At 68.2% G+C, this 57671-nt stretch carries 53 protein-coding genes, 1 tRNA gene, 1 other RNA gene and 1 pseudogene; 30 read left to right on the top strand and 26 right to left on the bottom strand.

Annotated elements, in window-relative coordinates:
- Positions 1 to 44 precede the first annotated feature (44 nt).
- From EEB19_RS03315 to EEB19_RS03305, 3 genes are all read left to right on the top strand, one after another.
- On the top strand, positions 45 to 1175 hold the full coding sequence (locus tag EEB19_RS03315; protein WP_187583192.1) for an NDMA-dependent alcohol dehydrogenase: 1131 nt from the start codon (positions 45 to 47) through the stop codon (positions 1173 to 1175).
- A gap of 50 nt (positions 1176 to 1225) precedes the next feature.
- Positions 1226 to 2050 carry a serine hydrolase gene (locus tag EEB19_RS03310; RefSeq protein ID WP_187583190.1) on the top strand — a complete coding sequence of 275 codons (825 nt, stop codon included), beginning with the start codon at positions 1226 to 1228 and terminating at the stop codon, positions 2048 to 2050.
- A gap of 124 nt (positions 2051 to 2174) precedes the next feature.
- The gene (locus EEB19_RS03305; protein ID WP_187583188.1) at positions 2175 to 2693 is read left to right on the top strand and encodes a DUF3145 domain-containing protein; all 519 of its coding nucleotides are present in this window, start codon (positions 2175 to 2177) and stop codon (positions 2691 to 2693) included.
- 134 nt (positions 2694 to 2827) lie between these two features.
- Here EEB19_RS03305 and EEB19_RS03300 read toward each other — a convergent pair whose 3' ends face one another.
- The 6 genes from EEB19_RS03300 to aceE all read right to left on the bottom strand — a co-directional run bounded on the left by EEB19_RS03300 (position 2828) and on the right by aceE (position 11357).
- Positions 2828 to 4279: an acyl-CoA carboxylase subunit beta gene (locus tag EEB19_RS03300; RefSeq protein ID WP_187583186.1), complete on the bottom strand. Its 1452-nt coding sequence runs from the start codon at positions 4277 to 4279 to the stop codon at positions 2828 to 2830.
- A gap of 27 nt (positions 4280 to 4306) precedes the next feature.
- Positions 4307 to 5578: a KasA/KasB family beta-ketoacyl-ACP synthase gene (locus EEB19_RS03295; RefSeq protein ID WP_187583184.1), complete on the bottom strand. Its 1272-nt coding sequence runs from the start codon at positions 5576 to 5578 to the stop codon at positions 4307 to 4309.
- Positions 5575 to 5880 (bottom strand): meromycolate extension acyl carrier protein AcpM, encoded by a 306-nt coding sequence (gene acpM / locus EEB19_RS03290; RefSeq protein WP_187583182.1) that lies wholly within the window; start codon positions 5878 to 5880, stop codon positions 5575 to 5577. Before acpM ends, EEB19_RS03295 begins: the two co-directional genes overlap by 4 nt.
- 128 nt (positions 5881 to 6008) lie before the next feature.
- Positions 6009 to 6917 carry an ACP S-malonyltransferase gene (locus EEB19_RS03285; RefSeq protein WP_187583181.1) on the bottom strand — a complete coding sequence of 303 codons (909 nt, stop codon included), beginning with the start codon at positions 6915 to 6917 and terminating at the stop codon, positions 6009 to 6011.
- A 195-nt stretch (positions 6918 to 7112) separates the two neighbouring features.
- Entirely contained in the window at positions 7113 to 8384 is a 1272-nt protein-coding gene (locus EEB19_RS03280; RefSeq protein WP_187583179.1) for a CdaR family transcriptional regulator, read from the bottom strand.
- Between the two features lie 159 nt (positions 8385 to 8543).
- A complete protein-coding gene (gene aceE, locus EEB19_RS03275; RefSeq protein ID WP_262365408.1) occupies positions 8544 to 11357 on the bottom strand; it encodes a pyruvate dehydrogenase (acetyl-transferring), homodimeric type in 2814 nt (937 codons plus the stop codon).
- A gap of 218 nt (positions 11358 to 11575) precedes the next feature.
- Here aceE and EEB19_RS03270 point away from each other — a divergent pair, with 218 nt between their 5' ends.
- The 4 genes from EEB19_RS03270 (at position 11576) to EEB19_RS03255 (ending at position 13413) form a co-directional block, all read left to right on the top strand.
- Entirely contained in the window at positions 11576 to 12211 is a 636-nt protein-coding gene (locus EEB19_RS03270) for a hypothetical protein (RefSeq protein ID WP_187583177.1), read from the top strand.
- 111 nt (positions 12212 to 12322) lie between these two features.
- Positions 12323 to 12754: a DUF3052 domain-containing protein gene (locus EEB19_RS03265; protein WP_187583176.1), complete on the top strand. Its 432-nt coding sequence runs from the start codon at positions 12323 to 12325 to the stop codon at positions 12752 to 12754.
- Positions 12751 to 13242, top strand: coding sequence for a peroxiredoxin (locus tag EEB19_RS03260; RefSeq protein ID WP_187583174.1), 492 nt, complete (start codon positions 12751 to 12753; stop codon positions 13240 to 13242). Before EEB19_RS03265 ends, EEB19_RS03260 begins: the two co-directional genes overlap by 4 nt.
- A 96-nt stretch (positions 13243 to 13338) precedes the next feature.
- Positions 13339 to 13413: transfer RNA gene (locus EEB19_RS03255), tRNA-Val, on the top strand.
- A gap of 88 nt (positions 13414 to 13501) precedes the next feature.
- Here the strand turns inward: EEB19_RS03255 and EEB19_RS26815 are convergent.
- From EEB19_RS26815 to EEB19_RS03230, 6 genes are all read right to left on the bottom strand, one after another.
- Positions 13502 to 13636: a hypothetical protein gene (locus tag EEB19_RS26815; RefSeq protein ID WP_262365407.1), complete on the bottom strand. Its 135-nt coding sequence runs from the start codon at positions 13634 to 13636 to the stop codon at positions 13502 to 13504.
- 214 nt (positions 13637 to 13850) lie between these two features.
- A complete protein-coding gene (locus EEB19_RS03250) occupies positions 13851 to 14057 on the bottom strand; it encodes a cold-shock protein (protein ID WP_187583172.1) in 207 nt (68 codons plus the stop codon).
- A 118-nt stretch (positions 14058 to 14175) separates the two neighbouring features.
- Entirely contained in the window at positions 14176 to 14961 is a 786-nt protein-coding gene (locus EEB19_RS03245; protein ID WP_187583170.1) for a putative protein N(5)-glutamine methyltransferase, read from the bottom strand.
- Complete coding sequence (locus EEB19_RS03240; RefSeq protein ID WP_187583168.1) at positions 14958 to 15944, bottom strand: YafY family protein; 987 nt, start codon at positions 15942 to 15944, stop codon at positions 14958 to 14960. The genes EEB19_RS03245 and EEB19_RS03240 overlap by 4 nt, the downstream gene beginning before the upstream one ends.
- Positions 15945 to 16010: 66 nt before the next feature.
- On the bottom strand, positions 16011 to 16889 hold the full coding sequence (locus EEB19_RS03235; RefSeq protein ID WP_187583166.1) for an aldo/keto reductase: 879 nt from the start codon (positions 16887 to 16889) through the stop codon (positions 16011 to 16013).
- 54 nt (positions 16890 to 16943) lie between these two features.
- Positions 16944 to 17924 (bottom strand): PHB depolymerase family esterase, encoded by a 981-nt coding sequence (locus EEB19_RS03230; protein WP_262365406.1) that lies wholly within the window; start codon positions 17922 to 17924, stop codon positions 16944 to 16946.
- A gap of 248 nt (positions 17925 to 18172) precedes the next feature.
- On the opposite strand from EEB19_RS03230, the gene EEB19_RS03225 reads away from it, so the two are divergent.
- Both EEB19_RS03225 and EEB19_RS03220 read left to right on the top strand, forming a co-directional pair.
- A complete protein-coding gene (locus EEB19_RS03225; RefSeq protein WP_262365429.1) occupies positions 18173 to 19417 on the top strand; it encodes a family 1 glycosylhydrolase in 1245 nt (414 codons plus the stop codon).
- A gap of 52 nt (positions 19418 to 19469) precedes the next feature.
- On the top strand, positions 19470 to 20294 hold the full coding sequence (locus EEB19_RS03220; RefSeq protein ID WP_187583164.1) for a maleylpyruvate isomerase family mycothiol-dependent enzyme: 825 nt from the start codon (positions 19470 to 19472) through the stop codon (positions 20292 to 20294).
- A 130-nt stretch (positions 20295 to 20424) separates the two neighbouring features.
- On the opposite strand, the gene EEB19_RS03215 is transcribed toward EEB19_RS03220, so the two are convergent.
- The gene (locus tag EEB19_RS03215) at positions 20425 to 21252 is read right to left on the bottom strand and encodes a spermidine synthase (RefSeq protein ID WP_187583163.1); all 828 of its coding nucleotides are present in this window, start codon (positions 21250 to 21252) and stop codon (positions 20425 to 20427) included.
- Positions 21253 to 21494: 242 nt separating this feature from the next.
- Between EEB19_RS03215 and EEB19_RS03210 the strand changes: the two genes are divergently transcribed.
- Positions 21495 to 22403 (top strand): cobalamin biosynthesis protein, encoded by a 909-nt coding sequence (locus EEB19_RS03210; RefSeq protein WP_187583564.1) that lies wholly within the window; start codon positions 21495 to 21497, stop codon positions 22401 to 22403.
- Here the strand turns inward: EEB19_RS03210 and EEB19_RS03205 are convergent.
- Positions 22381 to 23388, bottom strand: coding sequence for an SURF1 family protein (locus tag EEB19_RS03205; RefSeq protein WP_187583162.1), 1008 nt, complete (start codon positions 23386 to 23388; stop codon positions 22381 to 22383). The genes EEB19_RS03210 and EEB19_RS03205 overlap by 23 nt on opposite strands.
- Positions 23389 to 23468: 80 nt before the next feature.
- On the opposite strand from EEB19_RS03205, the pseudogene EEB19_RS03200 reads away from it, so the two are divergent.
- Positions 23469 to 24469 (top strand): annotated as a pseudogene (locus EEB19_RS03200) (putative zinc-binding metallopeptidase).
- A gap of 21 nt (positions 24470 to 24490) precedes the next feature.
- Here the strand turns inward: EEB19_RS03200 and EEB19_RS03195 are convergent.
- Positions 24491 to 24970 (bottom strand): low molecular weight protein-tyrosine-phosphatase, encoded by a 480-nt coding sequence (locus EEB19_RS03195; protein ID WP_187583161.1) that lies wholly within the window; start codon positions 24968 to 24970, stop codon positions 24491 to 24493.
- Positions 24963 to 25670, bottom strand: a complete 708-nt coding sequence (locus EEB19_RS03190) for an HAD hydrolase-like protein (protein WP_187583160.1) — start codon at positions 25668 to 25670, stop codon at positions 24963 to 24965. The genes EEB19_RS03195 and EEB19_RS03190 overlap by 8 nt, the downstream gene beginning before the upstream one ends.
- Before the next feature lie 39 nt (positions 25671 to 25709).
- Between EEB19_RS03190 and cobC the strand changes: the two genes are divergently transcribed.
- The 6 genes from cobC to EEB19_RS03160 all read left to right on the top strand — a co-directional run bounded on the left by cobC (position 25710) and on the right by EEB19_RS03160 (position 31475).
- The gene (cobC, locus tag EEB19_RS03185) at positions 25710 to 26765 is read left to right on the top strand and encodes an Rv2231c family pyridoxal phosphate-dependent protein CobC (protein WP_187583159.1); all 1056 of its coding nucleotides are present in this window, start codon (positions 25710 to 25712) and stop codon (positions 26763 to 26765) included.
- A 14-nt stretch (positions 26766 to 26779) separates the two neighbouring features.
- Entirely contained in the window at positions 26780 to 27940 is a 1161-nt protein-coding gene (locus EEB19_RS03180; protein ID WP_187583563.1) for a Nif3-like dinuclear metal center hexameric protein, read from the top strand.
- 163 nt (positions 27941 to 28103) lie between these two features.
- The gene (locus EEB19_RS03175; protein ID WP_187583158.1) at positions 28104 to 28841 is read left to right on the top strand and encodes a zinc ribbon domain-containing protein; all 738 of its coding nucleotides are present in this window, start codon (positions 28104 to 28106) and stop codon (positions 28839 to 28841) included.
- Positions 28838 to 29515, top strand: a complete 678-nt coding sequence (locus EEB19_RS03170; protein ID WP_262365405.1) for a bifunctional RNase H/acid phosphatase — start codon at positions 28838 to 28840, stop codon at positions 29513 to 29515. The genes EEB19_RS03175 and EEB19_RS03170 overlap by 4 nt, the downstream gene beginning before the upstream one ends.
- A 35-nt stretch (positions 29516 to 29550) precedes the next feature.
- Positions 29551 to 29979, top strand: an RNA gene (gene rnpB, locus EEB19_RS03165) — RNase P RNA component class A.
- Between the two features lie 65 nt (positions 29980 to 30044).
- A complete protein-coding gene (locus EEB19_RS03160; RefSeq protein ID WP_187583154.1) occupies positions 30045 to 31475 on the top strand; it encodes an RNB domain-containing ribonuclease in 1431 nt (476 codons plus the stop codon).
- A 90-nt stretch (positions 31476 to 31565) separates the two neighbouring features.
- On the opposite strand, the gene EEB19_RS03155 is transcribed toward EEB19_RS03160, so the two are convergent.
- The 3 genes from EEB19_RS03155 to panB form a co-directional block, all read right to left on the bottom strand.
- Entirely contained in the window at positions 31566 to 33062 is a 1497-nt protein-coding gene (locus tag EEB19_RS03155; protein ID WP_187583152.1) for a CYTH and CHAD domain-containing protein, read from the bottom strand.
- A 78-nt stretch (positions 33063 to 33140) separates the two neighbouring features.
- Positions 33141 to 34094 (bottom strand): prolyl aminopeptidase, encoded by a 954-nt coding sequence (gene pip / locus EEB19_RS03150; RefSeq protein ID WP_187583150.1) that lies wholly within the window; start codon positions 34092 to 34094, stop codon positions 33141 to 33143.
- 44 nt (positions 34095 to 34138) lie between these two features.
- Complete coding sequence (gene panB / locus EEB19_RS03145; protein ID WP_187583148.1) at positions 34139 to 35002, bottom strand: 3-methyl-2-oxobutanoate hydroxymethyltransferase; 864 nt, start codon at positions 35000 to 35002, stop codon at positions 34139 to 34141.
- A gap of 161 nt (positions 35003 to 35163) precedes the next feature.
- Here panB and EEB19_RS03140 point away from each other — a divergent pair, with 161 nt between their 5' ends.
- The 5 genes from EEB19_RS03140 (at position 35164) to EEB19_RS03120 (ending at position 42833) form a co-directional block, all read left to right on the top strand.
- Positions 35164 to 36690: an alpha/beta fold hydrolase gene (locus tag EEB19_RS03140; RefSeq protein ID WP_187583146.1), complete on the top strand. Its 1527-nt coding sequence runs from the start codon at positions 35164 to 35166 to the stop codon at positions 36688 to 36690.
- An 84-nt stretch (positions 36691 to 36774) separates the two neighbouring features.
- A complete protein-coding gene (gene glnA / locus EEB19_RS03135) occupies positions 36775 to 38115 on the top strand; it encodes a type I glutamate--ammonia ligase (protein ID WP_187583144.1) in 1341 nt (446 codons plus the stop codon).
- A gap of 106 nt (positions 38116 to 38221) precedes the next feature.
- Positions 38222 to 41236, top strand: coding sequence for a bifunctional [glutamine synthetase] adenylyltransferase/[glutamine synthetase]-adenylyl-L-tyrosine phosphorylase (locus EEB19_RS03130; protein ID WP_187583143.1), 3015 nt, complete (start codon positions 38222 to 38224; stop codon positions 41234 to 41236).
- Complete coding sequence (locus tag EEB19_RS03125; protein WP_187583562.1) at positions 41236 to 42186, top strand: endonuclease/exonuclease/phosphatase family protein; 951 nt, start codon at positions 41236 to 41238, stop codon at positions 42184 to 42186. Before EEB19_RS03130 ends, EEB19_RS03125 begins: the two co-directional genes overlap by 1 nt.
- Positions 42183 to 42833 carry a heme oxygenase (biliverdin-producing) gene (locus tag EEB19_RS03120; protein ID WP_187583141.1) on the top strand — a complete coding sequence of 217 codons (651 nt, stop codon included), beginning with the start codon at positions 42183 to 42185 and terminating at the stop codon, positions 42831 to 42833. Before EEB19_RS03125 ends, EEB19_RS03120 begins: the two co-directional genes overlap by 4 nt.
- An 11-nt stretch (positions 42834 to 42844) precedes the next feature.
- On the opposite strand, the gene EEB19_RS03115 is transcribed toward EEB19_RS03120, so the two are convergent.
- Together EEB19_RS03115 and EEB19_RS03110 are read right to left on the bottom strand one after the other, a co-directional pair.
- Positions 42845 to 43255 (bottom strand): phage holin family protein, encoded by a 411-nt coding sequence (locus EEB19_RS03115; RefSeq protein WP_187583139.1) that lies wholly within the window; start codon positions 43253 to 43255, stop codon positions 42845 to 42847.
- Between the two features lie 62 nt (positions 43256 to 43317).
- Complete coding sequence (locus EEB19_RS03110; protein WP_187583138.1) at positions 43318 to 44073, bottom strand: TetR/AcrR family transcriptional regulator; 756 nt, start codon at positions 44071 to 44073, stop codon at positions 43318 to 43320.
- A 97-nt stretch (positions 44074 to 44170) separates the two neighbouring features.
- Here EEB19_RS03110 and EEB19_RS03105 point away from each other — a divergent pair, with 97 nt between their 5' ends.
- Entirely contained in the window at positions 44171 to 45715 is a 1545-nt protein-coding gene (locus tag EEB19_RS03105) for an MFS transporter (RefSeq protein ID WP_187583137.1), read from the top strand.
- Positions 45716 to 45757: 42 nt separating this feature from the next.
- Positions 45758 to 46258 (top strand): hypothetical protein, encoded by a 501-nt coding sequence (locus EEB19_RS03100; RefSeq protein ID WP_187583136.1) that lies wholly within the window; start codon positions 45758 to 45760, stop codon positions 46256 to 46258.
- A gap of 10 nt (positions 46259 to 46268) precedes the next feature.
- Here the strand turns inward: EEB19_RS03100 and EEB19_RS03095 are convergent, their stop codons facing one another.
- A complete protein-coding gene (locus EEB19_RS03095; protein ID WP_187583135.1) occupies positions 46269 to 46454 on the bottom strand; it encodes a hypothetical protein in 186 nt (61 codons plus the stop codon).
- 155 nt (positions 46455 to 46609) lie between these two features.
- Positions 46610 to 48043, bottom strand: a complete 1434-nt coding sequence (gene glnA, locus EEB19_RS03090) for a type I glutamate--ammonia ligase (protein WP_187583134.1) — start codon at positions 48041 to 48043, stop codon at positions 46610 to 46612.
- A 324-nt stretch (positions 48044 to 48367) separates the two neighbouring features.
- Between glnA (EEB19_RS03090) and EEB19_RS03085 the strand changes: the two genes are divergently transcribed.
- Complete coding sequence (locus tag EEB19_RS03085; protein WP_187583133.1) at positions 48368 to 48868, top strand: RDD family protein; 501 nt, start codon at positions 48368 to 48370, stop codon at positions 48866 to 48868.
- Positions 48869 to 48916: 48 nt separating this feature from the next.
- Here EEB19_RS03085 and EEB19_RS03080 read toward each other — a convergent pair whose 3' ends face one another.
- The gene (locus EEB19_RS03080) at positions 48917 to 50458 is read right to left on the bottom strand and encodes an amino acid permease (protein WP_187583132.1); all 1542 of its coding nucleotides are present in this window, start codon (positions 50456 to 50458) and stop codon (positions 48917 to 48919) included.
- Between the two features lie 272 nt (positions 50459 to 50730).
- On the opposite strand from EEB19_RS03080, the gene EEB19_RS03075 reads away from it, so the two are divergent.
- Genes EEB19_RS03075 through EEB19_RS03055 form a run of 5 tightly spaced genes read left to right on the top strand, consistent with a single transcriptional unit; the run spans position 50731 to position 55815 of the window.
- Positions 50731 to 52092 (top strand): glutamine synthetase family protein, encoded by a 1362-nt coding sequence (locus tag EEB19_RS03075; RefSeq protein WP_187583130.1) that lies wholly within the window; start codon positions 50731 to 50733, stop codon positions 52090 to 52092.
- On the top strand, positions 52079 to 52840 hold the full coding sequence (locus tag EEB19_RS03070) for a gamma-glutamyl-gamma-aminobutyrate hydrolase family protein (protein ID WP_187583128.1): 762 nt from the start codon (positions 52079 to 52081) through the stop codon (positions 52838 to 52840). Before EEB19_RS03075 ends, EEB19_RS03070 begins: the two co-directional genes overlap by 14 nt.
- The gene (locus EEB19_RS03065; protein ID WP_187583126.1) at positions 52837 to 54210 is read left to right on the top strand and encodes an aldehyde dehydrogenase; all 1374 of its coding nucleotides are present in this window, start codon (positions 52837 to 52839) and stop codon (positions 54208 to 54210) included. Before EEB19_RS03070 ends, EEB19_RS03065 begins: the two co-directional genes overlap by 4 nt.
- A 57-nt stretch (positions 54211 to 54267) precedes the next feature.
- Entirely contained in the window at positions 54268 to 55053 is a 786-nt protein-coding gene (locus tag EEB19_RS03060; RefSeq protein WP_187583124.1) for a 3-oxoacyl-ACP reductase, read from the top strand.
- Positions 55054 to 55065: 12 nt separating this feature from the next.
- On the top strand, positions 55066 to 55815 hold the full coding sequence (locus EEB19_RS03055; protein WP_187583122.1) for a FadR/GntR family transcriptional regulator: 750 nt from the start codon (positions 55066 to 55068) through the stop codon (positions 55813 to 55815).
- Between the two features lie 12 nt (positions 55816 to 55827).
- Here the strand turns inward: EEB19_RS03055 and EEB19_RS03050 are convergent, their stop codons facing one another.
- A complete protein-coding gene (locus EEB19_RS03050) occupies positions 55828 to 56568 on the bottom strand; it encodes a DUF4191 domain-containing protein (RefSeq protein WP_187583120.1) in 741 nt (246 codons plus the stop codon).
- 76 nt (positions 56569 to 56644) lie between these two features.
- A partial coding sequence (lipA, locus tag EEB19_RS03045) for a lipoyl synthase (protein WP_187583119.1) occupies positions 56645 to 57671 on the bottom strand: 1027 nt, incomplete at its 5' end.

Genomic DNA, 57671 nt, shown 5'->3' with positions numbered 1-57671 from the left:
TCGATCCGTCGGGTGACGCGCGTCTATCGAGTGGAGGATGTGAAGTGAAGACCAAGGGTGCGCTGCTGCGGGAGAACAACAAGCCGTGGGAGATCGAGGAGATCGAGATCGGCGATCCGCAACGCAGCGAGATCAAGATCAGGATGGAAGCGGCCGGGATGTGCCACTCCGACCATCACCTGATGACCGGCGGGATCCCCATGGCCGGTTTCCCGATCCTCGGTGGGCACGAGGGCGCGGGCGTCGTCGAGCAGGTCGGGGAGGGCGTCACCGATTTCGAGGTCGGCGACCACGTCGTCCTCTCGTTCATCCCGTCGTGTGGCAAATGTCCGTCGTGTAAGGCCGGGCTCGCCAACCTGTGTGACTTCGGTGCGATGCTCCTTCAAGGAGAGGCGGTGTCCGACAACACCTTCCGCATTCACACCGCCTCGGGCGAGCCGGTCTACCCGATGACCCTGCTCGGTACCTTCTCGCCGTACATGGTCGTTCACGAGGCGTCGGCGGTGAAGATCGACAAGGACATCCCGTTCGAGGTCGCGGCGCTGTGCGGCTGCGGTATCCCGACCGGATACGGATCGTCCACGCGCAGCGGCGATGTGCGTCCTGGCGAGGACGTGGCCATCGTCGGCGTGGGCGGAGTCGGCACGGCTGCGCTGCAGGGTGCGGTCATCTCGGGGGCGCGAAACGTCATCGCGATCGACCCGGTGGAGTGGAAGCGCGAGCAGGCCATGAAGTTCGGTGCCACGCACGCGTTCGCCTCGGTGGAGGAGGCCGCGATGAACATCGCCGAACTGACCCAGGGGCACATGTGCCACAAGGTGATCGTCACGGTCGGCGAGGTCCATGGCAAAGACGTCGACACCTGGATGGGCATCACTGCGAAGGCCGGGACATGTGTGCTCACCGGCATGGGCAACATGATGGAGAACGAGGTCACCCTGAACCTCGCGATGCTGACCCTGCTGCAGAAGAATCTGCAGGGCACCATCTTCGGTGGCGCCAACCCGAAGCTCGACATCCCGCAGCTGCTCTCGATGTACCGGATGGGCAAGCTCAACATCGAGGACATGATCACCCGTCAGTACCGCCTGGATCAGATCAACGAGGGCTACCAGGACATGCTCGACGGCAAGAACATCCGCGGTGTCATCCGCTACACCGACGAGGATCGCTGACCCCGGCTCCCTCGGGCTCCTGCCCGGGTGCGCGTCGGTAGGGTTGCGATGTGTCAGCACTCGATGCCCTAGCGCAGTGGCCTGCCGACAACGTGGCGGCCGCGATCATCACCCCGTCCGGTGTCGTCGACGATTTCGGCGACACCGGACGCGTCTTCGAACTGGCCTCGGTCACCAAACTCCTGGTGGCCGAGGCCGTTCTCGTCGCGGTGGAGGAGGGGGCGACCGAACTCGACGATGCGGCGGGTCCGCCGGGGGCAACGGTCGCTCACCTGCTCGCACATGCGTCGGGGCTCGCCTTCGACGGCCGCGACGTCGCCGCCCCGCCGGCCACACAGCGCATCTACTCCAGCGCCGGGTTCGAGGTGTTGGCCGAGACGATCGAGGCGGTCACGGAGATCCCGTTCGCCGACTACCTGCGCCAGGCCGTCGCAGAGCCCCTGCAGATGGCGTCGTCGGAGCTGGCGGGCCCGGCCGGCCACGGCGCCCGCTCCACGGTTGCTGACCTGTCGCTGTTCGCGGGTGAACTGCTGTCGCCGACGCTCGTCTCGACGGCGACCCTCGAGACCGCGACGTCGGTGCACTTCCCGGGCCTCGACGGTTTCGTCCCCGGTTACGGCAAGCACCGCCCCAACGACTGGGGCCTCGGATTCGAGATCCGATCGGACAAACACCCCCACTGGACCGGCACCCGGAACTCTCCCCGCACCTACGGCCATTTCGGGCAGAGCGGCACATTCTGCTGGGTGGACCCCGAGCTGCAGGCCGCGTGTGTGGTGCTCACCGATCGGCCGTTCGGAGCATGGGCGAAGCCCTTGTGGAGCGAGTTCAACGACTCCGTCGTCGCCCAGATCTCGGGGAGAATCCAATCCTGAGAAAGCACTCGAGAAACTGGCGCAACACGGGCCACATGAGGCACAATTAATCACACGAGTGTGATATCCGGTTCGAGAGGTGTGTTGGGGAAGACGTTCCTCGTCGAAACCGGAGGTGAACAAGGTGCGCAATCTGAATCAGTTTGCGGACATGACAACAGGAGTGGTGTACATCCACTCGGCGCCGGTGGCGCTCTGCCCGCATGTGGAGTGGGCTCTGTCGTCGACCCTGAATGCGCGGGCCAACCTGAAGTGGTCCGCGCAGGAGGCCGACCCCGGTCTACAACGGGCCACCGTTGACTGGGCCGGCCCAGTCGGCACTGGCGCGCGCCTGGTGACGGCGTTGCGCGAATGGTCGGCCCTGCGTTTCGAGGTGACCGAGAACGCCAGCGACGGTGTCGATGGCGAGCGATTCAGCTATGTGCCCGGTCTCGGGCTCTGGCGTGGGTCGACCAGTGCCAACGGCGACGTCATCATCGGTGAGATGCAACTGCGCTCGCTGATCGAATCCCAGCCCGACAGCGTCGGACTCGCCGGCGAGCTCGAGGCGGCCATCGGCACCGCGTGGGACGAGGCCCTCGAGCCCTACCGCATGGGTGGCGCGGGCGCCGAGGTCACCTGGCTGCAGCAACGCGTGGGATAGACCCCCACCTACGAGATTCGGCCCCGGTAGCGAGCTGCCGGGGCCGAATTGTGGTGTGCAGGAGTCCGATGTGCGGCGGGTTCAGTGTGCGGCGGGTTCGCGAGGCTCGCCCGCCGCCGATCGAACCGCCGACGTCAGAGTGGGATGTTCTTGTGGCGACCACGTCGGGCCGGTGCCGCGGCCAGGGCCTCGGCGATGCGGCTGCGGGTGGTGGCCGGGTCGATGACGTCGTCGACGACACCGATCGACTGCGCCCGCCCGACACCGCCGGCGATGGCCTCGTGCTCGGCGGCCAGGCGGTCGTGCAGTGCCTCGCGCTCGTCGTCCGGCGCTGCGGCCAGGGCCTTCTTGTGCAGGATGCCGACTGCGGCCTTGGCGCCCATGACGGCGACCTCCGAGCCCGGCCACGCGAAGACCGCGGTCGCGCCGAGGGCGCGCGAGTTCATCGCGATGTAGGCGCCGCCGTAGATCTTTCGGGTCACCAGGGTCACCCGGGGGACGGTGCACTCGGCAAAGGCGTGCAGCAGTTTCGCTCCGCGGCGGACCACGCCGTTCCACTCCTGGCCCACACCGGGCAGGTAACCGGGAACGTCGGTCAGGACGATCAGCGGGACACCGAAGGCGTCGCACAGGCGGACGAACCGGGAGGCCTTCTCGGCACTCTCGGAATTGAGGCAGCCACCCATGCGGAGGGGGTTGTTGGCGATGACGCCGACACTGCGACCCGACAGGCGGCCGAAACCGATGACGATGTTGGGAGCCCATTTCGCTTGCAGCTCTTCGAAACTGGAGATCTCGGTCTCGCCGTCGGCGGCCAGCTGGTTGTCGAGCAGCTGTTCGACGACCGGGTGCACGTCGTAGGCGCGTCGATTCGACTCCGGGAGAAGGGCCTTGAGATCGGTGTCGCCGGCCTCGGCCTGCTCGCGGTTGAAATGCCCCTGCTGGCTGAACGTCGACACCAGACGCCGTGCGCGCCAATACGCGTCGGGCTCGGAGTCGGCGGTGATGTGGCTGACGCCGGACTTCTTGCCGTGGGTGAGGGGACCGCCGAGCGACTCCATGTCGACGGACTCCCCGGTGACACTCTTGACGACATCGGGCCCGGTGACGAACACGCGTCCCGCGGGCGCCATGATCACGACATCGGTGAGAGCGGGACCATATGCGGCGCCGCCGGCGGCGAAGCCGACGACCACCGAGATCTGCGGTACGTAGCCGGATGCCCGCACCATCGCCTCGAACACCCCGCCGACCGCGTGGAGGGCCTCGACCCCTTCGGCCAGTCGGGCGCCACCGGAGTGCCAGATGCCGACGACGGGCGCCTGTTCGGTGATCGCGGTGTCGATCGCGTTGACGATGTGAGCACACCCGACGACACCCATGGCACCGCCCATCACGGTGCCATCGGTGCAATAGGAGACGGTCCGGACGCCGTTGACCTGTCCGATGGCGGCCTGCACGCCGGACTTGTCGCGTGCGTGCAGGAGCGACATCGAGCCTTCGTCGAAGAAGTTGGTCAGACGCAGCAGCGGGTCACGGGGATCCGCAGCTTCCTCATGGCCGGTGATGGGAGCCAATGTGGTCATCGGTGTCTCCTGGGTGTCGGGTGTTGATCAGTAGCGACCGAAGGCGAGCGCAACGTTGTGCCCACCGAATCCGAACGAGTTGTTCAACGCGTAATCGATCTGCCCGTAGCGGGCTTCACCGTGCACGACGTCGACATCACATTCGGGATCCTGGTTCTCCAGGTTGAGCGTCGGAGGGATGACACCTTCCTCCACGCTCTTGATGGTGATCACGGACTCCAGCGCCCCGACTGCGCCGATGGAGTGTCCGAGAGCCGACTTGGGGGCATAGACCGCGGCATGCTGCCCGATCGCCGCCGTGATACCCGCAGCCTCCGCCGTGTCGCCGATCGGAGTCGACGTCGCGTGCGCGTTGATGTGGGTGATGTCGGCTTTGGTGAGACCCGCGGTCTGGATCGCCCGGGTCATCGCGCGAGCGTTGCCCTGACCACTCGGATCCGGCGCCACCAGATGGAATCCATCAGAGGTGATGCCCGCGCCGAGCACTCGTGCGTGGATGTGCGCGCCACGTGCCCGTGCGTGCTCCTCGCGCTCGAGGATCAGCATCGCAGCGCCCTCACCGAACACGAAGCCGTCGCGATCCTTGTCGAACGGACGCGAGGCACCCGCCGGATCGTCGTTGCGCGTGCTCATCGCCCGCATCATCGAGAACGCCGCGATCGGAATCGCGTCGATGTGGCCCTCGACGCCACCGGTGACGACCATGTCGGCGTCACCCATGACGATGTGACGCCACGCGTGCGCGATCGCCTCCGCACCCGACGAACACGCCGAGACCGGGGTGATGACGCCTGCACGGGCGCCCACGTTGAGGCCGGTGACTGCGGCCGGCCCGTTGGGCATGGCCATCGACACGGCGAGCGGGGAGACCTTGCGGTAGTTGCCCGATGATTCGATCGCCTTGACGGCGTCGACCATCGCGTCGCCGCCACCCTGACCGGTGCCCAGCACGACGGCCAGTCGGTCGGGATCGACCTCGGGCTCGCCGGCGTGGGCCCACAGGCGCTTGCTCAGGACGTGCGCGATGCGCTCGACGTACGCCATGCGGCGTGCCTCGACGCGCGTGACCTCCTCGGCCGGGTCCTTGACCAGCCGTCCGCCGATGCGGCACGGAAGGTCGCCGAACTTGGTGACGAAGTCGTCGGTCAGTACACGGATGCCCGACTCACCCGCAAGCAGCTTCTTCCAGGTGGTGTCCAGATCTTCGCCCAGCGAGGTGGTGGCCACCATCGAGGTGACCACCACACTCGGGAAGTTCCCACCCAGCGTGGAGTATTCGCGGAGGGAGGGGGAGCTCACGAGTTCTGGTCTGCCTCGACCTGGGCCTTGATGGCGGCAGCAGCTTCGGGGTTCTCGGCCTCGAGCTTCTGGATGTAGGCGACGGCGTCGCCGACGGTGCGCAGTCCGGCGAGATCCTCATCCGGGATCTTCACGCCGTACTTGTCCTCGGTCTGCACGGCGATCTCCACCATCGACAGCGAGTCGATGTCGAGGTCGTCGACGAACGACTTCTCCATCGTCACCTCGGACGGCTCGATGCCGGTCACTTCTTCGATGATCTCGGCGATGCCGGCGATGAGTTGTTCCTGGGTGGCAGCCACTGTGTGGTTCCCTTCTTGTTTTCGCTCGATGTGTGCAATCCGGAGCACCCTCGAACCACACGGGTCTCTGGGTGCTTGGACAACCGGTTGGCCGGTTTTCCGGGGGTCACGGCGTCCCGCCGCGACCTCTATCCAAGTTCGGTGATGTTGTCGAGGTCGTCGGGCGACTTGAGCGCCAGCGTCGGCGTGCCCTTCAACTCTCGCTTCGAGATGCCGACGAGCGTGCCTGCAGGCGGAAGCTCGACGACGGCAGTGGTGGCCTGTTCGCGCATGTAACCCGAGCACAGGTCCCAACGGACCGGTTTCGTCACCTGTCCCACTAGTTTTGTCAGTGCATCGGCGCCATTCGTTACAGGCAGACCGTCGGAATTCGAGAGCAGGGTGCGGGTGGGGTCGGCGGGAGTGATCTGCGCGGCCGCCGCGGCCACAGCATCCTGGGCCGGGGCCATGAATCGGGTGTGGAAGGCGCCGGCGACGGCGAGCTTGCGCACGCGGGCCTTCTCCGGCGGGTCGGCGATCAGGGCCTCGATGGCCTCGACCTTGCCCGCGGCGACGATCTGTCCGGCCGCGTTGCGGTTGGCCGGGATCAGATCGAGCTCCTCGAGGCGGGCCAGGACGGTGGCCTCGTCCCCGCCGAGCACGGCCGCCATGATGGTGGGCTCGAGCGCACATGCCTTGGCCATCTCCGCACCGCGGATCGCGGCCAGCGTGACGGCCTCGTCGGCGCTGATGACCCCGGTGATGGCCGCGGCCGCGAGTTCGCCGACCGAGTGTCCGGCGACGATCGCGTTCTCGGGCAGCGGGGCGCGCTTGCTCAGCTCGTCGAAGGCGAGCAGGGCGGACGCCACGACCAGCGGCTGGGTGACCGCCGTGTCGGTGATCTCGTCCGCGGTCGCGGTGGTCCCGAGCCGCTCGAGATCGAGGCCGACCAGTTTCGACCACGTCGAAAGCTGGTCACGGGCACCGGCGAGTTCCACCCACGTGGAGAGCATGCCGGGCGTCTGTGAGCCCTGTCCGGGCGCGAGGATCGAAAGCACGTGACCAGAGAACACCGTCGGCGGTGGTTTTGTGGGTGTTGTGACCGATGAACCTTGTGGTGCGCATTTGTAGGGTTCCCACAAACTTCATCGAAGGGGTCACTGGTTCGTCATCACTCTGAGATGCGTTATGAAAATGTGTCCTCAGAAGGTTGATCAGCACAAACGTGAAAATATGGGTGTGACTGCTGTTGCTCAAGTGGCGGATGTTTGCGTTTCGTTTTGTAAGTGTGTCAATCGACCCACAGTCGCCGCGACCCTCAGTACGTAGCCATCACGAGGGTTAGTTGGGTCACGTCCGGTGATCTCTGCGATCTTCTTTAATCTGTACCGAACTGTATTTGGATGGATATACAGTACGCGCGCGCAACTTTCGACAGACCCTCCCGAGTCCAGATATGCCTCGAGCGTCGCGTTCAGGGTGGTGCCGCCTTTGGCCAGTGGACGCACCAGTGTGTCGTTCAGGGCAGCCATCGCCGAGGTGTCGCCGTTGAGTGCCCGTTCCGGCAGCAGTTCGAGGCTGTGGACCGGCCTGGGGGCGCTGGGCCAGCCGACGACCGCCGCGATACCCGCCATCGCCTCGTTCGAGCTGGCGTGTGCGCTGCCGAGGTTGGGCATCGTCGGGCCGATCACCACGGGTCCCTCGGCGAAATGCTTCAGCAGCTCGGTGACGAACCGTTCGGACGTCCGAATCGGCCCGCTGACGATCGCGACGAGGAACTTGCCCTGGACGACCGACAACGCGGATCGGTCGTACTGCTTGGCCGTGTTGTGGATGGCCAGCGGGACCGACACGTTCTGCTCGGGGGGAGGGGCGCCGACGATGATGGTCGCCGGGGCATCGGAGTCCCAGTTCAACGCGGCGGCCCGGGACAGCAGCTGCGGTCCGGTGTCGCCGCGGACCACGGCATCGACGACCAGGGCCTCGAGCCGGGAGTCCCAGGCTCCGCGGGATTCGGCTGCGGACGCGTAGATCGAGGCGGCCGCGAATCCGATCTCACGGCCGTACCGCAGGACCGATTCGGTGAGCGCCCGGAGTTGCGCGTCGTTGCGCGCCAGCAGCGGCAGCCACTTCTCGAAGAACTCCATCGCGACGCGGACCATCTCGACGGTCTGCAGCAGCGTGATCCGGCGTGCCAGGTCCTGGGGGACGACCTGGAACGCCTGGACCGTGAACTTGACGTTGCCCTCGGGATCCTGAATCCACTCGACGAAATTCACCACCGCGGTCTGGACCACCAGCTGGACACTGGCGCGCTGGGCGGCGTCGAGATCCCCGAAGTAGGGCAACTGATCCTGCATGGAGTGGACGGCCTCGGTCGCCAGACGCCCGCTGTACTGCTTGACCCGGCGCAGGAGCGTGTCCGGCAGCGCGTCGTGCACGGTCGCCGGTGCGGGGACATGAGCCCCACGCTCGCCGAACACGTCGGCCGTCGGTGGCTCCTGGTTCACGCCCGCGTCGGTCACCATCTCAATGTAGTCTCGTCGGTCCGCAGCGGGTCCGTCCCACGTCGGCCACGACGCACCGTGGCCGCCCACCGCCGGAAGCGGTGAACGGCCACGTTCGCGTTGATGGTGGATCGCGGGGGCGTCGTCGGCCCGATCGGCCCGACGACACTCACGAGATCATGCGACGCCCGGGTCACCTGTCGGTTCGGGAGCGGCTGCGACGTCGGTGATCTGATACTTCTCCGCGGCCTCGGCGGCAACGGTGGCCGGTATGTGGCCGTCACGGGCCAATGCGACCAGGACGCCGACGACGATCGACTCCGCGTCCACGTTGAAGTACCGGCGGGCGGCCGGGCGCGTGTCGGAGAACCCGAATCCGTCGGTGCCCAGCGTCAGATAGGTGCCGGGCACGTACGCGCGGATCTGCTCCTGCACGCCCCGCATGTAATCGCTGACCGCGACCACCGGACCCGGGACGTCGGCGAGCACCTCGGTCAGATACGGCCGCGGGTGATCGGCGGCCGGCTCCCGCACCGAGTCGCGGTCGGCGCGGATGCCGTCGCGGGCGAGCTCGCTCCACGAGGTCACCGAGTACACGTTCGCGCCGACATCCCACTCGTCTGCGAGCAGCTCGGCGGCCCGCAGCGCATCGGGCATGGTCACGCCCGACACCAGGATGTTCGCCGGGAACTTCTTGTCCGACGGCGCCTCGGCGAAGCGGTAGATGCCCTTCAGCACCCCCGCGACGTCGAGGTTCTCCGGCTCGGCCGGCTGACTGATCGGCTCGTTGTAGACGGTGAGGTAGTAGTAGATGTTCTCCGGCTCCTCGCCGTACATCCGCTCGAGACCGTCGGCGATGATGTGCCCGAGTTCGAACGCGAACGCGGGATCGTAGGCGGCCACCGCGGGGTTCGTCGCCGCCAGCAGGGGCGACTGGCCGTCGGCGTGCTGCAGGCCCTCGCCGGTCAGTGTGGTGCGACCGGCCGTCGCGCCGATCACGAACCCACGCGCCATCTGATCGGCCGCGGCCCAGAAGCTGTCGCCGGTGCGCTGGAAGCCGAACATCGAGTAGAAGATGTACAGCGGGATCATCGGCTCGTCGTGGGTGGAGTAGGACGTCCCGACGGCGGTGAACGACGCAGCCGACCCCGCCTCGTTGATGCCCTCGTGCAGGATCTGGCCCTCGTTGCTCTCCTTGTATGCCAGCATCAGCTCCGCGTCGACCGAGGTGTAGAGCTGCCCGTTGCGGTTGTAGATCTTGAGTGTCGGGAACCACGAGTCCATGCCGAACGTGCGGGCCTCATCGGGGATGATCGGCACGATCCGCTTCCCGATCTCCTTGTCGCGCAACAGATCCTTGAAGATGCGCACGAGTGCCATGGTGGTGGCGACCTGCTGCTTCCCGGACCCCTTGGCGGTGGTCTTGAGTGCCTTGCTGACATCGGGCCGCAGAACCTTCGACGTCGTTCGCCGCGCAGGCAGGAACCCGCCGAGCGACTTGCGCCGATCGAGCATGTAACGGATCTCGGGCGCATCCGGTCCCGGGTGGTAGTACGGCGGCACGTAGGGATTCTCCTCGAGCTGCGCGTCGCTGATCGGGATACGGGTGCTGTCGCGGAAGGCCTTGAGATCGTCGAGGGTCAGCTTCTTCATCTGGTGGGTCGCGTTGCGTCCCTCGAAGTGCTTGCCCAGCGTGTAGCCCTTGATGGTGTGCGCCAGGATGACGGTCGGCTGTCCCTTGTGTGCCATGGCCGCGGCGTAGGCGGCGTGGATCTTGCGATAGTCGTGACCGCCGCGCTTGAGATTCCAGATCTCGGCGTCGGAGAGGTCCTTGACCAGTTCCTTCGTTCGCGGGTCGCGATTGAAGAAGTGTTCGCGGACGAACGCGCCGTCGTTGGCCTTGTAGGTCTGGAAGTCGCCGTCGGGGGTGGTGTTCATCAGGTTGACCAGCGCGCCGTCGCGGTCGGCGTGCAGCAGCGAATCCCACTCGCGACCCCAGATCACCTTGATGACGTTCCAGCCGGCGCCGCGGAAGAACGACTCGAGCTCCTGGATGATCTTGCCGTTGCCGCGCACGGGACCGTCGAGACGCTGCAGGTTGCAGTTGATGACGAAGGTGAGGTTGTCGAGACCCTCGGTGGCCGCGAAGCTCGCGAATCCGCGCGACTCCGGTTCGTCCATCTCGCCGTCGCCGAGGAACGCCCACACGTGCTGATCAGAGGTGTCGGTGATCCCGCGATCGTGCAGGTAGTGGTTGAACCGTGCCTGGTAGATCGCGTTCATCGGGCCCAGGCCCATCGAGACCGTGGGGAACTGCCAGAACTCCGGCATCAGACGCGGGTGCGGATAGGACGGCAGGCCGCCGCCCTCGCCGGCATGGCTGTGCTCCTGACGGAAGCCGTCCATGCGCTTCTCGTCGATGCGTCCCTCGAGGAACGCGCGGGCGTAGATGCCCGGGGACGCGTGGCCCTGGATGAAGATCTGATCGCCACCGCCGGAGTGGTCGGTGCCGCGGAAGAAGTGGTTGAAGCCGACCTCGTAGAGCGCCGCCGACGACGCGTACGTCGAGATGTGCCCGCCGACGCCCACACCGGGACGCTGGGCGCGATGGACCATGATCGCGGCGTTCCATCGGATGAATGCGCGGAAGCGCCGCTCGACTTCTTCGTCGCCGGGGAACCACGGTTCGTTCTCGGTCGGGATGGTGTTCACGTAGTCGGTGGAGGTCAGCGACGGAATCGCGACACGCTTCTCACCGGCCCGCTCCAGCAGTCGGAGCATCAGATACCGGGCTCGCCCGGGCCCCGCGTGATCGAGGAGTTTGTCGAAGGACTCGAGCCACTCGCCGGTCTCGTCGGGGTCGATGTCGGGCAGGTACGACGCCACGCCCTCCCGGATGACGCGGACGCGGTTGCGATCACTGCCGGCGGCGCCCGACGGTCCGGAACCGTTGCCTCCGGCGGTGGTCGTGTGCTCTGCCTGTTCGGTCACTGTTATGCCTACTCCCTCGGTCGGCCGGGTGCACGGTGGTGTCCGGCGTGCGATGACTCGGGCGTCGCTCCCATGATGTCGGGACAGCGACGTCCCCCTCTCATCGTGCCCCATGTCACTTGGGTTGGCACCGGGTGGGCGAGCTTGCTGCCACCCGCTCCGACCTGCGGTAGCGTTTCGGTGTTTGTTACTCGTGGGTCAGGAGGACGATGCGAGGCATGAGGCGGAACCGGGCCGACGATCGCCCGCGCAGGTGGGGCCGTGCGGTCGGCCTGTGCGCGTTGTCGGCAGTGGCCGTTCTCGCCTCCGGGTGCGCGACCACCGTCGACGGATCCGGGTCGGCGATCCCGGGCCAGGTCGCGATCTATCGGGCCGAATTGTCCGAGTCGGCGGCGTCGTCGGTACGGGCCGACGGCGTCGAACTGTGTCGCGAGGCGATGTCGTCGATGGTCGTGATGGTCCGCGGCTACAACGCGTTCATCCGGAAACTCAGCGAGGTCCACGACTACGCCGATGTCGGCGATCTGGACGACAGGGCCCGCGCGAGCCTCATCGCCGGGGCCGATCTGATCCGCAAACGGATCGAGTCGTCGACCCCGGTGGACGTCGCAGCGTCGACGAACCGGTTCCTCGACTCCACCGGACGCCTCGGTGCGGCGATCGGCAAACGTCAATTGTCCGGGCTCAATCCGATTGCCGCACAATGGACCCGGGACAAGCAGGCGGTACTGAACGCGTGTGTCGGGTATCTACCGGTCCCGCCGACAGCGGGTGCGTCGCCCGTTCCGGGGCCCGGCGGTTCTGGGTCTGTTCCGACGCCGTCCTCGTCGTCGGCGCCGTCGCCGACGCCCTGACGTCGACGTCGCGCGACGCGCCGGTCTCAAATGCCCCTGTTCGGGTTGCGTCCGGAGCATCTAGGCTGTTCCCTAAGCTGACAGTCGAATTCATTTGGGAGGTCGCACGCGGTGGTAGCCGCCACAGAGTCCGGTAACGCTGGGGACAGCCACGCCGACAAGCTCGGTTTCACGTCCGGCATGGTCGTCCAGGAACTGGGTTGGGACGAGGACGCCGACGACGACCTTCGGGCCGACATCGAGGACACCATCGGTGGGGAGATGGTCGACGAGGACGCTGACGATGTCATCGACGTCGTCGTGCTGTGGTGGCGCGACGGTGACGGCGACCTGGTGGACGCGTTGATGGACGCGATCGCCCCGCTCGCCGACGACGGGTATGTCTGGGTGTTCTCGCCGAAGACCGGCACCGACGGCCACGTCGATCCCAGTGAGATCGCCGAGTCGGCACCGACCGCCGGTCTCACCCAGACCAATGTCGTCAGTCTCGGGGGCTGGTCCGGATCTCGGCTCGTGCAGCCGAAATCCCGCAAACGCGCATGAGCGCGGACTCCACCGCACGGCCGACGTCACCGCTGGCCGTGGGAGACGTGGCGCCCGACTTCGAGTTGCGCGACCAGAACAACCAGCGTGTGTCGCTGTCCGGCCTGCGCGCCGACGGACAGGTGCTGTTGGTGTTCTTCCCGCTCGCCTTCACCGGCACGTGCCAGGGGGAGCTGGGATACATCCGCGATCACCAGCCGCAGTTCATCCGGGACGGACTCCGGACGGTCGCGGTGTCGGTGGGCCCACCGCCGACCCACAAGGTGTGGTCGTCGGCGCAGGGTTTCCTGTTCCCGATCCTGTCGGACTTCTGGCCGCACGGAGCCGTCGCCCGCGATTTCGGGGTGTTCAACGACGCCAGCGGCTATGCCAACCGCGCGACGTTCCTGGTCGACACCGACGGGATCATCCGGTTCTCCGACATGCTCGGACCGGGGGAGGCGCGCGATTCTGCCCTGTGGGAGAAGGCTCTGCTCGTGGCGGACTGAGATCACCGGTCGTCGGCGACCGCCCTGGTTTGGGCATCCGGCGGTCACCGATTACATTCATGACTTGGTGTCGGGCGGACAGATCCACCCGGCCTCGCGCGTATAGCTCAGCGGTAGAGCTCTGGTCTTACACACCAGCGGTCAGGGGTTCGAATCCCTTTGCGCGCACCACCGAAGCGGACGTGGAATTGTGTGACGATCCGATTCGCGGCAATAGTCCGCGATCTGCGCGGGCTATTGCCATGGATCGTGCGGGACCTCAGCGGGCGGAGGCGTCGCCCGCCGAGTCGTCGGCGTCGGAGAACACCAGCTCGATGGCGCGCTGCGCTGCCTGGGGATCCGACCGGCGAACATCGTCGACATGAGCGTGTGAGAAGAGTTCCGGGTAGTCCATGGTTCTCCTGTGATCGGGCGTCGATGCTGTCGGCGTGAGCGCGGCATGCATCGGCCGCGTGCGGAACGAGCTGGAGCCGGTGCTCGCGGGAGCTGTGCGAGCGGGATGAGAACTGGCTCCGACACTACACATCGCGGCTGAGACCGTGATGCGACACGCGCAGCAAAAAGCCCCGGCGCCGTTTCCGGTGCCGGGGCTTCGCAGGCGAAGACTGTTAGAGCACAGTCACATTGGTGGCCTGAAGTCCTTTTGCGCCCTGCTCGACGTCGAACTCGACGCGCTGAGCCTCTTCGAGGTTGCGGAATCCGCTCCCGTTGATCGCGCTGAAGTGAACGAAGACGTCGCCGTCGCGATCGTCATCGGGGGCGATGAAGCCGAAGCCCTTTTCGCCGTTGAACCACTTGACGGTTCCCTGTGCCATACTGCTGTACTTCTTCCTATCGGAGGAGGGTCAAAGGCGACCCTCGCGCCTCCACTGTCCCACACTCCGGGGCCACCAGCGCAATCGCGGTCGTCTCGATCGTCGACGCACCGACGTGTCATCCGAGTCGCCGGCCGACGGCGACGGTGGCCTGTAGCTCGTCCGACGCGTGGATCGCGGTGGCCAGACCGGCTGCCGACAGCGCCTCGGCCGTCAGGTCGGCCTGATCGGTGCTCGTCTCGACGAGCACGCAGCCACCCGGTCGGAGCCACGCGCCGACCTCGTCGCCCACCCGGCGATGGATCTGCACGCCGTCGACGCCCCCGTCCAGACTGTGCCGAGGTTCGTGGTCGCGGGCCTCCGTCGGCATGAACCCGATCCGGGCGGTGGGCACGTAGGGAGCGTTGACGACGACGATGTCGACGCGGGCGTGGAGCCGTTGGGGCAGTGGCGCGAACAGATCACCGCACCAGGTGTGTCCGCCGACGGCGGCGACGTTGCGCGCCGCGCACGCCACGGCGGCCGGATCGATGTCGCAGGCGTGGAGTTCGACGTCTGGCACCGCGGTCGCCACGGCCAGGCCGATAGCGCCTGTCCCACAACAGAGGTCGAGCACGACGTCCCCGGGCTGAGCGATCACGATCGCCTGACGGGCCAGGAACGCCGTCCGTTGCCGGGGAACGAACACCCCCGCGTCGACCTCCACGCGGAGTCCGTCGAATCGTGTCCAACCGAGCACCACCTCGAGCGGTTCACCGGACACACGACGACGTACGAGTGTCTCGAGAGCCTCGTCGTCGGCGGCCTGTCCGACCAGTAGATCGGCCTCTTCTTCGGCGAACACGCATCCGGCTGCTCGGAGGGTCTCGACGGTGTGCCGCAGGACATCGGGTCCGCCGCTCATCGGCCGTCCGGATCGCCGACCGCGCGCCGATACCGGGCCGCCAGGTCATCGTGATGGGCGGCGACGACTCGGCACTCGTCGATCAGCTCGGGTGGATCGAGCACCGAGAAATCGGCGTCGAACGCGCGCAGCCAGCGCGCGATGCTGACCAGTGAGGTGCTGAACAACACGAGTTCGCACGCCTGGTCGTCGCCGGCCTCGATCGTGCCCCACGCGTCGTCGACCATCTCCGCGACGACGTCGATCGGCGCGTGAATGCGAACCCGCGCCGAGGCCCGCCGGTACACGGCACCCAGACTGCGGGTGAGGTAGCCGGTGGCGCCGCCCTCGGGCAGTGCGCGTGGGGTGAACCGAGGGCCGGTCGGTGTCTTCGGCTCCATGCGGTCGACGCGGAAGGAGCGCCAGTCCTCGCGCGTCAGATCCCAGCCGACCAGATACCAGCGCAGGCCGCTCCGGACCAGGCGATAGGGCTCGACCTCCCGGCGGCTCTGCGCCCCGTCGCCGCGGCGGTAGTCGAAGCGCAGGCGTTCGGTGCGGTGGCAGGCGGTGGCGATCTCGGTCAGCACCGCGCCCGAGACGGGGGAGCGCGACTCGCGCGGCACGGCCTCCATCGTCAGGGCGTCGAGCCGGTGGCGCAGTCGCGACGGCATCACCTGCCGGAGTTTGGTCAATGCGCCCGCCGAGGCTTCGGCCATGTCGGCCACCGATCCGGTGGTGATCTCGTTGAGGCCCAGCGCGACGGCGAGCACCTCGTGATCGTCGAGCAGGAGCGGGGGCATCTCCGCGCCGGCGCCGAGACGGTAACCGCCCCCCACCCCGACGGTCGCGTCCACCGGATAACCCAGCTCACGCAGCTTGTCGATGTCCCGGCGGACGGTCCGGGTGGTGATGTCGAGCCGGTCGGCGAGCTCGGACCCCGACCATTCCCGCCGCGCCTGCAGCAGGGTCAGCAGAGCGAGCAGGCGGGCCGACGTTTCCAGCATGGACACCATCCTGCCGCCTTTTGCGGACAGTTGGTGTCCTCGATGGTGCACCGGTTCAGAGCTGGATCAGTCCGGCGCGCCCAGATTCAGCTCATCGGGGTGGCCACCGATGCGCGCCCCGGTGTCGAGGGTCGCGATGGCGTCCATGTCGGCGGCGTTGAGTTCGAAGTCGAGCACGTCGATGTTCTGGGCAATCCGGTCGTCGTGGACGGATTTCGGGATCACGATCACCCCGTTCTGCAGATGCCACCGGATCATCACCTGCGCAGTCGAGCGACCGTGCCGCTCGGCGATACCGGTCAGTGTCGGATCGGTGAGCAGGGTGTTCGGCGACGAGTCGGAGCCCCAGCCCGATCCGCTGCCACCGAGTGGACTCCACGCCTCGACGGCGATGCCGCGGTCGCCGCAGAACTCGCGGAGTTCGCGTTGGGCCAGTCGTGGATGCAATTCGATCTGGTCGACCGCGGGGGCCTGCCCGCTCGCGTCGATGATCGCGGTCAGGTGGTGCGGTTGGAAGTTGGACACCCCGATCGAGGTGGCCTTTCCGGACGACTGGATCTCGATCATCGTCTGCCAGGTCTCGATCATCCGGTCGGTGTCCTGCAGCGGCCAGTGGATCAGGTACAGATCGACATGGTCGAGTCCGAGGCGCTCGAGGCTCGCATCGATCGCGGCGAGTGTGCGGGCACGCCCGTGATCGGCGTTCCACAGCTTTGTCGTCACGAAGATCTCTGAGCGATCGACCCCCGACGCGGCGATCCCGCGTCCGACGGCCGCTTCGTTGCCGTACGCGGCCGCGGTGTCGATGTGCCGGTAGCCGGCGGTCCCGATGGCGAAGCGGACGGCACGCTCGGTGTCCTCGTCGTCCGCCTGCCACACGCCGAGACCCAGTTGGGGGATCAGTGACCCCGTGGCGAGCTCGATGGTCGGGAGATCAGTACTCATGCCCCCAGGCTAGTTCGCCGGACCCCACGGGCGACGGTGCCACGCGTCCGAGCGTCAGGTCGATGCGTGCGGTGAGGAGGCGAAGAACTGCCACAGCAGTCTGGTGGCCGAGATGGTGTCGCTCGCCCCGCCCTCGGCGGGATTGCCGGCAGAGCCCGGCCATCGATGGGTCCCGCCGCGGATCCGGTAGTGCACGACCTGCGGCCCCGCGCCCGCACACACCGGCCACGACACGCGGTCGACGACGGAGTTCACCGCCGCCGTGACCGGGATGTCGCCGCATCCGGCCCGAGAGGTCCACGTACGCAGCCACTGCGCCGACGACAGGTATGGAGCGCCGAAGCGGACGCCGCCGTCGTAGTGGATGACGCCGTCCGCGGTGCCGTGGAAGTCCACCAGTGAGACCGGCCGTGCGCCGCAGCCGGCGAGGGAGTCGGTGTACACCGCCGCACTGATAGTCGCGTAGGCGGAGAACTCCGACGGCATCCGGCAGGCGAGCATCGCGACGAGTCCGGCGCCGTTGGAACGGCCCACCGCGTACGTGCGGTTGCGGTCGACGCAGGCGCTCGTCCGCACCGAGCGCAGGATCGCGCGGGTGAACGCGATGTCGTCGGCGCGCGGTGACGAGTAGGGCGCGCCCTGCCAGGCGAAGGCGTTGTCGGGGCCCCGCAGTCCGTCGGGGTAGACCACGATCGCCGGCAGCGACGACAGGCCGGTGTAGCTCTCGAAGGTCGCACCGCGCTCGGCGCGCCCGTGGTAGGCGAGCACCAGCGGGACACGTTCGCGTCCGGTGTAGGTGGTCGGGATGTGCATCCGGTACGTCCGTTCCACTCCGCGCACGTCCACCGAGCGGGTGAGGGTGGCGCCGGCGGGCAGTGTCGGACAGCCGGCGGCCGGCTGCGGACCGAGCGGTGCGGCCGTCGCGGTGGGACCGCCGACACCCACGAGGCCGGCGGCGACGACGGTCAGGGCGCCGGTGAACGCGAGGACAGCGACGACGGTGCGCCGCAGTCGCGGCCGGGAGGTGGCGAGCACCGCATCAGAGTAGTCGGCGCCGATGCGTCGCGGGACGTGAGATCGCCTGTCCCGCCGAAATCGCGGTGGTGGAGGGCGGGAGTCTGACATCCTGGGCGCGTGCTGCTCACCGATGTACCGGCGGGTTGTCGGGCCCGCGTGGGGCTCCCGCGTGCGACGTTCCCGAGACCACCGACCCATCTGAGATCACCGACGTGAGGTCCGTGCTGCGCGCGGCAGTGGTCGCGGTCGTCGCCGTCGCGCTCGCGGTGCCGGCGGTGCGAGCCGAGGGGGAGACCGGGACGCCGGCGGCGCTACCCCGCGACTTCCTGTGGGGTGTCTCGTCGTCCGGGTTCCAGAGCGAGGGATCCTCGCCGGACAGCAACTGGAGCAGATACTCCGCATCCGGACGGGCGCACGACCGGATCGGGACGTCGGTCGACTTCCGCCACCGGTATCGCGAGGACATCGCCCGGGCCGCTCGCCTCGGCGTGTCCGTCTACCGCGTGAGCGTCGAATGGGCACGCATCGAGCCACGTCCGGGGGTCGTCGACCGAACCGAGCTCGCCTACTACGACTCGATGATCGACGCGATCGTGGCCGCCGGGATGCGCCCGATGATCACCCTGGATCACTGGGTGTACCCCGGATGGGTCGCGACGCGCGGGGGCTGGGCCAATCCGTCGACGCCGACGTGGTGGCTGCGCAACGCGCGCCGGGTCGTCGACCGCTATGCCCACGTGCACCCGCTGTGGATCACGGTCAACGAACCGGCCTACTACGTGGTTCAGGAGATCCGGACCGGAGGCCTGTCGCCCGTGGCGGCGCCGGCGATGCTGGACCGGTTGGTCGCGGTGCACCGCAGCATCTACGACCACATCCACCGTCGCGACCGGACCGCGATGGTGTCGTCGAACGCGGCCTACATCCCGACCGTCGCCGCGGCGATCGACACCCGATTCACCGATCGCGTCGCGGACAAGCTGGACTACGTCGGCATCGATTACTACTACTCGATCTCGGTCACCAACACCGACGCGTGGCATGCGGCGACCGACGAGTCGTGGCTCGCGCCGGTGTCGGCCGACGGTCTCTACTACGCGCTGCGTGACTACTCCCGGCGCTACCCCGGCAAGCCGGTCTACGTCGTCGAGTCGGGTATGCCGACACGCGACGGCGCGGCGCGCCCCGACGGGTACCGTCGCAGCGATCACCTCCGCGACCTCGTGTACTGGGTACAGCGGGCCCGCGCCGACGGTGTCGACGTGATCGGCTACAACTATTGGAGCCTGACCGACAACTACGAATGGGGAAGCTACACACCCAGATTCGGGCTGTACACCGTCGACGTCGGCAGTGACGCGACACTCGCCCGTCGGCCCACCGACGCCGTCGCGGCCTATCGTGGCATCACGGCGGCCAACGGGGTCGCCCCCGGTTACCGCCCGACCCGCCCGGCCCAGTTCTGCTCGTTGGTGAACGCGCCGTCGAGCTGCGCCGAACCCGTCCGCTGACCAGAGGTCGCGCACAGCCCGCGCGGCCACCCGACACCGAAGGAGACCCGTCGTGCCCACGACCATCCTGCCGATCGACACCGTCGTCACCGCGCTCACCGATGAATGGACGGTGCTCGACGACCTGGTGACCTCGGTGACGGACGAGCAGTGGCAGGCGGCCTCGGTGCTGCCCGGGTGGACCGTCGCCGACATCATCGCGCACGTCATCGGCACCGAGAGCATGCTCGACGGACGGGCCGTCGACTCCACCACGGATGTGGCGTCCCTCGATCACGTCCACAATCCGATCGGCGAGTTCAACGAACACTGGATCGAGCAGTTCCGTGGTTCGTCCCGGGCCGAGGTGATGGCCGCCCTGCGCGAGATCGTCGATGTCCGTGCCGGCTCGCTGCGGTCGATGACGCAGGCCGACTTCGACGCCGAGGCGGCCACCCCCGCGGGACCCGACACCTACGGCCGCTTCATGCGTATACGGGTGTTCGACTGCTGGATTCACGAGATCGACATCCGGGACAGCACCGACGGGTCGACCCCGTCACAGCCAGGGTCAGCGGAGATCGCGCTGTCGGAAATCGCCGCCTCCCTGCCGTTCGTCATCGCCAAGAAGGCGCGGACACCGCAGGGGACGACAGTGCTGCTGCGGATCGGCGGCATCGCCGCGCGCGACATCCGGATCGTCGTCGAGGAGCGCGCACGCCTGGTCGACGAGTTGCCGGGCGGCGACGACTCGGCCGATGTCGTCCTCACCATGGATGTGGTCGACCTGGCACGGCTGGTCGGTGGACGCTCCAGCGCCGAACCGTCGCGGGTCGTCGTCGACGGACATCAGGCGCTCGGTCAGGCGATCGTCGAGAATCTCGCCTACGTCATCTGAGGAGCGCAGCGACACAACACGATCGGTCCGTTCTCGAACGCGTGTACGACGGATTCTTCGGTGCCTGCATCGGCTGGTTCATCAACAGAAAGCGACCGTCGTCCGATCGGATGACACGATCGACGACGCTTCAGTCGCTGACCGAGTGTCGCGTGGTGCTGTCGTCCAGCGCGGTCCCGGACCCGAATTCGCGCGCCCGACGGCCCGCAATCATCTGCGCGGGTTGTGGATCGCTCAGCAGTGTGCGGATCAGTTCCGGCGTGTCCTCGATCGGATGATCGCTCGCGGCCAGGACCAGGTTGCCGGTGCGTCGGCCCTTCAGCATCGCGGCGTCGGCGACGATCGCGACGTGATCGAAGACCTCCGCCGCGGTCGCGACCTCGGCGCGCGCGCGGGTGAGATCCCGGTTGTCGCCGCAGTTGGCGAGATAGAGGCCGCCGGGAGCGAGGACTCGGCGCACCTGGACGGTGAACTCCCGGGTGGTCAGGTGGCGTGGTGTGCGTGCGGCGATGAACGCGTCCCGCACGATGACGTCACGGGTGTGTTCGGTCAGTGCGGTCAGCACCTCCCGGGCGTCGCCGACCCGGATACGCAGGCGTGGGGCACGGGGCAGGTCGAACCACTCGCGGGCCAGGCGCGCCAGTTCGGCGTCGATCTCGACGGCGACCTGCCGCGACCCGGGGTATCCGTCGGCGATGTACCGGGGCAGAGCGCACGCGGCCGCCCCCAGGTGCAGGACGCGGATCGGGTCGGTGTCGACGTGTCGGCTCGCGATCAACGCGGCCATCTGGCGCATGTACTCGAACTCGAGCACGGCCGGGTCGGGGTGGATGTGTGAACTCTGCGCTCCGTTGATCGTCAGCAGCCAGCCGCCGACGACGGTGTCGCGCACCAATTCGGCGACACCGGTGCTGATCGTGTGTCGTCCGACGACGGGTTCGGGGCGGGTTCTGGCCATCGCGGGAGAGTCTATGACGAGCGCGCCAGGTCCGCGTCGACAGAGGTGACGTCGACAGAGATGATGACGTCGACGGAGGTGGCAGGGTGCACGGCTACGATCACCGGGTGCCCGGCCCGTTCCCCGCGACTGCCCGCCCGACAATCGCCCGCCGACCGACCGTCGGCGTCGACCGACGGTCCCGCCGTCGACGGGCAACCGATGATCCCCGTCGCCCCTGCGGAGCGGGCGTCCCCGCCGGGATCGTCGTCGGATACCTCCTCGACCGTGTCGTCGGCGACCCGCGCCGCGCGCACCCGGTGGCGGGGATCGGGCAGGCGGCGTCACGGCTCGAGAAAGTCCTCTATCGCGACTCACGTTCGGCTGGAACGGTGTTCGCGGTGACATGCGTCGGCTCTGCTGCGATCATCGGGCTGGGCCTGCGACGGTTGTCTCCGTCGGATGCGACCGCCGCGGCCGTCACCACCGCCGTGACCTGGGCCGCCCTCGGCGGCACCTCGCTGACCGGGATCGGAGAGGCGGTCGCCTCCGCGCTCGACGACGGGGACATCGCCGCCGCGCGCCGCTGGATTCCGAGCCTGTGCGGACGCGATCCGGAATCCCTCGACGAGGCCGGGATCGCCAGGGCTGCACTGGAGTCCATCGCCGAGAACACCTCCGACGCCACGGTCGCCCCACTGTTCTGGGCGGGCGTGGCCGGGGTTCCTGGTGTCCTCGCATACCGCACGGCCAACACCCTCGACGCGATGGTCGGGTATCGCAACGATCGATACCGCCACTTCGGCTGGGCCGCTGCCCGGCTCGACGACCTGGCCAACGTCGTGCCGGCGCGGCTGACAGGTCTGCTGGTGATCGCACTCGGCGGCGAGCCGTCTCGGGCTCGGCGGGCCTGGCGGCGGGATGCCGGAGCGCATCCGAGTCCCAACGCCGGGGTCGTCGAGGCCACGTTCGCCGGCGCGTTGGGGGTGACGCTCGGCGGGCGGACCGTCTACCCGCACGGTGTCGAGGATCGCCCGCGGCTGGGGGACGGGCCGGCGCCGAACGCCGACGATCTGCGGGCGGCGGTCGTGCTGTCCCGTCGAGTGCAGGCCGTCACCGCCCTCGGCGCAGCCGTGACGTCGGCGCTGCTCAGCCGCCGTAGCGCTCGGTGAGTTTGGCGCGCACGTCGGCCGGGGTCTCCTCGGCGTCGGGTCCGCTGCCGATCTGATGGCGTTGCCGCGCGCCCGATGCCGCCCCTGCCTGACGTAGATCGGCGCGGACGCGGTCCCGTCGGGTCTTCGCGACCGGTGCTACCGGGGTCTGTTCGTCCCGCTCTTCACCCGACGTCGCCGGATCCGCGGACGCTGCATGCACGGAGCTCTCCGCGGCAGAGCTCTGTGTGGCGTTCTTCTGCGCGGCGTTGCGTCGGCGCTGGCGGACCTCGGAATAGATGAAGTAGCCGGCACCGAGCGGAGCCATGATGCCGAACGCGAGCCACTGCAGGCCGTAGGACAGGTAGGGGCCGGATTCCAGCTGGGGGAGCGGGATCTCGCCGAGGGCGCCGGGTTGATCGGGCGACAACTGGAGATAGAACGGGTCGAGCGGGGTCGACGTCGCGCGTGCGACCTCGTCCGGGTCGATGGTGTAGACGGCGAGCGCACCTGCCTCGCTGTGGGCGCCGCGCCCGGGCGAGGTGCCCTCGCTCTTGCGGATGCGGGCCGAGATCGTCGTCTCGCCGGTGGGTGCGCTCGGGACGTCGGGCAGGGCGCTCTGCTGCGGGCGGACATACCCGCGATCGACCAGGACCACACGCGAGCCGTCGGCGACGGCGAACGGTGTGAGGACCTCGACGGCCGGCCGCTCGTCCACCGAACGCAGACGGACGAGGACCTCCTTGTCCGTCAGATACCGACCGGTCAGGGTCACCTCGCGCCATTCGGTCGATGCCCGGAACCCGGCGCCCTGCGGGGCGAGGTCGCCGAGCGTGACCGGTCCGGTCGACATCGCCGTCTTGATGAGCTCGTTGCGATGTTCGGTGGCGGTGTTCTTGCCCAGCTGCCAGGGTGCGAGCAACATGAAACACATCGCCGCGAATGCGATGACCACGATCCCGAGGGCTATCCACCCGGGACGTAGGAACGCTCGCACCACCTGCACACCTCAACGGTACCGAGGTGCCCAGGACACACAGTCGCGCGTCCCCCGGGTTGTCCTCGGCGCCGGGTAGCGTCTGCGCAATGCGCGATTTCCTCTGCCGCGAATGCGGACAACGGCTCGCGTCCGAGAACAGTCTCCGTCTCCGCTGCACGAGCGCGCTCGGATTCCGCCCGGCGGATCGCGCGATCCACGTGCTCGACGAGCGCTACTGCATCCAGGTCGACGGCCGACTCCTCGAGCGGTGCGCCACTACGGCGGTGGCGCAGTGCAATTGGTCGGTGACGTGGACCGGGATGCCTGGGCTCTGCGCCTCGTGCCGGCCCACCAGGACCCGGTCGACCGACGGCGACGTCGATGCGATGGCCGTGTTCGGTCGCGCCGGGATCGCCAAGCGACGGCTGATCCTCGCACCCGATGAACCGGGGCCGGCGATCCGCGGCGCGACGACGACCCCGATGCCGGACCGGCCTTCGGCCTGTTGTCGAGCTCACAGGTTCTGCTGACCGCGGGACGTGCGGGCGGAGTGATCACTCTCGACCTCGCCCAGGGTGACGATGTGCACCGGGAGGAGATGCGCGTGGGCCTCGATGAGCCGTACCGCACCGTTCTCGGGCACAGCCGCGACGAGATCGGTCACTACTACCAGATGGTGTTGCTGGACGCCGACGCGCGATCTCGCTTCGAGGAGTTGTTCGGCGACCCCGACGAGGACCATCAGGCCGCACCGGACCGGCATCACTCGGCGGGAACGCCCGAGTGGTGGCGGCAGGACTTCGTCTCCTCCTCCGCGACGATGCACCCCGCCGAGGACTTCGCCGAGACCTTTGCCCACTACCTGCACATACGCGACACCGTGGACACCGCGGCGGCATTCGCGACGGCTCCGGCCGGCTCGACACTCCACAGCGTCCTCCCGGGCGACGTCGGCTTCGACCGTCTGATCGAGTCGTGGCTACCGCTGACGTGGGCGTTGAACCAGATCAACCGATCGATGGGACATCCGGACCTGTACCCCTTCGGCCTACCCGAGCGCGTGCTCGAGAAGATCCGGTTCGTGCACAACCTCGTCCTGCCCGGGTGAGGGCGGATCGCGGTGGCGGGCTCAGCGCTCCTCGAGCGTGGCGTGCACCCAGGCGAGCAGGCCGGGCATGGCGGCCTCTATCTGCTCGCGGGTGATCGCGAAGTCCTTCTCGGTGCCGTAGTACGGATCGTTCAGATCGAGGTCGTCGGGCCCGGCCGACGGATCGAAGCTGCGCAACAGACGCACACGATCACCGAGACGCTTGCGCTCGAGTTCCCTCACGTGCCCCGCGTCCATCGCCACCAGCAGGTCCGCATCGAAGTCCGCGGGTGAGAGTTGCGCGGCGACATGGCCATCGGAATAACCGTGCGCCAACAACTCGGTGCGCGCACGGTTGTCGGCCGGTTCGCCGGTGTGCCACCCGGTCGTGCCGACACTGGTGACGCGGACGCGTTCGGTGAGGCCCGCCTCGTCGAGCGCCCACCGGAAGATGTTCTGTGCCATGGGTGACCGGCAGATGTTGCCGGTGCACACGAAACACACGTGTAGTTGATCAGACACCAAGTACCTCGCGCAGATCTGCAATGGACCCGACAGACCACGCTGCCGAGCCGTCCTCCCCACTCAGAGCGTAACCCCAACCGACCAGGATCGCTGGTATCCCGAACAGGGCAGCACCCTCGATGTCGTGAGCGCGGTCACCGATCATCACGACCGGCACTTCGCTCACCTGTCCGTCGGCGCCGGTGGCGATCCCGAGTTGACGCAGTGCGTGCGCGATGACATCCGACTTCGCACGTCGCCGCCCGTCGTCGCTGGCTCCGGCGATGATCCGGAAATGCCCGGCCAGACCGAAGTGCTCGAGAATGGCGCGTGCGGTGTTCTCGTTCTTCGAGGTCGCGACCGCGAGTGTCCGCCCGGCCGCCGCGAGATCGGCCAGGACCGAGCCCATTCCGTCGAACACCGAGTTCTCCAGCCATCCGACGTCCGTGTAGCGCTCGCGATAGGCGCGCATGGCGGCATCGGCGGTCTCCGGATCCAGTCCCAGCCCGGTGAGGGTGTCGATCATCGGTGGTCCGGCGATGCCCGCGACCACCTCGGGTTCGGGTTCGGGCGCGCCCACCGCGGCGAGCGCGTGACGGAAACTGTTGGCGATCCCGGCGAAACTGTCGGTGATCGTGCCGTCGAGATCGACCAGCAGGATCGTGGAGGGATCCGCGGGATCGGGGTGGGTCGACGCGAGATCGGCTGTTCCAGGCATGTCGGTCACTGTTCCATCGTGCACGTAGGCTGGTGGTTTATGACATCGGGGCTGTTCGCACGGGCGCGGCACGGCGATGCCGACGCCGAACCGGGACTGGTCGACTTCGCCGTCAACGTGCGAAGCGGCCCACCGGACTTCGTTCGCGATGCCATCGTCGAGCGCGTCTGCGACCTCGCCGCCTACCCGTCGGCCGCGGACGAGGCACGCGCCGTCGAGGCGGTCGCCGAGGCGCACGGACGCGGGACCGACGAGGTCCTGCTGCTCGCCGGGGCGGCCGAGGGATTCGAACTGCTCCCACGACTGCGCCCGGCCCATGCCGCGTTGATCCAGCCGTCGTTCACCGAACCCGAACTCGCCCTGCGGGCAGCGGGCATCCCGATCACCGATGTCGTGCTCGCTGCGCCCTGGGAGCTCGAGCACGTGCAGGTCCCCGACGACGCCGACCTGGTGGTGTTGGGTAACCCGACCAACCCGACCTCGGTGCTGCATCGGTCGGCGACGATCGAGAGGCTGCGTCGGGCGGGGCGGACGATCGTCGTCGACGAGGCGTTCGCCGACATCACGCTCGACGCGATGACCGGACGGCACGAACCCGAGTCGATGGCGTCCTCGGCGGGGCCCGACACGATCGTGATCCGAAGTGTCACCAAGACATTCGGGCTGGCCGGGTTGCGGGCCGGTTATCTGCTGGCGGCCCCGGAGATCATCGCGCGGCTGACCGTCGGCCGTCGGCCGTGGCCGCTCGGCACGCTCGCCCTCGCCGCGATCACCGTATGTGTCGGGCCACGCGGGCAAAAGTACGCCCGGGCACAGGCGCACCAGATCGCCGAGGACCGCGCCGACATGGTGACGCAGTTGGCCGCCTCCGGCTTCGACATCTGCGCGCAGCCCCGTGCGTCGTATGTGCTCCTCGAGGTCCCCGGGGCCCGGCAGCTCAAACAGCGCCTACGTGAGCGGGGCTTCGCCGTTCGCAGCGCGGCCAACTTCGTCGGCCTCGACGATCGGCATCTGCGGCTCGCGGTGCGTGACCCGGTCACCACCGGGGCGCTCGTCGAGGCGATGGCACTGCTAGGAGAGGAGATCGGGCGATGAACGCGACCCGGGACATGGAGACAGGCGGGGGAGCGACCGGAGGGTCGGGGGTCGGTCGGACAACCGGGGCCGACGTGATCGCCGTGCTCGACCGCGAGTACCCGCGACGGCTCGCCGAGGCGTGGGATTCGGTCGGCCCGGTGTGTGGTGACCCCACGGAGCCCGTCGAGGCCGTCCTGGTGTGCGTCGACGTCACCGACGACGTCGTCGACGCGGCGATCGCCGTGGGTGCGCAGCTCGTGATCGCGCATCACCCGCTGCTCCTGCGCGGGGTCGACTCGGTCGCCGCGGACACGGTCAAGGGACGCATCGTGCATCGTCTGATCCGGGCCGGCGTGGGACTGTTCACCGCCCACACCAACGCCGACAGCGCCCGCGCCGGGGTCTCGGACGCGCTGGCCGATCTCCTCGACCTGGTCGACACGGTTCCGATCGATCCGAAACCACTGGCGCCCATGGACAAATGGGTGGTGATGGTGCCGGAGGGCAACGCCGAGCAGGTCACCGAGGCGATGTTCGCGGCAGGTGCCGGTGCAATCGGCGAGTATCGGGACTGTTCCTGGTCGGTCGTGGGCACCGGACAGTTCGAGGCGCAGGAGGCGGCGGACCCGACGATCGGCGTGATCGGTGAACGCACACGGGTGGACGAGGATCGCGTCGAGATGGTCGCGGCGCGCGGGTTGCGACGGTCGGTGCTCACCGCGCTGCGCGGCGCCCACCCGTACGAGGAACCCGCGTTCGACATCCTCGAATTGGCCGATGCGGCAAGTGATGTCGGACTCGGCCGGATCGGGCGACTGGACGAGCCGACCACGGTGGGCGAGTTCGCCGCGCGGGTGGAGGCGCGCCTGCACAGTCCATCCGGGGTCCGCGTCGCCGGGGACCCGGATCGCCCTGTCCGGACGGTCGCGGTCTGTGGCGGGGCGGGTGACTCGCTGCTGGACATCGTCGCCGCCGAGGGCGCCGATGTGTATGTGACCGGTGACCTCCGCCATCACCCGGTCGACGAGAGTCTGCGCCGCGGTGGGCCCGCGCTGATCGACGCCGGCCACTGGGCGACCGAGTTCCCCTGGTGCGGCCATGTCGCGCGGCTGCTCGCCGACGAACTCGGGGTGACCGTCGCCGTACATCGCACACCCACCGATCCCTTCGTCCTCGTCGAGGGTGAGCGATAGCGGTGGTCGGCCGCGGGCATCACGATGTGGGATGCCGGCGTGCGTGGGGTCACCGCGTACCGTGGGGAGACCCGATGCCGGTGGACCGGCTCGGGCGAGAACAGCACAGGGGAAGACGAGTGGTGATGACAGCACAGGTGCGCCGACAGCAGGAGTGGACGCGATGAAGGCGGATTCCGGGGCCCAGCGACTCCTCCTCGACCTCGCCGACGTGGATGCGGAGATCGCGCGGCTCGAGCATCGACGGACACATCTGGCCGAGGACGCCGAACTCGCCGCACTGAACGAGAAGGTCGACGCGGCGCGCGACGACATGGTGCGTGCGGAGATCTCCGCCGAGGACCTCACGCGCGAGTATCGGCGGATCGACAGCGAGGTCTCGGGCATGGCCTCCCGCGAGGCGAAGGACTCGGCATTGTTGACCGCCGGTGGTCTCGCGCCGAAGGCGCTGTCGGAACTCCAACACGAGCTGGCGGGACTCGGTCGGCGCCGGGCGAATCTCGAGGACGAGATGCTGAGCGTGATGGAGCAGCAGGAGGCGGTCACTGCCGAGCAGCAGCGGGCCGCCGCGACGGTCGAGCATCTCGACGCGGAGGTCGTCGCCACGCGGGAACGCCGGACGGTATCGCTCGCCGCGATCGAGGCCGACGCCGAGGCCGCCACGACGCGACGCGACACCGTCGCCGCCGAGATCCCAGCCGATCTCCTCGCCGTGTACGACAAACAGCGTTCCGCCGGCCGCATCGGCGCCGGGCTCCTCCGGGCCCGACGGTGCGGTGCCTGCCGGATGGAACTCGATCGCGGCACGATCGCCTCGATCGCCGCGAAACTGTCCGACGACGTCGTCCGGTGCGAGGAATGCGGTGCGATCCTGGTCCGAACGGCGGAGTCGGGGATTTGAGCGCGTCGGCCGCCACCGATGCCTCGGGTCGGCGAGCGCCGACCTGGCAGGGCAAGCGCAGCGAGCCGACCCGGCTGCTGCTGTTGCGCCACGGTCAGACCGCGTTGTCGGTCGATCGTCGGTACTCGGGACGGGGTAACCCCGAGTTGACGGAGGTGGGTCTCGCACAGGCGCGGTCGGCCGCCGCTCGACTCGGCGCCCGGACCGACATCGCGGCCGTCATCTCCTCGCCACTGCACCGGGCGCGGGCGACCGCCGGCGCGGTCGCCGATCGCCTCGGTCTCGACGTGGCCGTCGACGACGGCTTCATCGAGACCGACTTCGGTTCGTGGGAGGGACTGACGTTCACCGAGGCCGCGGCGCAGGATCCGGATCTGCACGCACGGTGGCTGTCCGACACCGGTGTCGCCACGCCCGGCGGTGAGAGTTTCGCGCAGGTGGCCGACCGCGTGATTGCTGCGAAGGACGTTCTGCTGCAACGGTATCCGGGGCAGACGGTGCTGATCGTCTCGCATGTCACGCCGATCAAACTGCTGCTCCGCGATGCTCTCGGGACCGGCCCGGAGCTGCTGTTCCGGCTGCATCTGGATCTCGCCTCCCTCTCGATCGCCGAGTTCTATCCCGACGGCGGATCGGTCGTGCGGCTCGTGAACGACACCGGCCACCTCGGCTGAGTCGACACCGGTGGGCGCTATCCTGTGTGGGCGAACGAGTCGGCCGGGCGGCCGCGGTGCGCGGAACGGCCCGGTCACGGGTACGCCGACATCGAGGAAAGTCCGGACTCCACAGAGCAGGGTGGTTGTCAACGGCAACCCGGGGTGACCCGCGGGACAGTGCCACAGAGAACAGACCGCCGCCGGCGTGCCGGCGGTAAGGGTGAAACGGTGCGGTAAGAGCGCACCAGCGACGCGGGTGACCGCGCCGGCTAGGTAAACCCCACCCGGAGCAAGGCCGAAGTCCGCACCGCGGAGTGATCCGACGGTGCGGATGCGCGGGTGTTCGAGGGCTGCTCGCCTGAGCCCGCGGGTGGGCCGCTCGAGGTACCCGGCGACGGTGTGCCCAGATGGATGGTCGCCCCCGTCCGCGCGACGCGAGTCGCGCGACGGGACAGGATCCGGCTTACACGCCGACTCGTTCGCCCCCACCGCACACCCTCGAGCGGAACCCGGCACCCGGGAGGCGCGGGCCACTACAGTCGGGGATGTGCAGCGGATACTGTCGGCCCCCGACATCGACTTCGACGCCGTCCGGACCGAACTCGGTGTCTCCGAGGACTACGGCACCGGTGCTCAGGACGAGGCCGACCATGCCGTCGACCGTCATGCCGCCGACCGCGAGGACCGCACCGACCTACCGTTCGTCACCATCGATCCGCCGTCGTCGAAGGATCTCGATCAGGCGGTCCACCTCACCGCCGACGACGACGGGTTCGTCGTCGACTACGCGATCGCGGATGTCGCCGCGCTGATTCCACCCGAGGGTGCGCTCGACCAGGAGAGCCGGCGTCGCGGCACCACCGTCTACTTCCCCGACTGCTCGGTCCCGCTGCACCCTCGGTCGTTGTCGGAGGGGGCGGGGTCGTTGCTACCCGATCAGACGCGGCCGTGCGTGCTGTGGACCATCCGTGTCGCCCGCGACGGTGCGGTACGCGAGGTGTCGGTGCGGCGCGCGATGATCCGTTCGGTCGCGAAACTCGACTACGCCGGCGTGGCCGCCGACGCGCTCGCCGGACGTCTCCACCCATCGATCGCCGCGCTGCCCGCGTTCGGCGAACTCCGTCACGAGGTGGCCCTGCGGCGCGGTGCGGTCGAGCTCGACCTGCCCGACCAGGAGGTGGTGCGTGAGGGCTCCGGCTGGACCCTGCGGCTGGCTCCGCACACCGCGGCCGACATGTGGAACTCGCAGCTGTCGCTGCTCACGGGCATGTGCGCCGGCACCATCATGGCCGACGCCGGAGTCGGGCTGCTCCGCACTCTGCCGCCGGCCGACGACGACGCCGTCGAGGCCCTGCGCGCATCCGCGGCAGCGCTCGGCGTCGACTGGCCGGTGGGTGCCACACCGGGCCAGTTCCTCGCGGGTCTGCCGAGGAACGAACCCACGACTCTCGCACTGATGTCCGGCGGCGCGGGGTTGATGCGCGGAGCCGACTACCTCGCACTGGGTGATCCCGTCGACCGTGACGAGCAGCCCGTGCTGCGGCCCGACCGTATGCGTCACGCAGCGATCGCCGGACTCTACGCGCACGTGACGGCGCCGCTGCGCCGACTCGGGGACCGCTTCGCCACCGAGGTCTGTCTGTCGGTCACCTCGGGACAGCCTGTGCCCGAGTGGGTCTCACGCGCCCTGCCCACCTTGCCGAAACTCCTCCGCTCGGCCGACTCATTGGCGGCGGCGGCCGACCGTGCAAGCATCGACCTTGCCGAGGCAGTGTTGCTGTCGCACCGGGTCGGCGAGCGGTTCGACGCCGTGGTGCTGCACGCGGCGACCGAGCGCCGCCCGGCGCAGGTTTTCGTCACCGATCTCGCAGTGATCGCTTCGTGCGAGGGCGACCCGGAGCAGGGGCGCCGACTCCCGGTGACCCTGACGGTGGCCGACCCGACGGCCCGCAAGGTCGCCTTCGCGCCCGTGATCTGAGAGTTGTTCCGCCGGTTCTGTGTTCGTCCGCCTGCTGCAACCGACGGACGAACACAGAGCCGCCGGAAGAACTGTTGGCGTGCGGGTGGGTCAGAGGTCCTTGGCGGCCTGGCGGTACGCGGCGAGCGCGCGCTCACCGTCTGCCTCCTGGCGTGCGTCGATCCTGCCGAGGACGAACATGTCCGGCCCGGAAAGCGTTCCTCCGGCAACCAGCTCCGCGAGCCGTGCACGGTTGATGTGGGTGTCGTTGACGTCCCCAAGAGCGGACTGGATGTTCTTGGCGACCCGTGCGACCTTCTTGTACCGCTTCTTGCCGAGCGGGGTGGCCGCATCGGTGCTGTACCGCAGTCGCTTCGCCTTCTTGCGGATCGTGTGCAGCTGTTCCTCCCACTCCGGGGAGCCCTCCGCGAACGATGCCAGCGCGTCTTGCGACTTCCGGATGCTCTTGCGACTCTTGGTGATCGCGCGGTCGACGGCGGTCCCGGCGTCGAGGTCCGCATCCGGGCCGGGCGGTGGCGAGGCGATCAGTTCGTCGATCGCGTCGAGCAGCGCGAAATATCGATCGGAGTTCATCGCCACATGCGCTGCCCTGATGGCTCGGTCGTGGACGGACGACTCGGCCTCGGTCAGTCGGGCGATCAGGTCGGGCGAGGCGTTCTCGGAGCGGAGCAGGGCCTCATCGATGGCCAACTGCACCTCGGAATCCCGCGCGTCGCCCAGAATCCGTGCGAGCAACTTCAATTCGTTGGAGAGGTGCCCGACCCGCGCGGCGTCGAGCACCCTCGGGAAGCCGGAGAACAGGCTGCGCAGTCGGCGACAGGCCACCCGCATCTGGTGGACCGCATCCTCGGCGTCGATCCGGACCAGCGGGTCGTAGGAGATGAGCGAGTTGCGATGGATGGCGATGTCGGTGATCACCAATTCGAGCGCGGTCGGCCGCTTGCCCAGGTGCGGCTCCACCACGGTCGGTGTCGATCCGATCGCCCGTGCCAGTTTGGACGCCGACGACGGCGCACGCCCGCCGGAGTTGCGCAGCAACTTGTCCGCCGCCTTGAGCAGTGACGGGTGCGCCGCCGTACCGATCAGCTCGAACTCCCACTCCGCCCACTCCTGGAAATGTCCTCCGGGGAGCATGGATTGGGCGGTGACGAGGTCCTCGGCGAACTCGGCGACGGGACGCCCGTCGGTGCCGAGCAGAGTGGTGACGGTTCTCGTCGTGGAGATCGCCGCGACCGGGATCAGTGCGCGTGTCCGGGTCAGCGCGATGACCGGGGTGATCAGCTCGGTCGGCACCACACCGTCATCCGGTGCGTCGTCGAATCCCAACCGTAGTTCGCGCCGTGCGCCGGCTGTTCCCGTGGGGCGCTTGAGGTGCCACCCGGCGTCCTTGCCTCCGGTCCGGCGGCGCATCGTGATCCGATTCCCGGCGAGGTCGAGGTTCTCGGTGTCGAAGTACGTGGCGTCGAGACCGAAGGTCTGCGGCTCGTCGGCGCCGACGACGCCCGGCAGGACCCGGAGATCGGGAGCCGTGTGGCCCGCGTCGACGTCGAACTTCAATTCCACCTCGACCTGTTCGGATGCCGCCACCGATGATCCTCCTCAGTACTGCCGAGGGCGCGGTCGTCCGCGTCCTGTGTGCGCTGTCGAGTCTAGTTTGCCCGGGTGTCAGCGCCCGGCGAACTCGTCGGTCGCGGCGATCAGGTGGTGCTTGATCCCGGGCTCGAACGACGCGTGCCCGGCGTCGGCGACGATGTGCAGGGCGGCGGCAGGCCACGCGCGGTGCAGATCCCACGCGCTGCGCGGCGGACACACCACGTCGTAGCGGCCCTGCACGATCACGCCGGGGATGTCGGCGATCCGATCGATGTTCGCCAGCAACTGGCCATCGTCGAGGAAGCCGCGGTTCATGAAGTAGTGGTTCTCGATGGCGGCGAAGGCGAGGTCGAAACGCGCATCGCCGGGTTCCTCGGAGTTCTTGGGGAGCAGATGGCTGGTGGCCTGCTCCCATCCCGTCCAGGCACTCGCGGCCGCCTGGGCGACCTCGGGGTCCGACGACGTCAACAGTCGGTGGTAGGCGGCCACGAGATCACCGCCGCGTTCTGCCTCGGGGATCGGCGCCAGGTAGGACTCCCACAGATCCGGGTACATGTTCGCGGCGCCACCGTTGTAGTACCAGTCGATCTCGCTGCGGCGCAGCAGGAAGATGCCACGCAGGACCAACTCGGTGACGCGCTCGGGGTGGGTCTGGGCATAGGCGAGCCCCAGGGTCGACCCCCACGATCCGCCGAACACCTGCCACCGTTCGACGCCGAGATGCTCGCGCAGCGCCTCGATGTCGGCGATCAGATGCGGTGTGGTGTTGCCCGACAGGTCGGCGCCGTCGGCGATGTGTGGACGCGATCGGCCACAGCCGCGCTGGTCGAAGAGCACGATCCGATAGCGCGTCGGGTCGAAGAATCGTCGCTGATCGGGGGAGGTGCCGCCGCCCGGGCCGCCGTGGACGAAGACCACCGGTTTGCCCGCGGCGTTCCCCGAGGTCTCCCAGTAGATCTGCTGGCCGTCACCGACGTCCAGGTGACCCTGGTCGTACGGCTCGATGGGCGGGTAGAAGTCGCGCATGGGCACAACCCTATGCGCGATCCCACCGGCGCGGGACCCACCCGTCAGTAACTGTGTTCGGGCCCGGGGAAGGTCCCGCGACGCACCTCGTCGGCGTACTGCTCTGCCGCGGTGCGCAATTCGGTGCCGACATCGGCGAATCGCTTGACGAACTTCGCCGTCTTGCCGTGGGTGAGTCCGGCCATGTCCTGCCAGACGAGCACCTGCGCATCGGTTTCGTGCCCGGCGCCGATGCCGACCGTCGGGATGGTGAGCTTGCGGGTGATCTGGCCGGCGAGGTCGGCCGGAACCATCTCCATGACCACGGCGAACGCACCCGCCTCCTGGACGGCGATCGCATCGGCGATCAACTGATCGCCCGCGTCGCCGCGGCCCTGGACGCGGTAGCCGCCGAGTCCGTTGACGCTCTGCGGGGTGAACCCGATGTGCGCCATCACCGGGATTCCGGCCGCGGAGAGCGCCGCGATCTGATCGGCCACCCGCTCGCCACCCTCGAGCTTGATCGCATGGGCGCCGGTCTCCTTGAAGACCTTGACGGCCGACTCGAGGGCCTGCTGCGGGCTCGCCTCGTAGGTGCCGAACGGGAGGTCGGCGACGACGAGGGCGTGGGGCGCCCCGCGCACGACAGCACGGATCAGCGGGATGAGTTCGTCGAGCGTGACCGGGATGGTGGAGTCGTATCCGAGGACCACATTGGCCGCGGAGTCGCCGACGAGCAGCACGGGGATCTCGGCGGCGTCGAAGATGCGTGCGGTCGAGTAGTCGTAGCAGGTGAGCATCGACCACTTCTCGCCCTCGGCCTTCATCTGGGCCAGATGCTGCACACGGGTCGCGCGGCGACGGGGGGTCTGCACAGCGGGATCACCCTGGACGGGGTCGGACGCGCCATACACCGAAGAATCGGACATCGTTGTCTCTTTTCTGCCTCGAGTCCTGCCTGGCAGGTACCCGGGTTGGGTTGGACAGTCACTATTGTGGCACTGGATCAGACCTCGTTGAGTGCCGTGACCTGTGGCTTTGCTCACATCTGCGCGGTCGGTGACCCTCGTCGGTGGCCTACGATCACCGCATGTCGACCGGTGTGCGGATGGCTCGACGACGCCGGATCATCGCGCTGATGATGGTGGCGCTCGGTGTGCTCGCGGGGTGCCGGGCGCCGGCCGCTGTGACGCCGGGAATCGCTTGGGAGCCATGCGAATCCGATGGTGATGTGGTCGCCGGTGACGCACCGTCGGCGGGCACGCGTGTGCTGTGTGGGCGCCTCGATGTCCCCCTTGATCCCGGGGATCCGGCCGCGGGCACGGTCTCCCTGGCCGTGGCGCGGCTGCCGGCACGCGGCGTGCGTGCCGGGACGGTCGTCATCGATCCGGGTGGACCGGGGAGTTCGGGTGTGGATCACCTGATCCGCGCCGGCCGGTCGCCGGCGGGGCTCCCGTTCGCCGGGTCCCACGACCTCGTGGCCGTCGATGCGCGCGGCGTCGGGGCGTCGCGACCGTCGTTGCGGTGTCGTACCGATGCCGAACGCGACGCGGCGCGCGCCGCGGACACCGGTGATCGCTCGGCGGCGGGGATCGCTCGGATCGAGCACGACCACGAGGAGCTCGCGCTGCGGTGTCGCGACCGGATCGGTGCGGCGTTCCTGTCGAGGGTCGGCACAGACTTCGCGGTCGACGATCTCGATCGCGTGCGGATCGCGCTGGGGGAGGGCCGGATCGGATTCGTCGGTCACTCGTACGGGACGCGGACGGGTATCGAGTACGCGCGCCGATTCCCGTCGCATGTGGACGGTGTCGTCCTCGACGGTGTGGTGGATCCCGATGGAGATCCCGTGGACGCCGCGTTGGCACAACTCGGCGGCTTCGGGCGGGCCTTCGATGCGTTCGCCGCCGATTGCGTCCGTCGCGCCGGCTGCCCGCTGGGATCGCGCGCCGACCAGGCGGTGCAGCGGTATCGGGAGATGCTCGCGCCGCTGCGTGTCTCGCCGGTGGCCGTGGGGGACCGGACTCTGTCGCAGGGCGACGCCGAGACCGCGACAGTCGCGGCGCTGTATCGACAATCGACCTGGGGTCGCCTGCGGGGCGCGCTCGCCGGGTTGGCCCGTGGCGAGGGATCGGATCTGCTGGCCCTCGCCGACTCCGCCGAGGGCCGGATGCCCGGCGGCGGCTACGACGCCACGTCCGACGCTTTCCTCGCCATCACGTGCGCCGATGACACGAGAGTCGCCGACCGTGCGCGATGGGACGACTACGACGCCCGGGCGCGCCGGGCCGCGCCGTTCCGCGACGACGGCCGGGGGACGGGCCGCGGGCCGAGGGGGATCTGCGACCACTGGACGCCGGCGGCTCGGCCACCGGGAGCGGCCCTGCCCGTGGGAGGGTGGCGTTCAGATGCGCCCGCGTTGGTGGTCGTGACGGCGGGTGACCCGGCCACGCCGTACGCGGCCGGGATCGAGTGGGCGCGGGAGAACGGCGCCGGCGTGGTGACGGTGCGGGGTCAGGACCACACCGCGGTGTTCCGCGGCGACCCCTGCGTGGACGACGTCGTCAGTCGTTATCTCACAGATCTCAGAGTCCCACCCGGACATCTCACATGCTGAGAATCACTTCGCAAAGCCGCAGGAAGAGGAGTTCGAATTGTGGATGTAACACGGATTTAACAGGCTACTTCTAGTCTCCGGGTCATGGATCGCCAAAAGGAATTCGTGCTGCGGACCCTCGAAGAGCGCGACATCCGATTCGTGAGGCTGTGGTTCACCGACGTTCTCGGCTACCTGAAGTCGGTGGCGATCGCCCCGGCCGAACTCGAGGGTGCGTTTGCCGAGGGTATCGGATTCGACGGTTCGGCCATCGAAGGGTTCTCCCGCGTCTCCGAGGCGGACACGGTCGCCAAACCCGATCCGTCGACTTTCCAGATCCTCCCGTGGACGACGTCGAGTGGACGTCATCACTCGGCCCGCATGTTCTGTGACATCGCGATGCCCGACGGCACGCCTAGCTGGGCGGATTCGCGTCACGTGCTGCGTCGCCAGCTCAACAAGGCCGCCGACCAGGGATTCAGCTGCTACGTCCATCCGGAGATCGAGTTCTTCCTGCTGAAGGACGCGCCGCTCGACGGCAGCGTCCCCACGCCCGCCGACACCGGCGGATACTTCGACCAGGCGGTCCATGACGCCGCGCCGAACTTCCGACGTCACGCGATCGAGGCGCTCGAGTCCATGGGCATCTCCGTGGAGTTCTCCCATCACGAGGGTGCGCCCGGGCAGCAGGAGATCGACCTGCGTTACGCCGATGCGCTGTCGATGGCCGACAACGTGATGACCTTCCGGTACGTCATCAAGGAGGTCGCGATCGACGAGGGCACGTGGGCGACCTTCATGCCCAAGCCCTTCAGCGAGCATCCGGGATCGGCCATGCACACCCACATGAGCCTGTTCGAGGGCGACACCAACGCCTTCCACAATCCCGATGACCCGATGCAACTGTCGGAGACGGGCAAGAAGTTCATCGCCGGGATCCTGCACCATGCCAGCGAGATCAGCGCGGTCACCAATCAGTGGGTGAACTCCTACAAGCGACTGATCCACGGTGGTGAGGCGCCGACGGCTGCGACGTGGGGTGGCGCCAACCGTTCCGCTCTGATCCGTCTTCCGCTCTACACGCCCAACAAGGCGTCGTCGCGCAGGATCGAGGTCCGCAGCCCGGATTCTGCGTGCAACCCGTATCTGACGTTCGCGGTACTGCTGGCCGCCGGTCTGAAGGGGATCAGCGAGGGTTACGAGCTCCCCGACGAGGCCGAGGACGACGTCTGGGCCCTGACCCCCGCCGAGCGTCGGGCCATGGGCTACCGCGAACTGCCGGGCAGCCTGGCCGATGCGCTCGTGGAGATGGAGAAGTCCGAGCTGGTCGCCGATGCGCTCGGTGAGCACGTGTTCGACTACTTCCTGCGGAACAAGTGGAGCGAGTGGGCCAACTACCGCAGCCTGGTCACCCCGTTCGAGCTGAAGAACTACCTGCCGCTCTGACGGCCCGCACCGACCGGTCGCACCTCGCGGTGCGCGCCGACACGATCCGTCCTGATCACGTGCCCTGACGGGACGGCGGTCCGACTCGCCCGCTACCTTTTTGGGTGTGACATCACTTCGCGGACGCGGCCGCGTACCCAGCGCCGGGCGGCTCGGATTGCTCGAGAACACCGCGCCGGGCCACCTCGGGGAACTGGGGTGGGACAACGACGCGTCGATCGACGTGCTGTGGGCGCTGTCGCGTGCTCCCGACGCAGACCTGGCGCTGCGCGCCCTGATCCGGGTGAAGGGTGCGGTCGGCGATTCGGCCTGGTCCGAGATCGACCGACTCATCCGCACCGATCGCGGGTTCCGCGGGCGGCTGTTCGCGGTGCTCGGCGGTTCCGACGCCCTCGGCGATCATCTCGTCGCCGAACCGGAGAGCTGGCGTCTGCTGACCGAATCGGCGCTTCCCTCGGTCGAGGAGATGAACGAGCGGATGCTCGCGGCCGTCGGGGCGACACCCGAGCCGGGTGAGGTGGAGAAGGGCAACAAGGTCTACCGTTCAGCGGTCAGCGGGCCCAAGGCGGTCGTCGCGCTGCGGATCGCCTATCGGGATCTGCTGCTGCAGTTGGCGGCCCACGATCTGGCGCCCACTGTCGAGGACGAGCCGGTCATCTATCTGCCCGAGGTCGGCGGATTCCTCGCCGACGCCGCCGACGCCGCGCTGACCGCGGCACTGGCCGTGGCGATCACCGAGGTGTGCGGGGACAAGCCGCTCCCGGTCCGGCTCGCCGTGATCGCGATGGGCAAATGCGGTGCGCGCGAACTGAACTACGTCAGTGACGTCGATGTCGTGTTCGTCAGCGAGCCGGCCGACGGTGTCGCCGCCCGGATCGCCGGCGAGCTGATGCGGGTGGGATCGCTGGCCTTCTTCGAGGTCGACGCCGCGCTGCGGCCCGAGGGCAAGGCCGGAGCGCTGACCCGCACCCTGGAATCGCATGTCGCCTACTACCGTCGCTGGGCCAAGACCTGGGAGTTCCAGGCGCTGCTCAAGGCGCGTCCGATGACCGGTGACATGGAGCTCGCCGACGATTACATCGCCGCATTGAACCCGATGGTGTGGACGGCCGCCGAGCGCGAGGACTTCGTCCCCGAGGTGCAGGCCATGCGCCGGCGCGTCGAGTCGATGGTCCCGGAGGAACTGCGTGACCGCAATCTCAAACTCGGCAGCGGCAGCCTCCGGGATGTCGAGTTCGCCGTCCAGTTGCTGCAGATGGTGCACGGTCGGGTGGACGAGGAGATCCGGGTCAAGGCGACCGTGGATGCACTCAGCGCGCTCACCGCGGGTGGATACGTCGGGCGCGATGACGGGGCCAATCTCAATGCCTCGTATCAGTTTCTGCGCGCCCTCGAGCATCGTCTCCAGCTCCAACGGCTCTCGCGGACACACCTGCTGCCAGCCTTCGACGACGTCGACAACATGCGCTGGTTGGCCCGTGCGGCCCACATCCGGCAGGAGGGCGATCTCGACTCGTCGGGCGTGTTGCGGGAAGAGCTCAAACGGCAGAAGGCGCGCATCCGCCGACTGCACGAGAAGCTCTTCTACCGGCCACTGCTGGAGGCGGCGACCAGGTTCAACACCGACGAGCTGACGCTCTCCGACAAGTCCGCCGAACGTCGACTCTCGGCCTTGGGCTACGCGAAACCCGAACGCGCGCTGAGCCACATCCGTGCGCTCGCGTCGTCGGCGGGGCGTCGTGGTCAGATCCAGCTGCTCATCCTGCCGTCGCTGCTCGAGTGGATCGGCAACACCCCGGATCCGGACGCCGGTCTGCTCAACTACCGGCGACTGTGCGACGTGATGGACGACGCCGAGTGGTTCATCCGCCTGCTCCGCGACGACGGCGTCGTCGCCGAACGGCTGATGCATGTGCTCGGGACGTCGGAGTACATCGCCAACCTGTTGATGCGTTCACCCGAGGTGATCCACCTCTATTCCGACGGCGCCAACGGGCCCAAACTGTGCGAGGTCGACTCCGACGATGTCGCCCGCGGACTCATCGCGTCGACCGTGCGGCAGAAGGACCTCAAACGTGCTGTGGCCGTGGCTCGCTCGCACCGGAGGTTCGAGCTCGCGCGGATCGCATCGGCCGACATCCTCGGGATGATGGACGTCCCGGCGGTCTGCGCGGCGCTCTCCAGTGTCTGGGCGGCGGTGCTCAATGCCGCACTGACCGTCGTCGTCACGGAGTCCGAGCGTGATCGCGGTGAGCCCGCTCCCGCACGCATCGCGGTCATCGGCATGGGCCGACTCGGGGGCGGCGAGCTCGGCTACGGATCCGACGCGGACGTCCTGTTCGTCTGTCGCCCCGAGCCCGGCAACGACGAGGCCGCTGCCGTTCGCTGGTCGCAGACCATCGCGGAGAAGGTGCGCTCGATGCTCGGCTCGCCGAGTGAGGACCCGCCGCTCGAGGTCGACACCGGGTTGCGGCCCGAGGGGCGCAACGGTCCGGTCGTGCGGACCCTGGCCGCGTACGCCGCCTACTACGAGCAGTGGGCGCAACCCTGGGAGATCCAGGCGCTGCTGCGCGCCCACCAGGTCGCCGGTGACGAGCAACTGGGAATCGACTTCCTGCACATGGCCGATCGCATCCGATACCCCGAGGGCGGGGTGTCGTCGGAGGCGGTCAAGGAGATCCGCCGGATCAAGGCGCGGGTCGACTCGGAACGGTTGCCGCGAGGTGCTGATCCAGCCACCCACACCAAACTGGGCCGAGGTGGGCTCGCCGACATCGAATGGACGGTCCAGCTGCTGCAGTTGCGCTATGCCCATCGCTATCCGTCGCTGCACAACACCTCCACCCTGCAGTCCCTGGACGCGATCGGCTCGGCCGAACTGCTCGCCGAGACCGATGTGGCGCTCCTCAAGGAGGCATGGCTCACGGCGACCAATGCCCGCAACGCGCTCGTGTTGGTGCGGGGGAAGCCGGTCGACCAGTTGCCCGCACCGGGTAGTCAACTGCGGGCGGTCGCCTACGCGGCAGGGTGGCCGGAGGATCAGGCGGCGGAGTTCCTGGAGAACTACCTGCGTGTGACCCGACGGGCGAAGACCGTGGTGCGCAAGGTGTTCGGGGCGTGATCGGACGCACCATCCGGTTCGTGCTGTTGCTCGTCGGATGGGTGCTGGCCGCCGCCGTCGCGCTGGCGGTGTGGCTGCACTACTACCCGTCGAGGGGAGAGGTGTCGCTTTATCTGACCAGTGCGGTGCCCTTCGCCGTGATCGCAGGCGTGCTCGCACTGGTCATCTTCGCGGCCACGCGCCGGTGGATCATGCTGACGGTCGGGATCGTGGTGGTCGCGGCGCTCTGCTACACCCAGCTCCCACTGTGGCGCGCGCAGACCGCGCCGGCCGGTGAGGAGATCGTCGTCGTCTCGGCGAACATGCTCTTCGGCGACGCCGACGCCGCCGCATTGGCTCAGCAGGTCGCGGCCGCGGATGCGGACATCCTCTCCGTCCAGGAGGTCACCCCGGCGGCTCTGGAACGTCTGCGCGCCACCACGATCGCACGCCAACTGCCGCATGTGTTCGCGGTGCCCGGTGATCAGGCCCTGGGCACCGCCCTGTTCAGCCGGACGCCACTGTCCGGTGAGGCCGAGGTCGACGACGAGACCGTGCTGCACAATCTGGAGGCGGTGACCGACCTGCCCGGCTCGCCGGGCACGCGGGTCCTGGCCGTGCATCCGGGTGCGCCGTTGCCCGGCCGGACGCACATCTGGCAGCGTGATCTGGAACTGCTGGGCGGGCACCTGCGCTCGCTGCCGCCGGGGCCCCTGATCGCGGCGGGTGACTTCAATGCCACGTGGGACCACATCCGCTACCGCGATCTGCTGCAGAACGGGATCGTCGACGCGACCGAGCAGGCCGGGGCCGGATTCCTGCCGACCTATCCGACGGATCGCCCCGGCGGCCGGCCTGTCATCGCGATCGACCACGTGATCAGCCGCGGCTTCGTCGCGACCTCCGTCCGCACGTTCGACATCTCCGGTTCCGATCATCGCGGCGTGGTGGTATCACTGGTGGCATCATGACGACCACCCCCGAAGCCTCCCGTCCCACGACTCGTCCGCAGCTGTCGGAGAACCTCCGCGCCGCCACGGCGGTGGCGCACGACCGCGCCGAGCGCGCGACCTTCGTCGACGACCTGATGTCGGGACGGCTCGACGCCTCCGGGTACCGGCGGATGGCGGAGCAACTGTACTTCGTCTACCGGGCGCTCGAGGAGGTCGGCGATCACCTCGCCGACGATCCGGTCGCCGGGCCGGTCGTCGACGAGCGACTACGCCGATTGCCGCGGCTGAGCGCCGATCTCGTCGCCCTCGGACTCGACCCGGACGCCTCGACACCGCTGCCCGGCGTGGCCGCCTACGTGGCGGCCATCGAGTCGACGCGCACCGACCCCGCACGCTTCGTGGCCCACCACTACACCCGATATCTCGGAGATCTCAGTGGAGGCCAGGTGATCCGCAGCCGGATGAAGCTGCACTACGGACTCACCGACGACACCCTGACCTTCTACGTGTTCGACGAGATCGACAAGCTCAAGCGGTACAAGGATTCCTACCGCGCCACACTGGACGGCCTACCCCTCGACGACGATCAGGCGCGTGCGCTCGTCGAGGAGGCGATCGCTGCCTTCGAGCACAACGAGCGACTCTTCGCCGAGCTCGCCGCCTGAGTCGCCGACCCTCAGTTCTGCGCGTCGGCCCGGTTCTCGCGCGCCTGCTGCACGCCGGCCTTCACGAGCAGGAACGGCACCAGCAGCGTGGCCAGCGCGGTGACCAGCCAGACCACCACGGTGGCGGCGATCCAGGTGGCCACACCGTCGATCTGGATGCCGTCACTGCCGAGCAGGGTTGCCAGAAGCAGCGCCACGAAGGTCGACACCAGTCCGACCCCGCCGATGAAGGCCTCGGCGTTGCGGCGGACGAACTTGACGATGAACGGGCTGAGGATCATCTGTGCCGCCGCGAAGACCAGGACCGCGAGCAGGAATCCGCCGGCGTGGACGTGGAAGTCATCGAGGATCAGACTCGCCACCAGGAGTCCGAGGGCAGCAGAGATGAGATACACGAGCACACGGACGAGTATGCGGATCATGGGCTCATCGTAGGCGTGCGGACCGCTGTCGGGCACGCGGATCGCCGGTGTCGTGCGAACTCTCATCCACCGGTGCGGTCGACGAGGGCGGCGATGCCGTCGAGGATCACCGTGAGTCCGAAGTCGAGCTCCTCGGTGAAGTAGTCGTCGGAGGCGGCCATGGCCGGATCCGAGATCGCCGCAGCCAGATTCGGCAGGTGTCCGTCGCCGACCAGGGCCGCCACCGTGGTCTCGTACGATGCTGCCGCATCGGCGTCGGAGATGTCGAGCATGCCCATCTGGCTGGCCTGACGAACGTGCTGCCGGACGAATCCGTCCACGAGGAGGAGGGCACTCAGCTTCTGCTGCCCGTCGAGTCGTGTCTCCTCGAAGGCACGGACCCCGGCGTCGGTCCAGGACAGGACATTCGGTCCCACCGGCGGCCGGCGCAGGGGGATGGTGGCCAGCCACGGGCGGCGCCGCCCGAGCTCGGCCGCCGACAGCGCCCACGCGGTCAGGCGCTCACGCCACGTCCCGCTCGCGGTCAGAGATGCATCGGCCTGTCCGAATGCGGTGTCGACCATGACGTCGACGACGTCGTCCTTGCTCTCGACATAGCGGTACAGCGACATCGTGGTGAGTCCGAGGCGGCCGGCGACGGCCTTCATGGAGACGGCGTCGGCACCGTCGGTGTCGGCGATCTCGACGGCGGCACGGCCGATGTCCTGGACCGTCAGGGTCGGCCGCGGGCCACGTCGAGGCGCGGAGTCCTCCCGTCCCCACAGCAGTGCGAGATACCGCGGGAGCTGCGGGGCATCCGGGTCGTCGGTCGAGGTCATGGTGCACATCCTACAAACTGCTTGCCCGGTACACAGATAGGTTCTAGTATCTGCGTATGACATACACAGTCTATGCCGTATACAGAAAGGACATGTCATGAGTCGTCATCGCTCGCCGTGGCTCGGGCTCCTCGTGCTCTGCCTGCCCATGCTCATCGTCTCCATGGACGTCTCGGTGCTGTTCTTCGCCGTGCCCTACATCGCGGCGGACCTGTCGCCCACTCCGGAACAGCAACTGTGGATCTTCGATGTCTACGGTTTCGTCCTGGCCGGGCTGCTCCTGACCATGGGGTCGGTGGCGGATCGCATCGGGCACCGGCGGCTGCTGATGCTCGGCGCGGCCGGCTTCAGTGCCGCTTCGCTCGCCGCGGCGTTCGCGACATCGGCAGAGATGCTGATCGGAGCACGAGCGCTGCTGGCCGTCGCCGGGGCGACACTCATGCCTTCGACTCTCGCGATGATCCGGCACATCTTCGACGACGACGGTCAGCGCGCGAAGGCGATCGCCATCTGGAACGCGGTCCTCGCCGGGGGTGTCGCGGTGGGGCCGGTGATCAGCGGACTGCTTCTCGAGCACGTGTGGTGGGGGTCGGTCTTCCTCATCAACGTGCCCATCATGATCATCCTGCTGCTGGCCGCACCGATGGTGTTGCCCGGACACACCGCCACACCGGGGCGCCGGGTCGACCTCATCAGTGCCGGGCTCGTGCTGGCCTCCCTGCTGCCCATCGTCGCGGCCCTCAAGAACCTCGCGGCGGACGGGTTCGCCGTCTCACGGCTGCTGATGCTGATCGTCGGGGTCGTCGTCGGCGTGGTGTTCGTCATCCGCCAGCGACGACTGGCCGATCCGATGCTCGATCTGACCCTGTTGGGCGAGCGCAGGTTCGGGATGTCGGTGTGGACGAACCTCGTCTGCATGTTCGCCCTTCTCGGGAACTCGATCCTGATGACCCAGTACCTGCAGTCGGTTCTGGACTACTCGCCGCTGCGCGCCGCCCTGTGGAGTCTTCTGCCGACGGTCGTGGTCGCCGCGATCGCGCCGACGGCCGCGGTCATCGCCCAGCGAACCGGCCGTCCGGCGGTCATCGCCGGTGGGATGGCAATCGGCGCAGGAGGGTTCGCGGTACTGGCCACCTGCGCGGACGTCGACTCCCTGGCCATCGTCCTGGTCGGGGCCGCTCTGCTCGCGGCCGGAGTCGTCGCGGCGACCTCGATGATCGCCGATTACGTGGTCTCGGTGGCGCCCGCCGACCGTACCGGGGCGACGTCCGGCCTGCTGGAGACCTCGAGTGAGCTCGGCGGTGCACTCGGGATCGCCGTCCTCGGCAGTGTCGTCAATGCGGTGTTCCGCACCAGCTTCCCGGCCGACCTCGCCGGTGGGGAGGCCGCACGCAGCCTCGCGGGCGCGGTCGCGACGGCCCAGCATCTCCCCGCCGCGCACGCCGAAGCGATCCTCGACGCCGCGCGACGATCGTTTGTCGACGGACTGGGCGTCGCGGCGTGGTGTGGCGCCGCGACCCTGCTCGTCACGGCCGTCCTGGCCGGGTGGCTGCTGACCGAACGGACCGCACGGGACGGCCGGCAGGGGCGACGTGCCCCCGATCGCGGACGACCCGCCGAGGATGTCGGTGCGGCGTCATAGTGTTCGGCCGAGACCGACCCCTGGAGCATCGGAGTGTCACGAATGACCGAGACCGTCGCCGACCCGACACTGGCCCGGATCACCGCGGCGGTGGGCGCGTTCCACAACGGGGACCACACCGCGGCACGAGCCGACATGATCGACCTGTGGGGCGAGATCCGGCCCGATGGAGACCCATTCCATCGGTGCGTGCTCGCCCACCATCTGGCCGACATGGTCACCGACCCTGCCGAGGCATTGATGTGGGACACCCGGGCGCTCGATGCGGCCGACGTGCTGTCGGACGAGCGGGTGCACACCCACCACGAGAGCCTGCAGGTCGCGGCCTTCTACCCGTCGCTGCACTTGAACCTCGCCGACGATCTGCGCCGGCTCGGGTCCTTCGACACGGCCACGGCGCATCTCGAGGACGCCCGCCGACGAGTGGACCTGCTCGCCGACGACGCCTACGGTGCGATGGTCCGTGAGGGGATCGCCCGAGTGGCGCAGGCCGTCGAGACACGCTCGACCGAGCCGATCCCGGGAGCCCCGGGGACGGTGTGAGGCCGGTCGGTCAGAGGACCTCGACGGTGGCGCCCGACGCCAGGGTGATCTCCCGACGGTTGTCGGAGCTGTGGACGAACTCGACGATGCGTTGGTCGTCGCCGGTGCGGGTGGTGGTGCGTACCACTCCGTGCATCCCATCGACGCTGATGCGGTCGCCGGGTGCGAGGTCTTCGACAAATCTGCTGCGGGTCATGTGCTCAACCTAAGTACAACCGGAGTGAAACGGCAGGGCACAAAGACCTTAACGTGACATCAATCACGTGAGAACGGCCGAAGGGCGGCCGGGAGAGGTCCCGGCCGCCCTTCGGCGTGGTGCTGTGAACCGCTGCGTGACAGCGGTCGTCGATCTCAGCAGTCGTAGTAGAGCGCGAACTCGTACGGGTGCGGGCGGATCTGCACCGGCTCGATCTCGTTCTCACGCTTGAGCGCGATCCAGGTCTCGATCAGGTCCTCGGTGAACACGCCACCGGCGGTGAGGTATTCGTGATCCTCTTCGAGCTTGTCGATGACGGCCGACAGCGAGGTCGGCGCCTGCGGGATGCCCTTGGCCTCCTCCGGCGGGAGCTCGTAGAGATCCTTGTCGACGGGCTCGTGCGGCTCGATCTTGTTCTTGATGCCATCGAGCCCGGCCATCATCATCGCGGCGAACGCCAGGTACGGGTTGCCCGAGCTGTCCGGGCAGCGGAACTCGAGGCGCTTGGCCTTCGGGTTGTTGCCGGTGATCGGGATACGCACGCAGGCCGAACGGTTGCGCTGGCTGTAGACCAGGTTGATCGGGGCCTCGTAGCCGGGCACCAGGCGCTTGTAGGAGTTCACCGTCGGGTTGGTGAACGCCAGCAGCGACGGCGCGTGATGCAGGATGCCGCCGATGTAGTAGCGGGCCAGGTCCGACAGGCCTGCGTAGCCGGCCTCGTCGTGGAACAGCGGCTTGCCGTCCTTCCACAGCGACTGGTGGGCGTGCATGCCCGAGCCGTTGTCACCGAAGAGCGGCTTCGGCATGAAGGTGACGGTCTTGCCGTTCGCATACGCCGTGTTCTTGATGATGTATTTGAACAGCAGCACGTCGTCGGCGGCGTGCAGCAGGGTGTTGAACTTGTAGTTGATCTCGGCCTGACCACCGGTGCCCACCTCGTGGTGGCCGCGCTCGAGCTCGAAGCCGGCGTTCTGCAGGTTGGTCGACATCTCGTCGCGCAGATCCACGTAGTGGTCGTACGGCGCGACGGGGAAGTAGCCACCCTTCGGGCGGACCTTGTAGCCGAGGTTCGGGCTGCCGTCCGGATCGGTCGGCGAAGCGGTGTTCCACCAGCCCGACTCCGACTCCACCTCGTAGAAGGTGCCGTTCATCTCGGAGCCGAACGAGACGCCGTCGAAGATGTAGAACTCGGCCTCGGCGCCGAAGAAGCAGGTGTCGGCAATACCGGTGGAGGCCAGGTAGTCCTCGGCCTTGCGGGCGACGTTACGCGGGTCGCGGCTGTAGGCCTCGCGGGTGAACGGGTCGTGGACGAAGAAGGAGATGTTCATCGTCTTCGCGTGGCGGAACGGATCGATGCGTGCCGTCGCGGGGTCGGGCAGCAGCATCATGTCGGACTCGTCGATCGACTGGAAGCCGCGCACCGACGAACCGTCGAACGCCAGGCCGTCCTCGAACACGTCCTCGGTGAACGCCGACGCCGGGATCGAGAAGTGCTGCATCACACCGGGCAGGTCGCAGAAGCGGATGTCGACGTACTCGACGCCCTCTTTCTTGATGCCCTCGAGAAGTTCTTCTTTGCTGCTGTACACCGTCCGGTGACTCCTTAACTTGTTCGGGTGGCCAGATCACCTGCCCGCCTCATCCGCCGCCGATCAGAACGCAGCGGATCTCAGCGAGAACCGTATGGACGCGAAGTTGCCCGCGCGTCAAGACCGTGTTTCTCCTGTGTTACACGGCTCAGATATCTGGACAACACGTCGTTCCGGTTCGCAACGATGCCACGTCGGTGCACAGAGCACCACGGAAGGGGAGAAAACCGAGATCGGCCGACGGGATGGCCCCGTCTAGCATTGGGGCATGCGTGCATCGATTCCGGCCAGTCCGATCAGCGACCCGAGCGCGGGTGAGCGCTGATGGGACGGGCGACGGGATCGTGGCTGTCCGGACCCCAGATCGGTCCGGAGGGCGGCGGTGGTGAGTACCGCGGGCAGGACCTCGGTCTGCCCGAATCGGGGCCGGGTGCGCTGGCCGGCGGATGGCCCCGCGTGGCAGCGCTGTTGATCGACTGGTTGCTCGGTGGTGGCGTCTCGTTGCTGTTCGTGCCGTTCTCGTCACCGTCGCTGGGGACCACCGTGCTCGGGGTCTGGTTCGTCATCGGCGTGGTGGCGGTGACGTTCTTCGGTTTCACGCCCGGTCAGTTCGCGGTCGGTATGCGCGTCGCCCGGGTCGACTTCGGCCCGGACCGCGCGGAGGCCGAGGCGACCGGAAAGGAACCGTTTGCCGCCGTCGGAATCCTCCGGGCTCTCGGCAGACAGGTGCTCATCGTCTTCCTGGTGCCCGCGCTGATCAACGACTACAACGGCCGCGCCCTCCACGACCGTGCGACCGGGACCGCGATGGTGCGCACCCGCTGACCTCGCGCATCCGCATCCGCACCGTCGTCGGTGGCGCGCGGGTCGGGCTCAGTCCGTGTGACCCTTGAGGATCTCGTCCTCGATGGTTCCGCCGAGGCCCTCCTGGTCGGGGTCGAAGCCGTGCAGGCCGCCGGTCACCGCATACTCCTCCTCCGGGGACAGCACGAGCCGGTGGCGACCGTAGAGGCCGAAGACCAGCAGGCCGATGACGTAGAACACGACGATCGCGATCACCGCGTCGCGGTAGTCGGGGTTGATCAGGACGCCCACGAAGGTGACGGCGGCGATGATGAACGCGATTGCCGCACCCCACACCCCGGTGGGGCTCATGTACGGGCGCCGGGCATTCGGGAACTTTCGTCGCAGCAGGATGAACGATGCCATCTGCAGCATGTAGGCGAGCACCGCACCCCACACGGCGATGTTGAGGACGATCGCGCCTGCGCCGGAGATCCAGTACTCGATCACCAGGAGCGCGATGAACCCGATGACCGCTCCCGCGATCAGGGCGATGTAGGGGGTCTGACGGGAACCGGTGAGAGAGAGCACCTTCGGGTAGTAGCCCGCGCGGCTCAACGAATAGAGGTTGCGGCCGTAGGCGTACATGATGCCCTGCAGGCTGGCCAGCAACCCGATCAGCGCGAATGCCGACAACACCGACGCCCACCCGGAGGGAAGGAACGCGCGGAAGCCGTCGAGCAGTGGTTCGTCGGAGTCGCCGAGGGCGGCCGAGCCGGTGACCGCGGGATTGAGGAAGAAGACGATCGCGGCGCAGCCGACGAGCGTGACGAGGCCCCAGATGCCGGCTCGTGGGATGTCCTTCGTCGGCTCGTGCGCCTCCTCGGCGGCGAGCGGGAGTTCTTCGATGCCCAAGAAGAACCACATCGCGAACGGCAGCGCGTACAGGATGCCCATGACGCCGAACGGCAAGAAGTCACTGGCGCCCGCCTTCGCCGTATCCGGGTCGATGTCGAGGAGCTTGCCGAAGTCGACGGCGCCGTTCGCGAGGGCCAAGATGCCGAACAGGACGAGGATGCTCACCGACACCAGGGCGACCACGATCGCGAACCTGAACGACGCCTCGGCGCCCCACGAGTTGAGCGCGATGAACACGGCATAGAGGATCAGCCACCACACCCAGGCCGGCATGCTCAGCCCGAACAGGTCGTCGGTGATCGCGTTGGCATAGGACGCGGAGAAGTAGACGACGACGCCGGTGGTGAAGACGTACTCGATCGTCTCGGCGAACCCGGTGACGAATCCGCCCCACGGGCCCATCGCGGCGCGCGCGAAGGAATAGGCGCCGCCGGTGTGGGGCATGGCCGCCGACATCTCGCCGATCGAGAAGAGCATGCCGAAGTACATGACCACGATGATCAGCGCGGCAACCCCGAGTCCACCCCAACCGGCCTGACCGATGCCGTAGTTCCACCCGGAGAAGTCGCCGGAGATGACCGCGGCGATGCCGATACCCCAGATGCCCCAGAACCCCGCGCTGCGTTTGAGCTGACGCTTCTCGAAGTACCCGTCCTCGGCGTGGGTGTAGGTGGCGCCGGACGACGTCATCGCCGGTTTGGACACATCTGCCATCGCGTCTCTCGCTCTCGGTGGGTGCCGATTCGTGGAGCGATCGCCGGTTGCGTCGTCCCATTGTTCTCCGCAGAATAGAACTCCAAAGGTCTGCTCACCCACCTTTGGGCGAAAGTTCCGAATCGAATCGTGTGGTGAGACCGCTACAAACATGATCTGGTAGGACCTCCAATGGTTGATGAGTCGGGCGAGACCGGTCGCGGGCGTGGCGGCGGGACACACAGGACGGGCCCACGGGTGACCGGGGTCGCGGAGAACGCAGAGGAGCGCCGATGAGCGACGGCATGCTGGACATGGCGGAACTGCGAGAGCTCGTTCTCGCCGACGAGATCGACACCGTGATCGTCGCGTTCCCGGACATGCAGGGCCGACTGACCGGCAAGCGCGTCTCCGCTCGACTGTTCGTCGAGGAGGTGGCCGCTCACGGTGCGGAATGCTGCAACTACCTCCTCGCCGTGGACGTCGAGATGAACACGGTGGACGGATACGCGATGTCGAGCTGGGCGACCGGCTACGGGGACATGGTGATGACGCCGGACCTGGCAACCATGCGGCGCATACCGTGGTTGCCCGGTACGGCGCTGGTGCTGGCCGATCTGGGGACCACCGACGGCGCGCCCGTCGTCGCGGCCCCGCGCAACATCCTTCGCCGGCAGATCGATCGGCTCTCCGAGCGGGGACTCGTACCCTTCGTCGGCACCGAGCTGGAGTTCATGGTCTTCGACAACACCTACCGCGAGGCCTGGGCGAAGCGGTATCACAACCTCACTCCGGCAACGGATTACAACGTCGACTACGCGATGCTGGCGTCGACCCGGATGGAGCCGTTGTTGCGCGACATCCGTCGCGGGATGACCGGCGCCGGCATGTATTGCGAAGGGGTGAAAGGGGAGTGCAATCTCGGACAGCAGGAGATCGCGTTCCGCTACGACCACGCCCTGGTCACGTGCGACAACCACACGATCTACCGCAACGGCGCCAAGGAGATCGCCGACCAGCACGGCAAGAGCCTCACGTTCATGGCCAAGTTCGACGAGCGTGAGGGCAACAGCTGTCACATCCACATCTCCCTGCGCAGCGACGACGGGAGCGCGGTGTTCGCCGACGACGCGGCCCCCGACGGGATGTCGGCGATGTTCGGACACTTCATCGCGGGCATCCTGGCCTCGCTGCGCGAGCTCACCCTCTTCTGCGCGCCGAACATCAACTCCTACAAGCGGTTTGTCGACGGCAGCTTCGCGCCGACCGCGATCGCCTGGGGTATGGACAACCGAACCTGTGCGCTGCGCGTGGTCGGGCATGGTGACGGGATGCGGGTGGAGTGTCGCGCGCCCGGAGGTGACGTCAATCAGTACCTCGCGGTCGCCGCGCTGATCGCGGCCGGTCTCGACGGCGTCGATCGCGAACTGCCGCTGCCCGAGATCGCCACGGGCAACGCCTATGCGGGTTCGGCAGAACGGCTGCCGACCACTTTGGCCGAGGCCGCCGATCTCTTCGCCGGCTCGACGCTCGCCGCCGAGGCGTTCGGCCCCGAGGTCGTCGAGCACTACCTCAACAACGCCCGCGTGGAATTGGCCGCGTACGGTTCGGCCGTGACCGATTGGGAGAGGGTGCGAGGATTTGAACGACTCTGAACGCGCCGGGACGATCCGGCCGGTGGTGGGGCTGACGACCTATCTCGAGCAGTCGCGCACCGGGGTCTGGGACGTTCGTGCCAGTTTTCTGCCGCAGGTGTACTTCGACGGCATCGGTCGGGCCGGTGGGATCGCCGTCCTGCTGCCGCCCCAGCCCGCCGACCGCGAGATCGCCGATCGGGTCGTCGACGGGCTGGACGCGCTGGTGCTGACCGGTGGGGTCGACGTCGACCCCGCCGGATACGGCCAGGATCCTCATCCGGAGACCGACAGTCCGCGCACCGACCGCGATCGGTGGGAGTTCGCACTGCTCGATGCTGCGCTGCGTCGCCACGTGCCGGTGCTGGGCATCTGCCGCGGCATCCAGGTGCTCAACGTCGCACTCGGCGGCACACTGCATCAGCACCTGCCCGACGTTGTCGGGCACTCCCGGCATCGCGCGGGAAACGCGGTGTTCTCCAGCACCCGGATCGACGTCACGCCCGGCACACGTCTGTCGTCGCTGCTCGGCGAATCCGTCGAGGCCCAGTGTTATCACCATCAGGCGATCGACCGGCCGGCCGAATCGCTCGTGGTCAGCGCGCGAGATGCCGATCATATGATCGAAGCGGTCGAGGTCCCCGGCGACGATTTCGTGGTCGCCGTCCAGTGGCATCCGGAGGAGCGACTCGACGACCTGAGGCTGTTCAGTGCCGTCGTCGACGCAGCCCGCGTCCGGATCGCCCGTTCTCAGGAGGTGGAGGTATGACGACGTTCGACGTGATCAACCCGGCGACCGAGATGCTCATCACCACGGTCACCGAGCTCGACGCGTCCGCCGTCGACGACGCGGTGCACACCGCTGCCCGCGCCCAACGACAGTGGGCGGCGCTGGCTCCCGCGGAACGCGCCGCCGGTCTGCGCGATCTCGCGGCCGCCGTCGAGGCCCACCGCGAGGAACTGGCTGCACTCGAGGTGGCGAACTCGGGTCATCCGATCGGCCAGGCGCGCTGGGAGGCCGACCACGTCCGCGACGTGCTGACCTATTACGCCGCATCTCCGGAAAGATTGTCGGGTAAGCAGATCCCCGTCGCCGGCGGGATCGACCTCACCTTCGCGGAGCCGATCGGTGTCGTCGGGATCATCACGCCATGGAACTTCCCGATGACGATCGCCTCCTGGGGATTCGCTCCCGCCCTGGCGGCCGGCAATGCGGTCGTGGTCAAGCCTGCCGAATGGACGCCGCTGACCACCATCCGCCTCGCCGAGCTCGCCGAGGAGGCCGGCCTGCCGCGCGGACTGCTGCAGGCGCTGCCCGGACGCGGCGACGTCGTCGGCGAGGCGCTGCTGTCACATCCGGGCGTCGGCAAGATCGTCTTCACCGGATCGACGACGACGGGCAAGCACGTGATGACCCGCGCCGCCGAATCCGTCAAGCGTGTCACGCTCGAATTGGGTGGCAAGAGCGCCAACATCGTGTTCGCGGACTCCGACCTGGAGGAGGCTGCCGCCACCGCACCGTACGGCGTGTTCGACAACGCCGGTCAGGACTGCTGTGCGCGAAGCCGAATCCTCGTGCAGCGCAGCGTCTACGACAGGTTCATGGAGCTCCTCGAGCCGGCGGTCGCGGGCGTTCGGGTGGGTGATCCGGCCGACGACACGACCGAGATGGGGCCGCTCGTCTCGCAGGCGCACCGTCAGAAGGTCGCCTCCTACGTGCCCGACGATGCGCCGGTGGCATTCCGCGGATCGGCGCCCGACGGTCCGGGATTCTGGTTCCCGCCCACGGTGCTGACTCCTGCGCCGACGGACCGCTCCGTCGTCGAGGAGATCTTCGGTCCTGTCGTCGCCGTCCTACCGTTCGACGACGAGGCCGATGCCATCAGGATCGCGAACGCCACGGACTACGGTCTCTCCGGATCGATCTGGACCGACGACCTCTCGCGAGCCCTGCGGGTGTCGCGCGCGGTCGCGGCGGGCAACCTGTCGGTCAACTCGCACTCGTCCGTCCGATACACCACGCCCTTCGGCGGCTTCAAACAATCCGGTCTCGGTCGGGAACTGGGACCCGACGCACCCCTCGGCTTCACCGAGACCAAGAACGTCTTCATCGCGGTCCGCGAATCGGCGGAGCCGTAGGCCAGACGCCCCGATCCCGAAAGCCCCGATCCCGAACGCCCACCCCGAAGGGAAAACATGAGTACCACAGTCGATCTGACACAGCGCCTGACCGGGCGTGTCGCGGTCATCACCGGTGGCGGTAGCGGCATCGGCCTGGCGTCGGCCCGCCGGATGCGCGCCGAGGGGGCCAGCATCGTGATCGGCGATCTCGACCACGACGCAGGCAAGCGGGCGGCCGACGAGGTCGAGGGTCTCTTCGTGCCCGTGGATGTCGCCGACCGCGTACAGGTCGACGGTCTGTTCGACGCGGCCGCCGAGCGATTCGGGTCCGTCGACATCGCGTTCAACAACGCCGGCATCTCACCGCCGGACGACGATCTCATCGAGAACACCGACGTCGACGCGTGGCAGCGGGTGCAGTCGGTGAATCTGAACTCGGTGTACTTCTCGTGTCGCGCGGCGCTTAGGCACATGTCCGCCGCCGGTCGGGGTTCGATCATCAACACGGCGTCCTTCGTCGCGGTGATGGGATCGGCGACGTCGCAGATCTCCTACACGGCATCCAAGGGTGGCGTCCTGGCCATGTCGAGGGAACTCGGCGTCCAGTACGCGCGGCAGGGCATCCGGGTGAACGCGCTCTGCCCGGGACCGGTCAACACGCCGCTGCTCAAGGAGCTCTTCGCGAAGGACCCCGAGCGGGCAGCCCGACGACTCGTGCACGTCCCGGTCGGTCGGTTCGCCGAACCCGAGGAACTCGCCGCCGCCGTCGCCTTCCTTGCCAGTGACGACGCGTCGTTCATCACGGCGTCGACCTTCCTGGTCGACGGTGGGATCAGCTCGGCGTATGTCACGCCGCTGTAGCGGGGAACGCTCATGACGGATGCCGTCCGCACGCACCACGTGACCGACGCGCTGCTCGCGCCGGTCCGGCCTGCCAACGCGTTCGAGGAGACCGTCGGTCGCCTGCTGCAACTGATCCGGCTCGGGGTCTTCGAGCCGGGGGAGTCGATCCCGCCCGAGCGTGAACTCGCGGTGCGCCTCGGTGTCAGCCGGGACACCGTGCGGGAGGCGATCAAGGCGCTTGCCGACGCCGGGTTCCTGGTGGCTCGGCGCGGCCGCTATGGCGGTACGTTCCTGGCCGACGTGTTGCCCACCCCCGGGGCGGTCGACGCCACCGACCTCACCGGCGCCGAGGGCGAGCCGATCACTCCGGCGGAGTTGGACGACGCGCTGCGGGTCCGGGAGATCCTCGAGGTCGGTTCGGCCAGGATGGCGGCCGGGCGGACGTTGTCGGCGGTGCAACGCGAGGCGCTGTGGCACCGTCTGGGTGACATCCGCGGGGCGGCGGGCGAGGAGTATCGCCGCTTGGATTCGCGGTTGCACCTGGCGATCGCCGAGGCCACCGGCGCGGCGTCGATCGTCGCGCTCACCGCCGACAACCGGATGCTGATCAACCGCGCGCTGGACCGCATCCCGCAGCTCGAGGTCAACATCGCGCACTCCGACGAGCAACACGAGGCGATACTGATGGCGATCCTGACCGGCGATCCCGACGGGGCCGCCTCGGCGATGGACGCACATCTCGAGGGCACGGCGACCCTGCTGCGCGGGTTCCTCGGCTGAGGCCCCGGCGGATCAGCTCTTGCGGCGCGCGGTGCGCTGCATGCCGCGCACCTTGGCGTTGCCGGGGATGGGGCCCTTGGGCATGCCGGGTCCCTGCGGGTTGCGCCCGCCGAGCGCGGCGAGCCGCCCCTCGAGTGCGTCGATTCGCTTTCCGTCGATGTTGTTCGGCAACTTGTTGATGTGGCGTTCGAGCTTGCTCAGCGGGACCTGACCGTCGTCGTTGCCGAGGATGACCTCGTAGATGGGGGTGTCGCCGACGACGCGTGCCGCCTTCTTCTTCTCCTGGGCGACCAGCGGTTTGACCCGGGTCGGGGAGCCCTCACCGACGAGGATGACCCCGGGCTTGCCGATGACGCGGTGCACGGCGTCGAGGTGGGCGTTGCCGGCGACGGCCTGCTTGACCCGCCACTGCCCACGCATGTTGCCCAAAGCCCATCCGGCGGCGCCGGGCTGCCCCTCGGCCTTGGTGTAGACGGTGCGTTGCACGCGCCGACCGAAGAGGATGAATGCGGCCAGGAGGCCGAGGACGATGCCGAGCGGCAGGAGCAGCCACACCGATCCGAACACGAGGCCGAGGACGACGAAGACCGCGACGATCAGCGCGAAGACGCCGACCATGTACGGGATCAGCCGTTTGTCTTCCTTGCGCTGCATCTGGAAGGCCTGCCACAACTGCTTGTAGCGTTCCCGCGACGCTTGTCTGCGGGCCTTCTTCGCCTCGGCCTTCGCCTCTTTGTCTTGCGCCTTTGCCATGCCGACCAGTTTACGTCCCGACCGGCGGTCGTCGGACCGCGGTCGGCTGTCGGCGTACGTGGGTGTGGTCGGGTCGCTACCGGCCGAGGCGCGCCATCAGGCTGGAGGCCTCCTGGGAGGCGGAGCCTTCGTCGGCGAGGTGGGCCAGGGAGGGTGCGAGTTCGCGGCCGTGGCGGGCCATGGCCTGTGCGTAGAGGCGTCCGGCGCGGTAGGAGGAGCGGACCAGGGGCCCGGCCATCACGCCGGCGAAGCCGATCTCGGAGGCGAACTCGGAGTGGTCGACGAACTCCTCGGGCTTGACCCATCGTTCGACGGGGTGGTGGCGCGGTGAGGGGCGCAGGTACTGGGTGATGGTGAGGATGTCGCACCCGGCCTCGTGCAGGTCGACGATGGCCGACTGGACCTCTTCGGGGGTCTCGCCCATGCCGAGGATCAGGTTCGACTTGGTCACCAGCCCGAAGTCGCGCGCCTGGGTGATCACGTCGAGCGAACGTTCGTAGCGGAACGCCGGACGGATGCGTTTGAAGATGCGGGGGACGGTCTCGAGGTTGTGGGCCAGGACCTCGGGGCGCGCGTCGAAGACCTCGGCGAGCAGATCGGGTTTCGCGTGGAAGTCGGGGATCAGGTTCTCCACGCCGGTGCCGGGGTTGAGTCGGTGGATCGCGCGCACGGTCTCGGCGTAGAGCCAGGCGCCCTCGTCGGGCAGGTCGTCGCGGGCGACGCCGGTGATGGTGGAGTAGCGCAGGCCCATGGCCTGGACGCTCTCGGCGACGCGGCGGGGTTCGTCGCGGTCGAGTTCGGCGGGCTTGCCGGTGTCGATCTGGCAGAAGTCGCAGCGGCGGGTGCATTGTTCGCCGCCGATGAGGAAGGTGGCCTCGCGGTCTTCCCAGCACTCGTAGATGTTGGGGCAGCCGGCTTCTTCGCAGACGGTGTGCAGGCCTTCGCGTTTCACCAGGCCCTTGAGTTCGGTGTACTCCGGTCCCATGGTGGCGCGGGTCTTGATCCAGCTGGGTTTGCGCTCGATCGGGGTCTGCGCGTTGCGCACCTCGAGACGCAGCAGCTTACGACCGGCCGGAGGGGCGGAGGGGGCGCTGGTGTCGGTG

Origin of the sequence: Gordonia sp. OPL2, from assembly GCF_003797825.1 — a bacterium.
Lineage (GTDB): Bacteria > Actinomycetota > Actinomycetes > Mycobacteriales > Mycobacteriaceae > Gordonia.
The sequence above is the reverse complement of the archived record's forward strand: the minus strand, read 5'-3'. Positions and strand labels throughout refer to the sequence as shown.

What these genes read in the sequence shown, in the direction of transcription:
- EEB19_RS03300 (WP_187583186.1), bottom strand. Translation starts at nt 4,279, where the DNA reads ATGACCACATTGGCTCCCATCACCGGCCATGAGGAAGCTGCGGATCCC.
- EEB19_RS03270 (WP_187583177.1), top strand. Translation starts at nt 11,576, where the DNA reads ATGAGGCGGAACCGGGCCGACGATCGCCCGCGCAGGTGGGGCCGTGCG.
- EEB19_RS03260 (WP_187583174.1), top strand. Translation starts at nt 12,751, where the DNA reads ATGAGCGCGGACTCCACCGCACGGCCGACGTCACCGCTGGCCGTGGGA.
- EEB19_RS26815 (WP_262365407.1), bottom strand. Translation starts at nt 13,636, where the DNA reads ATGGACTACCCGGAACTCTTCTCACACGCTCATGTCGACGATGTTCGC.
- EEB19_RS03250 (WP_187583172.1), bottom strand. Translation starts at nt 14,057, where the DNA reads ATGGCACAGGGAACCGTCAAGTGGTTCAACGGCGAAAAGGGCTTCGGC.
- EEB19_RS03245 (WP_187583170.1), bottom strand. Translation starts at nt 14,961, where the DNA reads ATGAGCGGCGGACCCGATGTCCTGCGGCACACCGTCGAGACCCTCCGA.
- EEB19_RS03240 (WP_187583168.1), bottom strand. Translation starts at nt 15,944, where the DNA reads ATGCTGGAAACGTCGGCCCGCCTGCTCGCTCTGCTGACCCTGCTGCAG.
- EEB19_RS03235 (WP_187583166.1), bottom strand. Translation starts at nt 16,889, where the DNA reads ATGAGTACTGATCTCCCGACCATCGAGCTCGCCACGGGGTCACTGATC.
- EEB19_RS03215 (WP_187583163.1), bottom strand. Translation starts at nt 21,252, where the DNA reads ATGGCCAGAACCCGCCCCGAACCCGTCGTCGGACGACACACGATCAGC.
- EEB19_RS03190 (WP_187583160.1), bottom strand. Translation starts at nt 25,670, where the DNA reads ATGCCTGGAACAGCCGATCTCGCGTCGACCCACCCCGATCCCGCGGAT.
- cobC (WP_187583159.1), top strand. Translation starts at nt 25,710, where the DNA reads ATGACATCGGGGCTGTTCGCACGGGCGCGGCACGGCGATGCCGACGCC.
- EEB19_RS03180 (WP_187583563.1), top strand. Translation starts at nt 26,780, where the DNA reads ATGGAGACAGGCGGGGGAGCGACCGGAGGGTCGGGGGTCGGTCGGACA.
- EEB19_RS03175 (WP_187583158.1), top strand. Translation starts at nt 28,104, where the DNA reads ATGAAGGCGGATTCCGGGGCCCAGCGACTCCTCCTCGACCTCGCCGAC.
- pip (WP_187583150.1), bottom strand. Translation starts at nt 34,094, where the DNA reads ATGCGCGACTTCTACCCGCCCATCGAGCCGTACGACCAGGGTCACCTG.
- panB (WP_187583148.1), bottom strand. Translation starts at nt 35,002, where the DNA reads ATGTCCGATTCTTCGGTGTATGGCGCGTCCGACCCCGTCCAGGGTGAT.
- EEB19_RS03140 (WP_187583146.1), top strand. Translation starts at nt 35,164, where the DNA reads ATGTCGACCGGTGTGCGGATGGCTCGACGACGCCGGATCATCGCGCTG.
- glnA (WP_187583144.1), top strand. Translation starts at nt 36,775, where the DNA reads ATGGATCGCCAAAAGGAATTCGTGCTGCGGACCCTCGAAGAGCGCGAC.
- EEB19_RS03120 (WP_187583141.1), top strand. Translation starts at nt 42,183, where the DNA reads ATGACGACCACCCCCGAAGCCTCCCGTCCCACGACTCGTCCGCAGCTG.
- EEB19_RS03115 (WP_187583139.1), bottom strand. Translation starts at nt 43,255, where the DNA reads ATGATCCGCATACTCGTCCGTGTGCTCGTGTATCTCATCTCTGCTGCC.
- EEB19_RS03110 (WP_187583138.1), bottom strand. Translation starts at nt 44,073, where the DNA reads ATGACCTCGACCGACGACCCGGATGCCCCGCAGCTCCCGCGGTATCTC.
- EEB19_RS03105 (WP_187583137.1), top strand. Translation starts at nt 44,171, where the DNA reads ATGAGTCGTCATCGCTCGCCGTGGCTCGGGCTCCTCGTGCTCTGCCTG.
- EEB19_RS03100 (WP_187583136.1), top strand. Translation starts at nt 45,758, where the DNA reads ATGACCGAGACCGTCGCCGACCCGACACTGGCCCGGATCACCGCGGCG.
- EEB19_RS03095 (WP_187583135.1), bottom strand. Translation starts at nt 46,454, where the DNA reads ATGACCCGCAGCAGATTTGTCGAAGACCTCGCACCCGGCGACCGCATC.
- EEB19_RS03085 (WP_187583133.1), top strand. Translation starts at nt 48,368, where the DNA reads ATGGGACGGGCGACGGGATCGTGGCTGTCCGGACCCCAGATCGGTCCG.
- EEB19_RS03080 (WP_187583132.1), bottom strand. Translation starts at nt 50,458, where the DNA reads ATGGCAGATGTGTCCAAACCGGCGATGACGTCGTCCGGCGCCACCTAC.
- EEB19_RS03075 (WP_187583130.1), top strand. Translation starts at nt 50,731, where the DNA reads ATGAGCGACGGCATGCTGGACATGGCGGAACTGCGAGAGCTCGTTCTC.
- EEB19_RS03065 (WP_187583126.1), top strand. Translation starts at nt 52,837, where the DNA reads ATGACGACGTTCGACGTGATCAACCCGGCGACCGAGATGCTCATCACC.
- EEB19_RS03060 (WP_187583124.1), top strand. Translation starts at nt 54,268, where the DNA reads ATGAGTACCACAGTCGATCTGACACAGCGCCTGACCGGGCGTGTCGCG.
- EEB19_RS03055 (WP_187583122.1), top strand. Translation starts at nt 55,066, where the DNA reads ATGACGGATGCCGTCCGCACGCACCACGTGACCGACGCGCTGCTCGCG.
- EEB19_RS03050 (WP_187583120.1), bottom strand. Translation starts at nt 56,568, where the DNA reads ATGGCAAAGGCGCAAGACAAAGAGGCGAAGGCCGAGGCGAAGAAGGCC.